Source organism: Clostridium sp. NSJ-145, assembly GCF_021044725.1.
GTDB lineage: Bacteria > Bacillota > Clostridia > Clostridiales > Clostridiaceae > Clostridium > Clostridium disporicum_B.
In genome coordinates this window covers 1-57,331 of sequence record NZ_JAJNOS010000018.1, presented here as the reverse complement: position 1 = coordinate 57,331, position 57,331 = coordinate 1, and the positions used below count along the sequence as shown (strand labels likewise).

Here is a 57,331-nt window from a genome sequence, read left to right as displayed (position 1 = left end):
AATGCAAATCCTATTTGTTGCATAGGAATCACATTTTTTGTGAAGTTTTTCATATTATTACTATGCGCAAAAAAGGAAGTTCAAATTCGAACTTCCTTTTCTTTATCGGCAAATATCAATTTTTTTTTGATACAGCCCCCTCTATTTCTTTACTAAATCATTTTCTTCTATTTCTTTTTCTTGTACTTTCATATTCTTATTTTTATTTTCTACATTTTCCTTCCATAGTGGTTCTGCTCTCTTAGCCCAAGTAATCCATAATTTATAGTTTTCTTACATAAATCATCCACATCTTCTGGGTCTATAAATTCTGTTGATTTAGCTCCTGAATTTTTAACCATCTCTGCAATTTTAGGTGCATTATCTAATATAGGACAAGGTCTAAACTGATTATTATTGAATGGTTGATTTTTTTGATATTCTCTAAACAAAGGTTGTCCTAGAGCTTCAAGTAAAGACACTTCTTTTATATTAGCATTTGAATAATGACAGAATACACAAGGTTCTACATCTCCATTAGCATTAATATGGCAGTATCTTCTTCCCCCTGCAACACATCCACCAACATATTCTGCATCATGCCAGAAATCCATATTAAATATAGGTTTTGTATTACGCCATGCTCTTATAGTTCTATACAGTTTTTCTCTTTGGTCTGGGGTTGCCATTAATGAAGTATCTGTCTTACATCCTATTGGCATAAATGTAAAATACCAAGAGAAATAAGCACCCTTATCTATCATTAAATCTATAAATTCTTCTGACAATACGCTATCACAGTTTGCAGTTGTAAAACATGTTGAAAAACCAAAAGGTATTCTATTAGATTTCATTAAATCCATAGCTCTCATAATGTCTTTCCATGAACCTTCACCCCTTCTACCATCTGTGGCATCATCAAAGCCCTCAACACTTATTGTTGGTACTAAATTTCCAACTTCTATTAAATCTTCACAGAATTTTTGATCTATTAATGTACCATTTGTAAACAACATAAATACACAATCATTATGTTTTTTTGCTAATTTTAATATATCGTTCTTTCTGACTAATGGTTCTCCACCAGTCATTATATAAAAATATATTCCTAACTCTTTACCGTCTGTAAATAGTTTATCTAATTCATCATAACTCAAATTTAATGATTTATTATAATCAGCGGCCCAACATCCTATACACTTCTTATTACAAGCTGTAGTAGGGTCTACTAATATTGTAAACGGAGTTTCATACCCATACTTTTCCTTACTTTGTGCAACTACTGACCATCCTTTAATTGATGCATTTAATAAAAAGTTTGTAAATACAGTTTCAACTATATGAGAGTCTACATTATTAACTAAATTACACATAAGTCTTGTCCAATTGTTATCTGGGTCTTTTAAGTATTCATCTACCATATCATATTGAGCTGTATATAAATTCTCAGTATCAAATTTCCTAAGCCATGATACAACCTTTGGTAAATTCTTTTCAGGGTCTTTTCTTAAATATCCTAGAACTTGCTTTATAGCTAATTGTTGAATTTTAAATTTTGGACTTATCATAAATACACCTCTCCTTTAAATGATTTGAAAATAATTTAAAATAACTTTTATACCAATACTTAATAAAATAATACCACCACAAATATCAATTTGTTTCTTATATTTATTACCGACGCAGTATCCTACCCACAATCCGTAAGCAACCAACAGCGTAGTTATTATAAATTGAATAATTATAGTCCTTATAAATCTAGTTTGCAATAATCCTAATCCAATTCCTAAAATAAGTGCATCTAAACTTGTTGCTAATGCTAAAGTTACACTACCTTTATACCCAAAAAACTCTTCCCTTCGTTCATCTATATTAGTATTTACGAATGCATTTTTAAAAGACTTAAAAGCTAAGAAAAATAAAATTATTGCTGAAAACCACTGATTCATCGATATTATTTTTTGATTTTCTATATTTAACATCGGGAATATAGCAATAAGCATTCCTATAATTAGCATTAAAGTTTGAATTCCTCCAAATATAATCCCCACTATAGCTGCATTTGATTTTTTCAAATTTCCTTGATTTGACCCCCTACATACAGCTACTGTGAATGAATCAAGTGCTAATCCAATAGCTACTATAATCACCTCAAATAAGCTCATTTTATCTAATTCCCTCCCTTCACTTTCATTATAGATATCAAATTTAGCTTTTTACACATATGATATTTTTTAAATGTATATTAAAACAAACGAAAAGACGACTTTGTAGCCGTACATATACAAATATATAAAATTGTAGTCATAGTCTATACTTTTGAAATCTTTGAATATATTAATTTTAATTACCCTTCTCCATTCATACAGTTAATCCTCTCATGTATAATGTCATCTAATGAATTAGTAACTAATATCTCATATTGCTTAGTTAAAGTCTTTGCTGATACCTTTAGTCCATCTTCTATCCATCTTTTTATAATAAACGTTAACCCTCTTGAGTAATATTCTGCTATATCATCTAGAGAAAACTGTTCTTCATAACCATTTTTGCTATTACCATATTGATTAAATAACTCTTTGAATATTTTATTTAAATTGCCGCTTATAATTTCCTCAAAAGAATTTTGTCCTGTTACTTTTATTGCTTTAAGATAAAATTCTTTGTTATTTTCAATTCTAGAAAACATATAGTGAATAGCTTCATAAGGCATCTTATTATTTATAAGCATTTCACTGCCTTTAAATATATCCTCATAGCATATTTGCTCCAAAACCTCATATTTGTCAGCAAAATGATTGTAGAATGTTGGCCTAATAAAACCAGCCTCATCAGTAATCATCTTAATAGTTATTTTATCAAAATCATAATTTAATATTAAGTTTTTAAAACTCTCTAATAATGCTTCATGAACATCTTCCTTTTTATTATTCATATGTCACCTTCACCTATATAAAATCTAATTTTATCTTTACTTGAAGTTAAATTATTAAATATTCTTTTCATAGATTTAATTATATTTTGTAATTAATAATTAAATCACCTCCATTTATAATGGAGGTGACTATTTCTTATTAATAAAATATTATTAAATTCAAGTGAATTTTATACTTAAAACACTGTAAATTAACTATTAACTTATATTAAATTTATTTTATAGCAAAAAATATAAATAGAGTGTTGAAATTACTTTCAACACTCTTAAATTAAAGTTTAAACTCTATTTATATAATTATTTTAAGATATATTTAGCAGCTTCTTCACCAGATATTCTTCCGAATACTACAGCAGCACAGTAAGCAGCACTTGAGTTAGCAACTTCACCAGCAGCATATAAACCTTCAATAACTTCATCATTGTTGTTTAATACTTCTGCCTTTTCGTTAGCAGCAACTCCACCTTTAGTCATGTGAACACCAGCTTCGAACTTAACACCATAGTATGGTCCTTTGTCTATCTTATCAGATAAAGCTTTTTCTCTGAATGGATCAGCTATTTCACCATCAACAGCTTTGTTAGCAGTTTCAACAGTCTTAACTAAGTTTTCAGCATTGATTCCTAATTTTTCAGCTAATTCTTCTAAAGTATCAGCTTGTACATGGTATCCTAAAGCATTGTGCTTTTGTAATCTGTATGAATTTTCATATAAATCTTGATCGTAGATGTAGAATGCTCCACCTTCTTGATCTAATACAGCGTTACCTAGAGTTAATCCACCCTTAGTTTCATCTATGAATCTTTCACCGTTCTTGTTAACATATATAGTAGATCCGCCACCAGTTAAGTCTCTTCTACCACTTATGATGTTAGGGAATATTCTTATGTTGTCCATTTTTTCTAACTTAATATCATTTTCTATGAATACTGGAATGAAATCACCAGTAGTACCCATTTGGTTAGAAGTTTCTAATCTTTCTGTTCCTGGAGCGTATTCAGCTAATAATTCTTTATTGTTAGAGAATCCACCTGTTGCCATTATTACAGCATCAGCTTTTATGTCATAGTATCCTTCTTTACATTCAACCTTAACACCAGTAGCTTTTCCGTCTTCTATTATTAAATCAAGACCCTTAGTACCTGTTCTAACATCTATTCCTAATTCATTAACCTTTTCTTCCATCTTAGCTTGGATGTGTTCCCCAGCATAAGCATCAGCTTCAGCCATGTGGCTTCTTCCTGAATAGTTGTAGTTTAAGTTAATTCCCATTTCTTTTAACCATGGTTCAAGTTCATAAGAACCTTGTGCTTGAGCCATTAATCTTTCATCTGTATCCCAAGCTCCACCATCTTTTAAATCAGCTACTAAAGCTTCTGGAGTATCTTCTATACCGTTAGCTTTTTGAGCTTCTGTGTTTATTAAGTCATAGAAGTTCATATCGAACTTACCGTTACCACTTAATATATCTAATTTTTCTATAACTATTACATCTTCAACACCATTTTGTTTAGCTTCTATAGCAGCAGATAAACCAGCAGGTCCTCCCCCTACAACAACTAATTGTGTCTTAACTTCTTCTAAATCTTTCTTTTCAACTTCTGGACCTTGAGTATCGAATGATATTTTATATTCTCCCATTCCAGCTTCTTTCATAGCTTCAGCTACTGCAGCTTTAACACCAAATGATGTGAATGTTGCACCTGATACGCTATCTACTACTGGGCTTTGAGCTTCGATTATTCTTTCTGTTAATATTGGTAAAGCTCTGTCGTATACAACTGAAGTCTCGTGGTTAGATACAACATTAATTCCTGTTATCTTTCCATCTTCAGTAGATAATTCAACTTTGATTTCTCCACCATATCCATGTCCAGCTCCTTGAGTTGTCTTAGCTCCTCCATTAGTTGTTGAGCAACCAGCTAATAATAAAGAAGCCATTGTTACTAAGCAAATAATTTTTTTCATAGTTCCCCCTAAAAAATCACTTTTTCTCTTGTTAAGTTATTATTTTATCAATATAACCTTGCATGAATTATTTTAACATAATTTATAATAAAGTCAATAAAATTTCATTTAGAGTTAAAAAATACTGTGTAAAACGTTATTATTTACATTTTATTACTTTATTGTATTTTTATTCAAATAATTTTTAGATATTTTACATTTCTATAAATTTAATCTGAATTCAGCATACTATTAAATTTTTTTAATTATATTACCCTTTTGTTAATTTATTAATAAATATAACAATTAATTTATATATAAAAAAGGAGCATCCTTTTTTAAGGGCAGCTCCTCGATAATTACTTATTTATTTAATATGTGCTTAGCAGCTTCTTCACCAGATATTCTTCCAAATACTACAGCTGCACTATAAGCTTGGCTTGAACTTGTTACTTCACCAGCAGCATATAAACCTTCAACAACCTCGTTGTCATTGTTTAAAACTTCTGCTTTTTCATTAGCAACAACCCCACCTCTTGTCATATGTATAGCTGATTCTACTTGAACACCATAGTATGGTCCATTTTCATTTATAGTATTAGTAAATGCTTTTTCACGGAATGGATCTTCTATTTTTCCTTCAACAGCTTCATTAAATGTTTTAACAGTTGCTTTTAAGTTTTCAGCATCTATACCTAATTTTTCAGCTAATTCATCTAATGTTTCTGCTTTTGTATGGTATCCTAATTTAGTATGCTTTTGTAGACGATATGTATTATCGTATAAATCTTGGTCATAAATATAGAATACTTTACCATCTGGTTGCTCTTGAATTGCCGTAGCCATTGTCATTTCTCTCTTAGTTTCATCTATGAAACGTTCACCATCTTTATTAACTAAAATAAATCCATCTGGTCCACCAGTTAAATCTCTTCTTGGTATATTAATGAATGGGAATACACGAGTAATATCCATATTATCTAATGCTATATCATTCTTTTCAAACACAGGAATAAAATCACCAGTAGTCCCCATTTGATTTGATGTTTGAAGTGTTTCTGTACCTGGAGCATATTTCGCTAGTAGTTCCTTATTACTAGAGAATCCACCTGTTGCTACTATTACAGCATCAGCTTTTATATCATAAGTTCCTTCTTTAGATTCAGCTTTAACACCAATAGCTTTTCCATCTTCCATTATTAAATCAAGACCTTTAGTTCCTGTTCTAACTTCTATTCCTAATCTATTAATTTCTTCTTCCATTTTTTCTTGAATATGCTCTCCAGCATACGCATCCCATTCTGTCATATGATTACGAGTATCAAAGTTGTAATTTAAATTTATCCCCATATCACGTAACCATGCATCTAATTCATAAGAACCTTCTGCTTGAGCAAGTATACGTTCATCAGTATCCCATGCCTTTTTAGTTTCTTTTAAATATTTAACAAAATCTTCGACTGTATCTTCTATTCCATTAGCTTTTTGAGCTTCTGAATTAATAAGGTCAACAAAGTCTAAGTCAAATTTACCATTACCACTTAATATATCAAGTTTTTCAATTACTATAATATCTTCAACACCATTTTGCTTAGCTTCTATAGCAGCAGATAAACCAGCAGGTCCTCCCCCTACAACAACTAATTGTGTCTTAACTTCTTCTAACTCTTTCTTTTCAACTTCTGGACCTTTAGTATCGAATGATATTTTATATTCTCCCATTCCAGCTTCCTTCATAGCTTCAGCTACTGCAGCTTTAACACCAAATGATGTAAATGTTGCACCTGATACGCTATCTACCTCTGGGCTTTGAGCTTCCACTATTCTTTCTACTAATATTGGCAATGCTCTGTTAAATACAACTGAAGTTTCTTCATTAGATAAAACTTTAATATCTTTTATTTCTTTTCCTTCAGTTACTAACTCTACTTTAATATCTCCTCCATAACCATGTCCAACTCCTTGCGTTGTCTTAGGTCCATTGTTCGTCGAACAACCAGCTAACATTAAAGAAGCCATTGTTACTAAGCAAATTATTTTTTTCATATTTCCCCCTAAAAAACCTTTTTCTTTTGTTAATGTTATTAAATAGTTAAATTATTAACTTTTTATAGAATAATATTAACACATTTTCACACAAAGTCAACAACTTATACACAAATAAAACAGATTTTATTCATTTCAAATTCACATTTTGCATAATTATTCTTATAAATATACTTTTTGGATAATTAATATTTTAACAATCTATTTCGTCATACCCCATTTTTTATCATAATAAAAAAGAGTATGAATTATATTCACACTCCTTCTAATTTAACTAAACTATTTCTTTAAAATTACTTCTCATTCTTTAATGAACACATTTCTCCGCTACTCTACGAAATGCGGACTTAAATTCTAAGTTCAATCTCCTATTTCACTAAGAATTTAATGTCTCCTTGACAAGTAAAGCTACGTTCTCAGCAGTAGGATTCAGCAAATCACTCACTTTGTTCGCTCTTTGGCATCCCTTGCATGGAACGTGCTAATTACTTTTCACCCTTTAATGAACACATTTCTCCGCTACTCTACGAAATGTGGACTTAAATTCTAAGTTCAATCTCCGATTTCACTAAGAATTTAATGTCTTCTTGACAAGTAAAGCTACGTTCTCAATATGAGCTGTATGTGGGAACATATCTACTGGTTGAACCTCTAATGTCTTATAGCCATTTTCATCTAGTATAGCTAAATCTCTAGCTAAAGTACTTGGGTCACAGCTTACATATACTATTCTCTTTGCATCTATATTGCTTATAGCATCTAATAATTTCTTGTCACAGCCTTTTCTTGGTGGATCTACAACTACTACATCAGCCTTTACACCTTTATTTATTAAGTCTGGTATAACTACCTCTGATTCACCAACAAAGAATTCAACATTCTCTACATTATTCTCCTTAGCATTTATCCATGCATTATCTATAGCTTGAGGGATTATTTCTACTCCATAAACCTTCTTAGCTTTCTTTGATAAAAATAAAGTTATAGTTCCTGTTCCACAATAAGCATCAAATACTGTCTCATTACCTGTTAACTTAGCATATTCTAATGCCTTTGAATATAATACTTCTGTTTGAGTAGGATTAACCTGGAAGAATGATAGTGGAGATATATTAAATCTAAATTCTCCTATATAGTCTGATATTGTATCTTCCCCCCAAAGAGTTTTTGATTCAAGACCCAAAATAACATTTGTAGGCTTTGAATTTATATTTTGGATTATGCTCTTTATTCCTGGAACATTATCTTTAATAATATTTACGAACTCATCTTTATAAGGTAATTTATCACCATTAGTGACTATTACAACCATTACTTCATTAGTTGTAAAACCACGTCTTATCATTATATGTCTTAATATTCCATTTTCATCATATTGTCCATCAACATTATATGGTTTTATATTATTTTTAATTATCCACTCTCTAGTTAACTCAACCACTTTATCTGCTAACTCATCTTGAATAAGACAATTTTTCATATCTATAATTTCATGGCTTCTCTCCGCAAAGAAACCTATCTTTAATTCTCCATTAACAAGTCCTATAGGTAATTGAACCTTATTTCTATATCTCCAAGGGTCATTCATCCCAAGTGGATACTTTACTAATTCAGGATTTAATTTTCCTATCTTTTCTATACAGTCTTTAACTCTATTATGCTTAAAGTCTAGTTGTGATTTATATGAACTATGTTGAAGCTTACACCCTCCACATCTCTTATATACATCACATTTCGGATTGCATCTATCATCAGAGGATTCAATTACCTCTATTAATTTTCCATATGCATAATTCTTTTTAGATTTAATTATCTTAACTCTAACTTTTTCACCAACTAAAGCACCTTGTATAAAAACAGGAAAAGTATCATTAATCTTAGCGACTCCTTCTCCTTCATACCCTTGAGATACTATATCTAAAATATATTCTTTATTCTTTTCTACCATCTATAATCTTCTCCTTTTAAATAAAGTGCAAAGCACTTTATTTATGGCAATTTATTTCTTTTAAGCTAACAAACATAACTATTCTATCATATACTAATATGGTTCTCTACTTAATTTGTACTATTCTAAATTTTGGATAAAAAAAATACACCTTACGGTGCATTTTTCGGAATCAGTTGCCACACTGTTACCATTATAATCTCTCCACGAAATTTCAATGATATTAACATTATAGCCTAAAATCGCAACATAAATTGTTAACATTCTGTTAACTTTTTATATTTTTCATATTTTTGATGTATTTTCTTGCATTTTTAATGGTATTCTATTTAAATTTTGAATTTTTTCCTTCATTTTTTTTATATTCCTTATTAATATCCCCATATACCTAACCATTTTGTTAATAAATTATAAAAGAAAATAATCAATAATTCTTTCCACATTTATCTTTCATATACTTAGACGTACCTTTTTTTAATTCTGACATAAAAATATAAAAAAAGAAGCACAGAAATTTCTGTACTTCTTCTTTTATATAAATTATTCTATTACACTTACTTTTAAAAGGTTAGTTGATCCAACTTGACCCATACCAGCAGCTATAACAATTGTATCACCTTTTTTAGCGAATCCATTTTCTACTGCTAATTCTGTAGCTCTTTCTATTCTTTCATCCATAACCTTTTTGTGCTCAGCAACTATTGGGTATACTCCAAAGTTGAACGCTAAACTCTTAGCAACTTTTTCTGTTTCAGTTACAGCAACTACAGCACAGTCTGGTCTGCATTGAGAAATTCTTCTTGCAGTAGCTCCACTCTTAGTTGAGCAAACTATTGAAGCAGCTTGTAATTCATTAGCAGCGTTGCAAGCAGCTCTTGATATAACTCCTGATATAGCAGGAATGTGCTTCTTAGCCTTTGAAACAGCTGTTTCATAGCTTAATTGTCTTTCAGTTTCAACAGCTATCTTAGCCATAGTTTGAACTGATTCTACTGGCCAATCTCCGTTAGCTGATTCTCCTGATAACATTATAGCATCTGTACCATCTAATATTGCGTTAGCAACGTCAGAAACTTCTGCTCTTGTTGGTCTTGGGTTTCTCATCATTGAGTCTAACATTTGAGTTGCAGTAACAACTATTTTTCCAGCATTGTTACATTTTTCGATCATCATCTTTTGAACTGCTGGTAATTTTTCGAATGGTATTTCAACTCCTAGGTCTCCTCTAGCAACCATTATACCGTCTGAAACTTCGATAATTGAATCTATGTTGTCAACACCTTCTTGGTTTTCTATCTTAGAGATTATTAGGATGTGTTCTCCACCATTTTCGTTTAATATCTTTCTAATAGTTTCAACGTCTGATGCTTTTCTTATGAATGATGCAGCAACAGCGTTAACTCCCATTTCACAACCGAATTTTAAGTCAGCTATATCTTTTTCAGTTAAAGCTGGTAACTTAATTGATACTCCTGGAACGTTAACTCCTTTGTGAGTAGCAACAAATCCTGTATTTTGAACAACACAGTGGATTTGATTTCCATCTATTGATTCAACTGTTAATCCAACTAAACCGTCATCTATTAATATAGTATCTCCTGGTTTAACATCATTAGCTAATCCAGCATAAGTTACTGAACATTCTTGAGTGTTACCTATAACATCTCCACCTGCGTGTACAGTGAATTTATCTCCTGCTTTTAATTCAACCTTCTTAGGCTCGAATTTACCAGTTCTGATTTCTGGTCCTTTAGTATCTAACATAACAGCAATTTGCTTATTGTGCTTCTTAGCTAATTCTTTAACTAAGTTAATTCTATCTGCATGCTCTGCGTGATCACCATGTGAAAAGTTGTGTCTTGAAACGTTCATTCCTGCTTCAATTATTTGTGATAATACTTCTGGTTTTTCACTAGTTGGACCTATAGTACATATTATTTTAGTTTTTCTCATGTAAATAACACTCCTTCTTGATTTAGTTTTATATCTATTAACAAAGCTTGTTACTTTGATATTTCCTCTGAAATAGAGAATAATTTATCATCAAATTTTCTACCTAAAGCTAAAGCTTCATCTATATCTTGGTCAAAAATTTGGTTTTCCTTAATTCCGATAACTCTTGAAGTTTTTCCTTCTAATAATACCTCAACAGCTTTTGATCCCATTCTTGAAGCTAACACTCTATCAAATGCAGATGGTGATCCACCTCTTTGAATGTGACCTAATATAGTTGCTCTTGTTTCAATTCCTGTTTGTGCTTCAACATATTTAGCTAAGTCATAAGCCCCGCCAATACCTTCTGCTAATAAAACTAGGTTATGAATTTTTCCAACTTCTTTACCTTGTTTTATTACGTTACATAATTCGTCTTTATCGAATCCTTTTTCTGGAGTTATTGTGTATTCAGCTCCACAAGCAACACCTGCATAAAGAGCTAAATCTCCGCAGTTTCTTCCCATAACTTCTACGATAGAAACTCTTTCGTGAGAACTTGAAGTATCTCTTATCTTATCTACACCTTCTATAACAGTATTTAAAGCTGTATCAAATCCTATTGTGTAATCTGTATAGCTTAAATCATTGTCAATAGTTCCTGGTAGCCCTATAGTCTTAACACCTAGTTTAGATAGTAATTTAGCTCCCATGAAAGAACCATCTCCACCTATAACAACTAAAGCGTCAACACCATTTTTTGCTAATAATTCAGCAGCTTCTTTTCTTACTTCTTCTTGTTTAAATTCTAAACATCTAGCAGTTCTTAATATTGTACCACCTCTATGGATTATGTCTGATACTGATGATCTATCCATTTCAAATAATTCACCATTAATTAATCCTGCATATCCTCTTTGAACTCCAACTACTTCTAGGCCATGATGTAGTGCAGTTCTAACAACAGCTCTTATTGCTGCGTTCATTCCAGGTGCATCTCCACCACTAGTTAAAACAGCTATCTTTTTGATACTCATAAAATATTCCTCCTCGTCACCATGGTGGTCTGTGCATGTCCCACCTAGTTTGAAATATTCCTCTATATTATTATTTTATTATTAACTTTTTATTACCTTTTTTATTTTACTTGCAAATATAAACTAATGCAACTAAAATAACCATCTTGTTTGTAGTTTTTTATCGATAAAATCTTGATTTCACTGTCTATTATACCCTAATGTTGACGAAAATATATACTTTTTTAATATGTATACTCTTATATATGCTCATTATTTAGCTATTTATTTCCATAAATGGAATTTTGTAAACTTTATCATTTTATATGTGTTACACTATTTATGTATTTTATTATTTTTTTGAGGATTTTTATAAAAAATAAAATAAGAGGTTATTATTAACCTCTTATTCTACTATTTTTATATTTTCTTCACCGTATAATTTATATAATTGGTCTAATAAATCATTATTTACTCTTACCCACATTTCTCTAGGCATCCTATAGTTTTTTCTATCATCTGCTGTAAAGATATATAAAGCAGAATCACCCTTATGTTCAGACGTTATTCCTATTAGACTTGGTTTCGTTTCTTTTGCCTTTTTAAGATTATCAACTCTTATAAATACTTTTGTTGAATTTACCTTTTCTAAAGGTTCTATAGTTTCACATATAAGTTTAACAGGTTCATCTTCCTTCATGCTTACTCTACCTTTAATTACAACCATACTATCTGGAGTAATTAAATTTCTTACCTTATCTAAAGTCTTAGGAAACACTATTACTTCTATGCTCCCGCTTAAATCTTCAAGCTTTAAAAACGCCATAATCGAATTACTTCTAGTTACTTTTTGATTCACTTCAGCGATAATCCCACCAAGTATTACCTTATCTTCATCATGAATAGAGTACTCCTCACCATCAACACCTTCTAAATGAGCTTGTTGACATTTATAAATATCATCTATACTTATTGAAGTGTACATTTTTAAGCTTTGAACATATTCATCTAATGGATGCCCTGTCAGATACATACCTGTCATTTCTTTTTCCATAGCTAATAAGTTATTTTTTGAGAATTCATTTATATTTGGGTATTTTACTTCTGGTTCATTTATATTTTCCTCAACTAATCCAAATAAGCTTATTTGTCCATCTATATTTCTCTTTTTCTCATTAGATACACTATCCATTACCTTTTCATATACAGCTAAAAGCTTTGATCTAAATATCTTAAACTCATCAAAGGCCCCAGCCTTTATTAAACTCTCAACAGCTCTCTTATTAATAGCTGATAAATCTATCTTATTTATAAAATCTACTAAAGATTCAAATCTACCTTTAGCACTTCTTGAAGCTACTATACTTTCAACTACATTAAATCCAACATTTTTTATTGCAGCTAATCCAAATCTTATAGTATCACCTTTAACAGTAAATTTTGAATAACTTTCGTTTATTGCAGGAGGAAGTACCTGTATCCCCTGACTTTCTGCAAAATTTATATAATGAGCTACTTTTTCAGCAGTTCCCATAACTGAATTTAACATTGCTGCTATCATTTCAACAGGATAATAATGCATTAGGTATGCAGTTTGATATCCAACAACTGCATATGCTGCTGCATGTGATTTGTTAAAAGCATATGAAGCAAAGTCCATCATTGAGTCAAATATTTTATTTGCAGCCTCTTCTGAGATTCCATTTCTTAAACATCCAGGAACTTCAACATTTCCATTGTCGTCAACTATACCATATATGAAGTTCTTTCTTTCTTGTTCCATAACACTATGCTTCTTCTTTGACATGGCTCTTCTAACCATGTCACTTCTACCAAGAGAGTAACCACCTAAATCTCTTACTATCTGCATTACTTGCTCTTGATACACCATTACTCCATACGTAACATCTAAAATACTTTCCAGCTCTGGTGTCTCATAGTGTACACTATCCTTGTTTCTCTTTCCTTCTATATATCTTGGTATTTCGGCCATTGGACCTGGTCTATATAGCGATATCCCCGCTATGATATCTTCTAAACAGTCTGGCTTCAATTCCTTCATGAAAGATGTCATTCCTGGTGACTCTAGCTGAAACACACCAGCGGTCTTACCTTCCCCAATCATTTTATAAACTTCTTTATCTTCAAAATCTATTTTATCTAAATCTATGTCTATACCTCTATTTTCCTTAATCATCTTAACTGCGTCATTCATAACAGTTAAAGTTCTAAGACCAAGGAAGTCCATCTTTAATAATCCAAGCTCCTCAAGAGTTGTCATATCAAATTGAGTTACTATAGACTCATCATTTTTTTGTAAAGGTACATATTCTACTAATGGTCTTGACGCTATAACAACACCAGCTGCATGAGTAGATGAGTGTCTTGGTAATCCTTCTAAAGTTTTACTAACATCTATTAGATTCCTTACTCTTTCTTCTGTATCATATATCTTCTTTAACTCTGGATTTAAATCAAGAGCCTTCTCAATTGTAATTCCAAGCATTGTAGGAATCATCTTAGCAACTCTATCAACTTCTGAATATGAGTAATTCATTGCTCTTCCTACGTCTCTAATACAAAGCCTTGCAGCCATTGTACCAAATGTAATTATTTGAGATACATTTTTCTCTCCATACTTTTCAACAGTATAATCAATTACTTCCTGTCTTCTTTCGTAACAAAAGTCTGAATCAATATCGGGCATACTAACTCTTTCTGGATTTAAAAATCTTTCAAAAAGTAAGCTATATTTTATCGGATTTATTTTTGTTATTCCTAAAGTATAAGCAACTATTGATCCTGCTGCTGATCCTCTTCCTGGACCTGTTGGAATTCCATTATCATTTGCATACTTTATAAAATCCCAAACTATCAAGAAGTAATCAACATATCCCATTTGATTTATTACTCCAAGCTCATAATTAAGTCTTTCAACATAACTTAAAGCCTCTTCATTAGAGTTACTAAACTCTCTTATCTCATCAAGATTTACTTCTTTCCCTCTAAACTCTTTAAATACATCATATCTATCTATAAGTCCGGCAAAACAAACCTCTTCTAAATAATCAAAATGTGTTTTATATTCTTCTGGTACAGGGAAATTTGGAAGCTTTGATACATGGAACTCATAATCAAAATTACATTGTTCTGCAATTTTAACAGTATTCTCTAATGCTTCTTTCGAATATGAAAATAAATCATACATTTCCTCTTGTGATTTTAAATAGAATTGGTCTGATGGATACCTTCTTCTATTAACATCATCAACGGTTTTTCCTGTTTGAATACACATCAATATGTCATGTGCTTTAGAATCGTCTTTATTTATATAGTGAACGTCATTTGTTGCTACTAAAGGTATTCCTGTCTCTTTAGATAACTTAATATTAATATCGATAACCTTCCTTTGTTCTTGCATTCCATGGTCTTGTATCTCTAAATAAAAATCACCATGGAATATATCTTTATAAAGTAAAGCTACCTCTTTTGCTTTTTCATAGTTATCTTTTAAAATCCAACTTTGTACTTCTCCTCCAAGACATGCACTTAATGCTATAAGCCCTTCACTATGCTGTCTTAAAAAGTCATGGTCAATTCTCGGTTTATAATAAAAACCATCTATTGAAGCTGTAGATACTATATTCATAAGATTTTGATACCCAACTTCATTCTTAACTAATAAAACTAAATGATGCGTACTATTATCTTTATCATTTATCTTTATGTCCTTAGACTTTGCAGCTACATAAACCTCACATCCTAATATAGGCTTTATGCCTTGTGCCTTTGCTTCTTTGTAAAAGGCAACACATCCATACATAACTCCATGGTCAGTAAGTGCTATACTTTCCATCCCAAGCTCTTTAGCTCTTGAGATAATCTTCTTTATCTTAGCAGAACTATCAAGCAAACTATACTCACTATGAAGATGTAAATGACAAAACTTCTTTTCACTCAAGGTATCACCTCACTTTTCCAATGCCATAAGGCGCTTTTCACTTTTAATTATGAAACTACTTCATAGTTTTACTAAATAAAAATAAATTGCTAAATTTAAATCAATTTGAATTCACTCATCAATTCTTAATTATTCATTCTTAACTATATTAGTAGTTTCCTGACCTTACTTCTTCTGCTATTTTTTCTATTTTTCGTAATCTATGGTTAATTCCTGATTTTCCTACTGGTGGATTTAGCATTTCACCTAACTCTTTTAAAGACTCATCAGGATAACTTAATCTTAATTCCGCTACTTCTCTTAAGTTTTTAGGTAATCTTTGAAGTCCTATTGTACTTTGAATTAATTTTATACTTTCTACCTGTCTTACTGCTGCATTAACAGTTTTACTTAAATTAGCAGTCTCACAGTTAACTAGTCTATTTACGTTATTTCTCATTTCCTTCATTATTCTTATATTTTCAAGTTCTAATAATGAAGTATGCGCTCCAACTATGTTTAGAAGGTCAACTATTTGTTCTCCTTCTTTTATATATATAATATGGCTGTTCTTTCTTTGAATAACTTTTGAACTTAAACCAAAAGAGTTTATTAGTTTACATAACTGAATAGCATATTCTTCACTATGAGTAACAAACTCTAAGTGATATGTTTTCTCTGGGTTACTAATACTCCCCCCTCCAATAAATGCTCCTCTTATATACGCTCTCTTAAGTTCTTCTGTTTTAACCATCTCTGGCTCGATAGTATAATCTATAGTCAACACATCATCAACTTCTTTAAATATTCCTGTTTCTTTCAGTAATTCTCTTACGCCCATATCTTCTTCTATAAGAACCATATAAATATTGTTCTTTTTTAAAGAATTACTTTTTTTAACTAGAAGTTTTGAGTGTATATCAAAATAATCTTTTAATATCGTAAATATATGTCTCGCTGATGCTGGATTTTCTGTAGTTATTTTAAAGCTAAGTCCTTTTCCACTAAAACCAATAGTTCCACTTACCTTCATTATTGCTGATATCTCAGCTAAAGCCTCTTCTTTAGATATCTCTATATACCTACATATTTCTCCTTTAACTTTTGATGAAAATGACATACTTCTATTTCTCCTAACTATGTTTAAATATATTTTTTATTATATCATAAACTGACCCAACTGTGTCATAGAAAAACAATAACTATTAAAGGATAAATATAACTTTATTAAGAAAATGTACTTTTACTTTTAAAATAACAGGACTTAAAATAAAAACATGTCATTCAAATAGCTATAACTACTATTTAAATGACATATTTATATATCTACTTCTAATTCTTCATTAAATATTTTTATCTAACAAATAACTATTATACTATATTACTCTCTAGTATTTCTTTTTTCTCTCATTTTTTGAAGCGAATAAACATATTCCAGTATTTTTTCTTTATCCCATTTTAATTCTTTTTCTATTACAGTTTTCATTATTATATCAGCTAAATATTCTGAATCATGTTTAACATATCCTTTAGTTATCTTAACTAAGTTTTCTTCAACTATTTCTACACCTAAGCCTTTAATATTATCTCTATCCAATTCAACTAACTTTGAACCTTCTTTCAAATATCTTTCTTTAATATCATCCGGAATAGTACCATTATTAGCAATTACATAATCAACACATTTCTTGCCACCATAATTTATTAATGTTTTTAAATGATCAGCTGCTGTGAAATCATCTGTTTCTCCTGGTTGAGTCATTATATTTGATATATATATTTTTATTGCATCACTTTCACATATTGTATCAGCTATATCAGTTACTAGCAGATTAGGAATTATACTTGTATAAAGACTTCCTGGGCCCATTATAATAGCGTCAGCTTCCTCTATTGCTTTAAGCGCGTCAACTAAAGGTTTAGCATTTTCAGGATTTATCATAAGCTTTTTTATTTTAGACTTTCTTGCTATAGCCTCATCTGGTATTCTTGACTCTCCATCAATTTCATCACCATTTTCTAATATAGCTACAAGTTTCATATCATCAAGAGTTACCGGTAATACTTTACCTGTAACAGCAAGTACTGAACTCATTCTTTGTACAGCCTCTTCGAAATTATCACTTATCCCAGCCATTGCAGCTAAAAATAAGTTACCAAAGCTTTGCCCTTCAAGACTACCTTCTTTAAATCTGTATTGTAATAATTTCTCCATAATTGGTTCAGTATCTGCTAATGCTAATATACAGTTACGAATATCTCCTGGAGGAAGCATCCCAAAATCTTCTCTTATCTTTCCAGAACCTCCACCATCATCTCCAACAGTTACTATAGCAGTTATATTATTAGTGTAGTTCTTAAGCCCTCTAAGCATAGTCGAAAGACCTGTTCCCCCTCCAACTACTACTATCTTAGGACCACTTACAGAAAGTCTTTCATCATCTATTAAGTCTTCTACATTTTTATCATTAATAGTTATATTTATCTTATCGCTATTGATTAATCTTAATATAGATTTTAATCCTTCAGATATAGATATAACTATAACCACTACTCCCAATAACCCCAAAAATATACATACCATTTTTCTAGTTAAATCATATTCTTTATGAATAAATACTTCTCCTACTCCTAATGCAAGTAGTATAGTTCCGACGAAACCAAGTAATACCCATCTTTTTATTCTAGCTCCTGGTTTCATCAAGTAATCAAGTATCATAATTTTTTATCTCCCTTATGAACATCCTCTTTAATATCTCTATGCTCAACATACACATTATAGTTACTAGCATGTAACTTTTCATATATAGCATTTGCTATAGCTACAGATCTATGTCTTCCCCCTGTACATCCTATCGATACTATAAGCTGACGTTTTCCCTCTTTATTATAATTTGGTATTAAGAACTGTAACATATCTACAGCTTTTTCTAAGAATACCTTAGTTTCTTCCTGTTGTAATACATAATCTTTAACTGGTTCATCATTACCTGAATGAGGTTTTAATTCTGGAATGTAGAATGGATTAGGTATAAATCTTACATCAAATACTAAATCTGAATCTACAGGAATTCCATACTTAAATCCAAAACTTAATACAGTTATTGATAATTGCTTTTGTGGTGCTTCCACATCACCAAAATTCTTAAGCATTTCCTCTCTCAAATCTTTTATTGCGTATTTTGATGTATCTATTATTATATCTGCTTTCTCTTTTACTTCTCTTAATTTTTCTCTTTCTAGCTCTATTCCAGTTATTACTCTTCCTCCTGGAGATAATGGATGACTTCTTCTTTTTTCTTTAAATCTCTTAACAAGAACTTCATCAGAAGTATCTAAAAATAATATTTCATATTTAAATTGTTCCTTAGATAACTCCTTTAAGCTATCAAATAAGTCATCAAAGAATATACCACCACGTATATCTATTACTAAAGCTACTTTGTCAATCTTTCCATCACTTTGCTTACATACTTCAGCAAACTTTGTTATTAACGTTGGCGGAAGATTATCCACACAAAAATATCCCATATCCTCTAAACTATTAGTTGCTTCTGATTTCCCTGCCCCTGATAATCCAGTTACTATAATAAATCTCATCTTTTACCTCCACTTTATATAATTAAAAGTTACTAGTTAAGAATATAAAATCACTTCTTATCTTAAAACTTATTTATTAAAATTTAACTCTCATTAATCCCATCTAAGCTTTTCTTAACTATAATTACCTTACCAATTAAATTATATCACAATATATCCTATAAACAATTTTATATATTAACATCAAAGGCTTTACACAAATACTTTAGTAATTATTTCTATATATCTGATACTAAATTATAAAATAAAAGGCTTATCTTATTAAACAATTATAAGACGAGCCTTTTCTTATATAAAAATTATAAATCTTCACCAATTATTCTTACTTCTGTATGAAGCTCTACTCCAAACTGTTTCTTAACTTCATCTTGTATATGATGTATTAAATCAAGTATATCTTTAGCAGTTGCTCCACCTTTATTTATAACAAATCCTGAATGTTTTTCTGATATAGCTGCTCCACCTATACTATACCCCTTTAATCCAGCATCCTGTATTAGCTTCCCTGCAAAATATCCTTCAGGACGCTTAAATGTACTTCCTGCTGATGGATACTCTAAAGGTTGCTTTGATTCTCTCTTATTAGTTAAATCTGCAACTAAATCCTTAATAGACTTTACTGTACCTTTTTCTAGTTTGAAGACTGCAGATAAAACTACATACCCTTTTTTCATAACTATCGATGATCTATAACCTAAATCTAATTCTTCATTATTTAAAGTAATTATCTCACCATTTTCATTTATAACATCTGCACTTTCTATTACTTGTGACATTTCTCCATTATAAGCACCTGCATTCATAAATACAGCTCCACCTACAGTTCCTGGGATACCACATGCAAATTCAAACCCTGTTAATGAATTTTCAACAGCCTTATCTGAAACCTGCTTTAGCATTGCTCCACACTCTGCTTCAATTCTTTCTCCATCTACAGTTATATTATTAACCTTAGTTAATGACATAACTACACCTCTAAATCCACCATCTTTAACTAATAAATTTGACCCATTTCCTATAACATAAAAAGGTATATTATTTTCCTTACAAATATTAACCGTTCTTATTATTTGCTCCTTATTTCTAGGAGTAACTAGTATATCTGCAGGACCTCCTACCTTAAAATTTACATATTGGCTTAATTTTTCATTTATCTTAACATCTTCATCACTATAAAAACTAGTAAATAAATCCACGTAATTATTATACTTATTCATTATTGGCTCCTTATTTTCGATATTCTCCATAGTTAAATAGTATAAATTAAATACTAATATTTAACAAGTGCTTTCACTTATATTCTATTTATTTCCATTAAAGTGATTATATATACTTTCTGCTGCTTTCTTATCTATTGATGGTGTTTCTAATATTTCCTCAAGTGTAGCTTCTCTTATCTTATCAACACTTCCAAATTTCATAAGTAATGCTCTTCTTCTTTTTTCTCCTACATATGGTATATCATCTAATATTGAATGTAACGTTCTTTTATCTCTTAAGCTTCTATGATAAGTAATTGCAAATCTATGAACTTCATCTTGTATTCTTCTTATCATCTGCATTAAATTTGATGACCTATTAATAATTAATTCTGTATTATTATATACAATTCCTCTAGTTTGGTGTTTATCATCCTTAACAAGTCCACAAACTGGTATATCTATATTAAGCTCCTTTAAAACCTCAAGAGCTACATTTATTTGACCTTTTCCACCATCCATCATTATTAAATCAGGAAATACTGAAAATTTTCCTGCTGAAAATTTTATTTTACTTTCTTGTATAGCTTTTATTTCTTCTAATCCGTGAGTAAATCTTCTTGTAAGTATTTCTCTCATGCTATCATAATCATTAGCACCTTTTACTGTCTTTATCTTAAATCTTCTATAATCACTATTTTTAGATCTACCCTCTTCAAAAACTATCATAGTTCCTACAGAATCAACACCTTGAATATTTGATATATCATATGCCTCAATCCTTGTTGGCCAATTTTCTAAATCTAATAGTTGTTGTAATTCCTCTAAAGAAATTCTATTTATTTCTTTTTCTCTAAAATATTTATCCTTAAACTTTTCTAATGTTATCTTAGCATTGTTTTTAACCATCTCTAGCATTTCCTTTTTCATACCCTTTTGCGGCACTTTAACAAATACTTTAGACCCTCTTTTTATAGATAAATATTCTTCTATTAACTCCTCATCTTGTATAGCTGGTACATATATCATCTTTGGAACTTTGGCTGTTCCTGAATAAAACGAAGTTATAAACTCTTGAAGCAATTCTTCAAGACTTTCATTTGCTGTATTTTCAAATATAAAATGTTCTCTTCCTAAAATCTTTCCATCACGTGAAAAAAATACTTGGATACAACTATCCTTCTCATCTTGATCTACATTAATAAAATCTTCATCGCCTTCCATAGTCTTAAAAATCTTTTGTTTTTCAACTATAGCTTCAATAGCTAAAATTTTATCTCTAAAAGATGCTGCTTTTTCAAATTCTAAATTCATAGATGCCTCTTCCATCTGTGATTTTAAATCTTTAACAACTACATTATCTTTCCCACTTAATATATCTATAATGTTATCTATCATCTTTCTATATTCATCTTTTGATATATGTCCTCCACAAGGACCTAAACATTTTTTTATATGATAATTTAAGCAAGGCCTGTACTTTTCACCATTCTCTTTTATTGATAACTTACAAGTTCTTATTGGAAATATCTTATTTATAAGATTTATTGTCTCATATACAGCACTTCCATTAGTATATGGCCCAAAGTACTTACTTCCATCTTTGGCATAATTTCTAGTTACAAAAACCTTAGGAAAATCATCTTGAAGTGTTACTTTAATAAATGGATAGAACTTATCATCTTTCAATAATATATTATATCTAGGACTATATTTCTTAATTAAGTTACATTCTAAAATTAAAGCTTCCATTTCAGAATCAGTTACTATGTACTCAAATTCAGCTATGTTTTTAACCATAACTCTAACCTTTTCAGAATGATTCTTAGAATTCTGAAAATAACTTTTAACTCTATTCTTTAAAACCTTAGCTTTTCCAACATATATAACTTCACCTAAAGAGTTCTTCATCATATAAACACCAGGCTTATCAGGAAGATTCTTTAAATGATACTCAAAATCAAACACTTAACCACCTCACTCCATAGTTAAAAGTTAAAATATAAGAGTTAAGAGTTTAGGATGAAACTGTATTCAGTTTCTAAAATTATGATATCCCCAAACCTTTAACTCTACAAAATTAATTACTAACTTATTAGTTTTTTCTATTACATCTATTAATTTATATCTACTATAACCTATCTTATTAAGAAATAACTCTAAGAGTGTCGAAAAGTTTCTACACCAACGTTTATAACTTTTCACTCTTAACTAGCTTAATATCCTAAAACTGCTTGTCGTACTACTTGGCTAGCTATTACTGCTGCTGATCCTGCACCACTTTCTCCATTTTCAACTATAACTGCTACTGCAATTTGTGGATCATCCATAGGTGCTGCCGCTATAAACCATCCATGTGGCACAGCTTCACTTCCATCTGGTAAATTATAATCTGCTGTACCAGTTTTTCCACCTGCATTTGTTCCTTCAAAAGCTGGCCATCTATATATATTATTATCTACAAGATATTTCATATAATCTTTTACTGTAGCTGCTACATCTGAAGGAATAGCTTGACGTATTTCTGTACTAGCTATATTTCTAACAATATTTCCATTCTTATCAACTATACTATTTACTAACTTTGGCTTCATTAGTACCCCATCATTAGCTACAGTAGCTGTAACTAGTGCCATTTGCATTGGAGTTGATAATACTGATCCTTGACCTATTCCGCTTTGAGCCATATTTCCTTTTTCGTAATCTTCTAATGTCGGAAATTGACTCGCTGTAGCTGTAAATCCTTCTCCTCTAATTACAGAGTTAAATCCAAAGCTCTCTGCTGTATCTTTTAACTTTTCATTTCCTAATTCCATAGCCAATGTACCAAATACAACATTACTTGAAACCCTATAAGCTCTTCTTAAATCTATAATTCCGTGAACTTCATAAGCAAAGTTATTAAGCTCTGTCCCATCGTCAAATGTTATTTTACCTTCATCATCAAATTGTCTTTCAGCAATTCCTGGAATATTCTCTAAAGCACTTGATAAAGTTACTGTTTTAAATACTGACCCTGGAGGATATATCCCATCTATAGCCCTATTTATAAGAGGAGTATCATCTGCACTTCCTGAATTTGCCTTATCTATCTCTGCATCTAAATCATTTGGATTAAATGTTGGTTTAGACACCATAGCTAAAATCTCTCCTGTTTTAGGATTTATAGCTACTACTGCCCCTTTATTATCTCCTAATGCATCATAAGCAACTTGTTGAAGTGTAGTATCTAAAGTTGTTATTATTCCATTTCCCTCTTTAGTATCTGATTTCCCAACTAGCATTCCAAAATTCATATCATCAATAAATGTCTTAAAGTTTTCTTTAAAATTAAAGCTACCTGTATTAGCCTTATCTTCTTTTAAGTTTCTTATAAAATCTCTTGGATGAACAGTATCTAAAAAATCATTTATTCCATTTCTAAATGTACTATAGTTACTTAGCTCACCATCATAAGTTTCCTCTAATCCACTTAAGCCATATGTTTGATCTATATATCCTAATGGATGAACAAATAAATTTCCATATAGATAATTTCTTTGTTGAGATGTTTCATCTATTCTTTCACTTGTAGCTAAAGCTGTTCCATTTCTATCGTAAATAGTCCCTCTTAATATTTCATTTCTTTTTGCCCATAATCTCACATTCCCAGAATCATTCGCTATATTAGGACCTTTAAACACCTGAAAATATGCTATATAAGATATTAGTGCAATAAAACAAAATAAAAAGATAGTCATAACATGTCTTACACTTTTCCCTAAATCATTCATCCTTTATGCCTCCTCAGAAATCTTTTGCAATATTCCTAATGCAAAGAATGTAGTTAAAATCGAAGAACCACCGTAACTTATAATTGGTAAAGTTATACCTGTAAGTGGTATTACAGTAAATATTCCACCTATAATTACTAGTGTCTGACATGCTATCATTGTACTAAACCCTACTGCTATTAATTGTGAAAATTTATCATTAGTGACGAAAGCAGCTCTTATTCCTCTATAGAATAATAAAAAATAAACTATCATAATTCCTATAGCGAATATAATTCCAAATTCCTCACATATAACTGCATAAATAAAATCTGAATCATTAACAGGTATATACTCTGGATATCCCTGCCCCAATCCTGATCCAAATAATCCGCCAGATGCAATTCCATACAATCCTTGAACTATCTGCATTCCCTCATCATATCTATAAGCCCACGGATCTAACCATACCTTAACTCTTCTTTTGACATGAGCAAATAAAAAGTATGCTGCAGTTGCTCCTACTGCTGATAATCCCAAGCAAGTAAAAACATATTTCTTTTTAGCTGTTGCAACATATAACATGGTTACAGAAATACCAAAGAAAATTAATGCCGAACCTAAATCTGCTTGTAAAACCATACATGCTAAAGAAAACATAGTTACTAAGGCAGGCTCTAATAAACTTTTAAAATCCTCTTTAAAAGTTTCTTTATTTTCATATGTTGCTAAAGAAGATGCTAAATATAATACTAATGCAATCTTACCAAACTCTGATGGTTGAAACATAAATGGCCCTATTTCTATCCAGTTTTTAGCTCCACCTACTGTTGTTCCAAATATCAATGCTAAAGGCATAAGTATTAAAGTAATAATCATATATATCTTTTTATATTTAGCAAAACTTCTTAAATCTGGTAATATAGCTACTATCAATATGTAACCAACCATTCCCAATGTAACCCACACTAACTGCTTTATTGCCAATATCTTATCTAATCTATACAAGGTAGCTATTCCTATTACAGCTAATATACTTGCAAAAATAAGGATGAATTTATCCCCATCGGGATAAAATCTCCTTATTACAAAATGAGAATATCCTATTAATACACATAAAATAACTCCCATAATTATTGCAAATTTATCATAAGGTTGTTCTAAAAAACCTAGATTGACAAAAAGCAGCAAGCATAATAAGTATATTAGTTTTAATAGTCTTTTTTCTTTTTTCAATACCTTCATCTACTTCACCTCTAAAGCTTATCTGCTCTTAGTACTGTAAAAATAGCACTTCCTATTTTTATTTCATCTCCAGTTGTAAGTTTTATTTTTCCTTCAACTTTTTCATCATTTACATATATACCGTTGGTACTATTTAAGTCTTCAATATATAATGTATTATTTTTTGCATATACTCTTGCATGATGTCCTGATACAAATGGTTCAGATAATATAATAGCATTATCATCCATTCTACCTATTGTAACATCACCTCTTATTAACATTACTGATTCCTCTTCAAGGTCCTCATTTCCACCAGCTTTTGTAATTTCAAGACCATATTTATTTAAATTAGGATTTGTATTCTTCTTTCCTCCTGTCTTAACATCCTTGTACATTATTTTTAATGCATAATATATTATTAAGTATAGGATTATGATAAATACTATTCCTGATGCAAATGTAATCAGCCTACTTATATTCATTACTCCACCTCATATTTTTCTTATATTTACCATTATATATTAAATCTTATCTATAAAAATAACAAGATATAGCACGCTATCTTAATATCTTTTTAAGATATTTTCCAGTATAAGACTTATCAACCTTCGCTACTTCCTCAGGGGTACCTGTGGCAATTATCGTTCCACCTTTATCTCCACCTTCTGGTCCAAGGTCTATTATATGATCTGCACATTTGATCATATCTAAGTTATGTTCAATAACAACTACAGTATTTCCTGCATCAACTAGTCTTTGTAATATCTCAACTAATCTATTTACGTCATCTACGTGAAGTCCTGTAGTAGGTTCATCTAATATATATAAAGTCTTTCCTGTACTTCTTTTAGACAGTTCAAATGCTAGCTTAATTCTTTGGGCTTCACCACCTGATAATTGTGTTGATGGTTGACCTAATCTTATATATCCTAAACCTACATCATATAAAGTTTGAATTCTATTTTTAATTCTAGGTATATTTTCAAAGAACTCTAAAGCCTCTTCAACTGTCATATTTAATATATCATCTATATTTTTACCTTTATATTTTACTTCTAAAGTCTCTCTATTGTATCTCTTTCCTTTACAAACCTCGCAAGGTACATATACATCAGAAAGGAATTGCATTTCAATTTTAATAATTCCGTCTCCTGTACAAGCTTCACATCTTCCACCTTTAACATTAAAGCTAAATCTTCCTGGTTTATATCCTCTCATCTTTGCTTCTGTTGTTTGTGAGAATAATTCTCTTATTATATCAAAGGTTCCTGTGTATGTTGCTGGGTTTGATCTAGGTGTTCTTCCTATAGGACTTTGGTCGATATCTATAATCTTATCTATATTTTCAAATCCTGTTATTTCTTTATATTGACCAACTGGATTTTTACTCTTATTTATTATTTTATTTAATCCCTTATATAATATCTCATTTACTAAAGTACTCTTTCCAGATCCTGATACCCCAGTAATCATAGTTAAAACTCCAAGAGGAATTTTAATAGATACATTTTTCAAGTTATTTTCCTTTGCTCCAGTTACAGTTATAAAGTTACCATTACCTTCTCTTCTTACTTCTGGAACCTTAACTTCCTTTACCCCAGTTAAATATTGACCAGTTATAGATTCTTTACAGTTTTTAATTACATCAACAGGTCCTGCTGCTATAATTTCTCCACCATGTTCTCCTGCTCTAGGTCCAATATCAACTATAAAATCTGCTTCTCTTATAGTATCTTCATCATGTTCAACTACTATAACAGTGTTACCTACATCTCTTAAATTTTTAAGAGTTTCAATAAGTCTATCATTATCCCTTTGATGAAGTCCTATACTTGGTTCATCTAAAATATATAAAACTCCCATAAGAGCTGACCCAATTTGAGTTGCTAGTCTTATTCTTTGAGACTCTCCTCCTGATAAAGTTCCAGAACTTCTAGCCAAACTTAAATAGTCTAATCCTACGTTTAATAAGAAATTCAGTCTACTTTTTATTTCTTTTAATACTTGTTCTGATATTATCTTTTCTTTATCTGATAATTGTACCTTATTTATAAATTCAAGTTCTTCTTTTATTGACATTGTTGTGAATTCATAAATATTCTTATCCCCAATAGTAACAGCTAATGCTTCATTATTTAATCTAGCTCCTTTACACTTTGGACACTTATTATTGCTCATATACTGCTCTATTTCGCCTTTAATAACATCTGAGTTAGTTTCTCTATATCTTCTTTCTAATGCATTTAATTCACCTTCATATGAATAAAGATACTTAGATTTCACTCCATCCTTAACATACTCTACTGTTAGCCTCTTCCCATTAGTTCCATAAAGAATTAAATCTAAATCCTTTTTGCTTAACTCCTTTACAGGCTTATTTAAATCTAAATCATATTCCTTAGCTAACGCCTTTAATATAGCAAATGTCCAAGAATCTTCCTTAAGTCTTCCTTCTCCCCAAGTTGCTATAGCCCCTTCCATAATACTTAATTCTTTATTAGGTATTACTAAATCTGGATTAAGCTCTATCAAAGTTCCTAATCCATCACATCTATCACACTTTCCAAATGGTGTATTAAAAGAAAATAATCTTGGTTCTAGTTCATTGATACTTATACCACAATCAGGACAAGCAAAGTTTTCACTAAATAAAATGTCTTTTCCACCAATAATATTTATAACAACTAACCCATCAGCTAATTTAAAAGCTGCTTCTATAGAATCTGTTAGCCTTCCTTCAATTCCTTCTTTAATAATAATTCTATCGACAACTGCATCAATATTATGTTTCTTATTCTTTTCTAGTTTTATTTCATCTTCTGCTAGCTCATATATTTCACCATCAACTCTAGCTCTAATATATCCATTCTTTTTAATATTCTCTAATAGTTTTTCATGAGCACCTTTTTTTCCCCTGATTATAGGAGCTAAAACTTGAATTTTAGTTTTATCCCCAAGCTCCATTACCTTATCAACAATTTGATCCACTGATTGTTGGGATATTTGCTTTCCGCACTTAGGACAGTGAGGAATTCCTACCCTTGCATATAATAACCTTAAATAATCATAAATTTCTGTTATAGTACCAACAGTAGATCTTGGATTTTTACTTGTTGTCTTTTGATCTATTGAAATTGCTGGAGATAATCCTTCTATATAATCAACATCTGGTTTATTCATTTGCCCTAAGAATTGTCTTGCATATGCAGATAGTGATTCTACGTATCTTCTTTGACCTTCTGCATATAAAGTATCAAATGCTAATGAAGATTTTCCTGAACCAGATAATCCAGTAAACACTATTAATTTATCTCTTGGTATCTCTAATGAAACATTTTTCAAATTATGTACTCTTGCACCCTTTACAATGATTTTATCTTTCATAAACTACTCCAATCTTTCAGTATTAACCTCGTATATTACTTATTTTTCACATAATTTCCGACCTTTAACCCCGAACTTGTGTTTGTATATTATTGTAGATATTTCCACGGAAATTGTCAATTGTTATTTCTTTAGTTTCTCTATCATATCTCTAAGCTCTGCGGCTCTTTCAAATTGAAGGTTTTTAGCTGCATCCATCATTTCATCTGTATATTGCTTAATTAACTTCTTCTTATCCTTAGCTGATAATTCAACCTTTTCATCAACATTATAATCTGAAGATTCCTCTGCTACCTTAGTTGCTTCTATTACATCTCTAACAGCCTTAATAATTGTCTTTGGAACAATTCCGTGCTCCTCATTATATTTATTTTGAATTTCTCTTCTTCTATTAGTTTCCTTTATAGCTCTATCCATAGAACCAGTGATTCTATCAGCATACATTATTACTTTACTTTCAGAATTTCTTGCAGCTCTACCTATAGTTTGTATCATTGATGTTTCCGAACGTAAAAATCCTTCCTTATCAGCATCTAATATTGCTACTAAAGCTACTTCTGGAATATCTAGACCTTCTCTTAAAAGGTTTATTCCTACCAGAACATCAAATTCTCCTAATCTTAAACTTCTAATTATCTTCATTCTTTCTATAGTCTCTATATCAGAATGCATATAAGTTGTTTTCACTCCTAGTTCAGTTAAATATTTAGTCAAATCTTCAGCCATTCTCTTCGTAAGTGTAGTTACAAGTGTTCTAAATCCTCTTTCAGAAGTTTTAATAATCTCTGCATAAAGGTCATCTATTTGTCCTGTAACAGGTCTTATTTCTACTACTGGGTCTAATAATCCTGTAGGCCTTATTATTTGCTCAGCAATATTAGTTGAATGATCTAACTCATATTGAGCTGGTGTTGCAGATACAAATACTACTTGATTTAGTTTCTTCTCAAACTCTTGGAATTTTAAAGGTCTATTATCATAAGCACATGGAAGTCTAAATCCATACTCTACTAATGAGTCCTTTCTTGATCTATCACCGGCATACATAGCTCTAACTTGTGGTAATGTAACATGGCTTTCATCTATAAACATTAAAAAATCGTCTGGGAAGAAGTCTAAAAGAGTCTTCGGTGCTGTTCCTGGGTCTCTTCCATCCAGTATTCTCGAATAATTTTCTATTCCACTACAATATCCCATCTCTTTAATCATTTCTAGGTCAAAGTTTGTTCTTTGTCTTAATCTTTGTGCTTCTAATAACTTATCTTGAGATGTAAGTTCCTTAAGCCTTACTTCTAATTCATCTTCAATTTTATGTATAGCTTTATCAATAGTTTCTTGTGAAGCAGCAAAGTGAGATGCAGGGAATATAGCTATATGATCTCTTTCACCTAATATCTTACCTGTTAAGATATCAAACTCTCTAATTCTTTCAATCTCATCTCCAAAAAACTCTACTCTAATTCCTTTTGTAGATGATGATGCCGGTACAATATCTAAAGAATCTCCTCTTACTCTAAAAGTACCTCTAGAGAAATCTATATCATTACGTTCATATTGTATTTCTATTAGCTTTCTAATAATTTCATCTCTTTCTTTTTCCATTCCAACTCTAAGTGATATTGTAAGCTTTTTATATTCATCAGGATTACCTAATCCATAAATACAAGATACTGAAGCTACTATTATTACATCTCTTCTTTCAAACAGTGCTGATGTAGCCGAGTGTCTAAGCTTATCTATTTCATCATTAATAGAAGCATCCTTTTCAATAAATGTATCTGTTTGAGGAACATATGCTTCTGGTTGATAATAATCATAATAAGAAACAAAGTACTCTACTATATTGTTTGGGAAAAACTCCTTAAATTCTGAACATAATTGAGCTGCTAAAGTTTTATTATGAGCTAAAACAATAGTAGGCTTTTGTACCTTTTCAATTATATTTGCCATAGTATAGGTTTTCCCTGATCCAGTAACTCCTAATAATGTCTGAAACTTTTCTCCACTCTCTATACCATTAGCTAGACTTTCAATAGCCTTAGGTTGATCCCCCATAGGCTTAAACTTAGAATGTATCTTAAATTCTCCCATTACTTCAACTCCAAACTTTTCATAATCTAATATACTAATTTTACTTTTAATTTTTACCATATTCAAATGTTTTATAAGTGAGCCCCCAAATTTCATATTTGGTTGGGCGAACTTACACATTCGAACGCATGTGAGAGGGTATTTCATTTAACCTTCAGAAATTTCATATTTGGTTGCTCGAACTTACTCATAGAAATTCATATGAGTAGTAATCTTACTTTTTTAAATTTAAATATTTAGTCTGATTCTTCGAATTTAACTGAAAGTCCAAATATCCGATTTATAAACTTCAAGTTACACTGTAAATGTATATCTACAACGCCTTCCATTAAAATTAAAATTAATATTAAAATAAAAGAAACTGCACAAAGCAGTTTCCACATTAATTCTTAACTTTTCATATTTAGTTTTTAACAAAATTTACTTCTTTTCTCTAAGTTCTTCTAATACTTTCTTTAAATCATCCGCTCCTACACCTAGTATATCCTCTTGTTTTACCATTTTAGGAACTAATAATATCCCTAACCTTTTGTTTCTAGGTTGTACCAAATATTCAACAACGTTACCTGCATCTTTTTTTATTCTTATCTTTAATTTAAAAATACTATCTTTTGCTAGTTTAAAAATATCTGTTTCTGACTTAACCACTTCATCATTAATAGCTAGAATCTTATCTCCTCTTCGTATGCCAGCTTCAAATGCTGGAGAACTTGGAGCTACTTCTAAAACAGAAATTCCTTCTTCATCACTAACATATATATATTCACCTTTTGCTTCAATTCTTCTTTGATATCTTAAGATACCTTCATAAGCAAGTGGTACATATATTATTGTTAATATTTGTCCTACTATTCCAAAACCACTTATCTGAGCTACACATATTACTGAAATGCCATAAAGTAAAGCTATTGCTCCAGAACTTAATGATTTTTCCTTCTTTTTCTTCGTAAATGTAACAGCATTGTATCCTATAACTCCATAGAAAGGTATTGTAGCTATCATCGCTGTTGTTAAAATACTTAATATATTTGTATGATTAATAATTGGCCACCAATTTGGTGCTGTCATTGTTGTTCCTGATGATATTTGATTATTAAAAATCATAAAAATAGCTATAGGCAATGCCCAATATCTATTTAATGAAAATCCACCTATTATCTTTCCTTCTTTACTTGTAAATACAGGAATTGCACCTCTACTTCCATCAATTATTATTAATATACCTTGAATAATATATATAACTCCTACAAAAGTCATAAGAGATAATATATCAACACTAATAAATGATTTCTGATTTATTAAGCTAGCTAAAATATTAAACACTAAACTTAATATAGCTAATATAGCACTAGAGTATGCAAACTCAACAAATTTAGGTTTGTAAAATAACATTAGTATAGAAATCATAAACACAAACTCTATACCTGAGTTTTCATAAAAAGTTACTCCTAATAAACTTAATATTAAACTACCTAGCGCACCTGCAATTATACCTAATACAATTTGAGATAATGTAAGTTCTAGGGGAGAGTCTAAGCTTTCCCCTAAAGTCATCTTTTGAACAATTGAGATACGTCTATTTTTAAGATAAAACATTATTCCCATAATTATAAGCATAAGCAAATGTAATGGCTCAACTATAGCTGTCGCTACGGATTTTAAAGTATATATTATTAAATCCATATTAGTCTCCTATTTACTTTTCTTTAATTACCTCTAAAGCTTTTTGAAATTGTGGGTCTATATTTCTACTATATTCTACTTCTAATACTTCTTGTGGAATTTCTACAGTTATATCTGGAGATATTCCAGTTCCATGTATATTTTCTCCATCTGGAGTATAATACTTAGAAGTTGTAACTTTTAATCCTCCTTCATTGTCTGGAAGACTTATAAGTTGTTGAACTATACCCTTACCAAAAGTAGTAGTTCCTATTATTGTAGCAGCATCATGATCTCTTAAAGCACCTGTAACTACTTCTGATGCAGAAGCACTTCCTCCATCTACAAGTACTACTAATGGCATTCCTAGTAAATCTCCACCTTTTGATTTTGAAACTACTTTCTGATCATACTTATCAATTGTATAAGTAACGATTTCACCTTCTTTAATAAAATGAGATGCTATTTCAACACATTGATCTAAGTATCCACCTGGGTTTCCTCTTAAATCTAATATTAGTTTTTTCATTCCTTGCGCTTTTAATTCATTTATTTCATCTGTGAATTTTTGGCTTACTTCTTCATCACTAAATGTAGTTATCTGAACATATGCCGTTGAATCATCCAGCATTTCACCTTTTACTGATTCATTTTTAATTTCTGCTCTAACTATCTCAACTTCAAATGGCTCACCATCACCTCTTTGGATAGTTAACGTTACCGGCTGACCTTCTTCTCCCCTTACTCTAGCTACTACTGCTTCAGTATTAAGATCAACTACTTCATAATCATCTACCTTTAATATTACATCTCCAGCTTTTAATCCTGCTTCTTCTGCAGGTGAACCTTCAATTGGTGCAATTATCGTAACTTTATTATCTCTAACACCTAATTGAGCTCCTATTCCATAAAAACTTCCTTGACTTGATTCCATAAAAGTATCAAATTCTTCTTGAGTCATATAAACAGTATATGGATCTTTAACAGCTGATGCCATACCTTTCATGGCTCCTTCTAATAATTTTTGATCATCTATATCGCCATCATATTTTGAATAGATAAGATCTCTTAATGTAAATAAGTACTTATATTTCGAAGTATCTCCTACACTTGATAAGTCCGCGATAGCTTTCTGAGGTGCACCCTTAAAAATAACTCCATTAATGGCTAATACATTTCCTAAATATAATAGTAGTCCATGTGAGGCTAATAATACTACAACTATCAACCCTATCCTTAAAGCCTTTTTTCCTCCCTTTTTAGAATTATTTTCACCTCTGTTCAAATCCTCCATACCTTATACTTCCTTTCGAAATAAATTTTGAAAAATTATCAATTTTTTTATATTAAAATATTGATATGATGTATCTACTAATGCAGATACATCATATCAATAAAAAATCCCTAGAAAACTAGATTATATTAAACTATTAAGAATTTTCTTAAAGCTGCAATACTTCCTATTGCACCTACAATTACACCACCAAGTATAAATCCACCTAACATAGTAGTTAATACAAATGCTGGAGTAACTAAATTAATTAAGAACATTGATGATAGTATCCAATTAAATACCCCATTATATGCGAAGTATAAAAGAACACTTGATAAACCTGCTCCTATAGAACCAATTATAATACCTTCAATAACAAATGGCCATCTAATAAACCAATCTGTAGCTCCAACGAACTTCATTATTCCTACTTCTCTTCTTCTAGAGTAAACAGTTAATTTAATAGTATTCATTATTAAGAAAACAGATACTCCTATGAATATTACAAATAATCCTATACCTACTACTTGAACAACCTTAACGAATGAGCTTATCTTTTCAATTTGTTCTTTTTGATTTCTTATACTTTCAACTCCGCTCATTTTTTCAACTGCATTGCTTACTGCATCAGCATAACTTGGATCTTCTAAAGTTACTATAAATGAACTTGGTAATGGGTTATTTGTTAAGTCATACCCTTCTAGTATACCCTTATTTTCAGCTAAACTTTCTTGTAAGTTTAAAAAAGCTTCATCTTTTGATTCATATGTAACATTTTTTACACCTGTTTGCTCATTAAGTTTTACTTCTATTTCTCTTTGATCTACCATTTTTATATCATCATTTAAGTATACTCTTATTTCTACTTGAGATGCTATATCTTCAATACTTTTATTAAAATTTAATGCTAATAAAGTAAATGTTCCAAATATAAAGAATGTTATTAAAACAGTTAGCATTGCAGCAAAACTAATAGTTCTATTTCTTTTTATACTTTTTAGGGCATCTACTATAAAATAGTTAATAGTATTAATCTTCATTTTCGTACATCCCCCTCGAATCATCTCTTACAATATTTCCACTCTCTATAGCTATAACTCTCTTTTTCATAGTATCTACTATGTCTTTTGCGTGAGTAGCCATTACTATAGTTGTCCCTGCTGTATTTATATCCTTAAGAAGATCCATTATTTCTTTAGCTGTTTCTGGATCTAAATTTCCTGTAGGCTCATCGGCAATTAATACTGATGGATTATTAACAATAGCTCTTGCTAATGAAACTCTTTGTTGTTCTCCCCCTGATAATTCATTAGGGAACATTTTATATTTATGAGATAATCCAACTAGAGATAATACTGTTGGTACTCTTTTTCTTATTTCTCTTGGTGATGCTTCTACTACTCTCATAGCAAAGGCTACATTTTCATAAACATTTAAGTTAGGAATTAATCTAAAGTCTTGGAATACCATCCCTATCTTTCTTCTGTAATATGGAACCTGCTTTCTTGTAATATCAGCTAGTTTTTTATCTGCTACTATTACATCTCCTGTTGTAGGTTCAACTTCCTTAAGTAACATTTTTATAAAAGTTGATTTACCTGATCCTGAAGGTCCAACTAAAAATACAAATTCACCTGTATCTATTTTAACATTTACATCTGATAGTGCTTTTACATTATTATTGTATATTTTAGATACGCCTTTAAACTCTATCATATCTACACCTCTCCTCCACATGTTCATCCTTATACTATAGGCTTATTATATCATAATAGCATTATTACACCAAGTTTTAAAGTTTTTCCAGTTATTTTCTCTTAATTATATGATTTAAATCCTTCACCTAATACTTCTGCAGATTCGTTTACTGTTATAAATGCTTCAGGATTTTTTTCTTTTATAAATTTCTTTAAAGTTATAAATTGTTTAGTATCTAAAACTGTATATATAATCTTAACATCACTTCCTGTAAATCCACCTTGTGCATTTAACACTGTACAACCTCTATTTATATCCTTAGTTATGTATTCTAAAACTAATTTTTCCTTATTAGTTATGATAAATACTTGTTTACAAGTATTAAATCCATCAATAAATTTATCTATTAATATTCCAATCATAACTACACTAAAGAATCCAAATAATCCTTTATCAACACCAAAAGCTCCGATAGCCATTAAACAAACTAATGAATCTGTAATAAGAACTGCACTTCCAACACCTATTGCTGTATATTTGCTTATTATAGCTGCTATTATACTAGTTCCTCCTGTTGATGCTCCTTCATTAAATACAATAGCTGCTCCCATGGCTAAAATTCCTGACCCAAAAAAGCTAGCTAAAAATAAGTTTTCTGTTAAAATTCCTGGAGTAAAAAATGTTTCAATAATATACATAAATACTGAAAGCATTATAGTTGCATAAATACTTTTAGCTCCAAATGATTTTCCTAAAACAAAAAAGGCTACCACAAATAATAGTATATTAAGTACAAATACAACTATACTTGTGCTTATTCCTGTAAGGCTATTAACTACTAACCCTATACCAGATACCCCTCCTGAGGCAATATCATTTGGAAAGAAGAAATATTCTAATGCTATAGCTGTTAACGCTATTCCAATCGTTATAAGTAAATACTCCTTAATTTTTTTCATCTTTAACCACCCATCCCATCATTAATTATTCATCTCTTACTCTTCATCAATACCTTTAAAACCTTCTCCCATAACCTCATGAACTTCCCCAACTGTTATGAAAGCATTTTTATCAACATCAGCTATAAATCTTTTCAATTTTATAAATTCATTTCTACCTAATATCGTATATAAAAGTGTTGTTTCTTTTCCAGTAAACCCACCTACTCCATTTATAAAGGTACATCCTCTTTCAAGGTCTTCTAATATAAACTTACTAATCTCTTCATTTTTAGGACTTATTATCGTAACTTCCTTACACACATTAAAACCAGCTATAACATTATCAATTGCAAATCCATTTGCTATTACAGATAGTAACGAATATAAACCTGCATTTATCCCAAAAGTAATTGCTCCTAATAGTGTTACAAAAAAATCTACCATTAATAACCCTTTTCCTATATCAATGTGCATAAACTTATTTAATATCTTTGCAATAATATCAGTGCCTCCAGTTGATGCATTAGCATTAAATACTATAGCCATACCCAAAGCTGAAATAATTGTCCCAAAAACTGTAGCTAGCATTAAATCATTTGTTATATTAAAAGGTACAAACTTTTCCAATATATATATAAATGTTGATAATACTATACTTGCATATATACTCTTCCCGCCAAATTTACTCCCTATAATTAAAAATGCAACTACATATAGTATAGCATCCATTATAAGCATAAGAACACCTATTGGTATAGATGGCAAATAATTATTTATAACTATTGCTAACCCTGTTATTCCACCAGCTGTAATGTTATTAGGTTCAAAAAAATAAACAACTGATATCGCTACTAATAATACACCAATAGTTAATAATACAAAATCTTTTATTTTATCCGTTCTCATATTCTCTCTCCTTATTAACCAAATTCACTTCTATTAGTTTTACTCATTTATACCTCATTTATCCAAAATATTCTAAAACTTGATAAGAGTCAAGTTTTTCTAATTAATATTTTATTAAAAAAGACCTAAATGTGTTGTAATTAATGGAAATTTTCAAATTATATTTTAACTCTTCTTTCTTTATTATTATCTTATATTAAAAAATTTCTAACTATAAAAGACTGCGATTCTTAACCGCAGTCTTTAGTCATAATTTATCTATTTCTTTAAATTAATTGCTTTTTTTACTTTAGCTACTATATCTTCTGAAGTTAAGTTATACGCTTTTAATAATTCATCTGGCTTACCACTTTCACCAAAAGTATCATTTATTCCAACTCTTAAAACTGGAACTGGATAATTTTCAGCTAAAACTTCAGCTACAGCTGATCCTAATCCACCAATTATGCTATGCTCTTCAGCAGTAACTATAGCACCAGTTTCTTTTGCTGATTTTATTATTAATTCTTGATCTATTGGTTTTAAAGTATGTATATTAACAACCTTAACGTTGATTCCTTCTTTACTTAATATATCTTTTGCTTCTATAGCTGAATCAACCATTATACCTGTAGCAAATATAGTTGTATCAGTACCTTCAGAAACTACAACACCTTTACCTAATTCGAACTTATAAGTAGCTTCATCATTAATAACATTAACTGCAGCTCTACCTAATCTTACATAGCAAGGTCCATTATATTCTGCTATAGCCTTTATAGCCGCTCTAGTTTCCACATCATCACTTGGAGATATAACTACCATATTTGGTATACTTCTCATTAATGATAAATCTTCGACTGATTGGTGAGACGCACCATCTTCTCCAACTGTTAAACCAGCATGTGTAGCACATACTTTAACATTTAATTTTGGATAACATATTGAATTTCTGATTTGCTCAAAAGCTCTTCCTGCTGCAAACATGGCAAAAGTACTTACAAATGGTATCTTACCACAAGTTGATAAACCAGCAGCTACCCCCATCATATTTCCTTCAGCTATTCCCATATTTAAAAATCTTTCTGGGCAAACAGCTTTAAAATCAGCAGTTTTAGTTGATTTTGAAAGGTCTGCATCTAAAACTACTATATTAGTATTTGTATTTGCTAATTCAGCTAACGCTTTACCATAAGATTCTCTTGTTGCTATCTTCTTGCTCATTTTATCTGTCCCCTCCAATTTCAGCTAAAGCTTTTTCACATTGTTCTTTGCTTGGTGCAGTTCCATGCCATCCAGCTTCATTTTCCATAAATGATACACCTTTACCTTTAACAGTCTTACAAACTATTGCAGTAGGTTGACCTTTGTGATTCTTAGCCTTTTCTATAGCATCTATTATTTCATCAATATTATGACCATCAATAATCATAACATTCCACCCAAAAGCTTCAAATTTTTTATCTATTGGAGTTGGATTCATTACTTTTGTAATATCTCCATCTATTTGTAATCCATTAAAATCTATGAATGCAGTTAAGTTGTCTAATTTGTAATGAGCTCCACACATAGCAGCTTCCCAAACTTGACCTTCTTCTAACTCTCCATCACCTAGAAGTGTATATACTCTATAATCTTTATTATCTAATTTCCCTGCTAAAGCCATTCCAACAGCTGTAGATATACCTTGACCTAATGATCCAGTTGACATATCTATTCCAGGTAAACACTTCATACTTGGATGTCCTTGTAATCTTGAACCAAATTTTCTTAATGTCTTTAATTCTTCTACATCAAAAAATCCTTTTCTCGCTAAAGCACTATATAAAACTGGTGCAGCATGACCTTTAGATAACACAAATCTATCTCTATTAGGGTTTTTGTCATCTGATGGATCTATATTCATTTCTTTAAAGTAAAGAGTTGTTACTATATCAGCTGCTGATAATGATCCTCCTGGGTGCCCTGATGCAGATTCAGTCAGCATTGTTACTATGTCTGCTCTTATATTTTTAGCCATTAACTTTAATTCTTCGGTATTCATAATTTTGAACATCCTCCTTTAATTTATATATATGAAACACTTTCTCCTATTGTCGAATGTGTAAGTTCAGCTAGCCAAATTATATGTACCCTTCGAGTAAAATTTGGAGCTTCACTTATATGAAACACTTTCTCCTATTGTCGAATGTGTAAGTTCAGCTAGCCAAATTATATGTATCCTTCGAATAAAATTTGGAGCTTCACTTAAAAGTATAAATATATTGTATGTAAAATCTTTAAAAATATTTTACCATAAATACTAATCACTGTATACTACATATTTTTAAAAAGTATATCATATTTTCTTTTATTCGTTATATTGTATATCACTTATTGTTAATTAATTATTTTTTTATCTAATTAACAATATATTTAATATGTAATTATTATATAAAATTATCATTTTACAAAATAAAAGCAGAGCAATTACGCTCCGCTTTAAATTTAATAGATAGTAAAATATTAAATCAATCCTATGCTAATAAGTAATGCTCTATCTACTTTTTTCATATCAGCATCTGTCATATGCCCTATTTTCTCTTTTAATCTTCTCTTATCTAATGTTCTCACTTGCTCTAGCAATACAACTGAATCTCTATTTAATCCGTATTCTTCAGACGAAATTTCAACATGAGTTGGAAGTTTAGCCTTATTAATTTGAGATGTAATAGCAGCTACAATAACTGTTGGGCTATATTTATTCCCAATATCATTTTGTATTATTATCACTGGTCTAATTCCACCTTGCTCAGAGCCAATAACAGGGCTTAAATCTGCATAAAAAATATCCCCTCTTTTTACAACCATAGTCGTCATTAAATTCACACTCCGCAAAGCCATTTCTCATATTCATTAATACTGTCAAATTCATACTGTAAGGTTTCAGGTGACGACTCAAATAACTGAGAAATTTCTAAATTAATATTAGCCATCTCAATATATCCACTTTTCATTAATTCATAAAATTCCATATTATTTTTGTCTTCATTATATCTTATTAAATCTTCGCCGATAAATTTCCTATTTTTTTTAAATTCTAATTTATTTTTATTATTGAACAATTTTGACATATTTCGCCTCCAAAGAGTGCATATTTTCTACCATAAGAAAATTATATTGCAAAATATGTCAATTTGTAAATAGAAATGTCTTTATTTTTATAAATAATTTCTTACATTTACCATTTTCCCATCTTTAATATAAATTCTAGGAACTCTTCTACCTATCATACACAATATTTCATAATTTATAGTATCTAACATTTTGGCCATATCATCAGCATTATTCTTCACTCCATTATCTTCTCCTAATAATACGACCTCATCTCCAACCTTAACTGGACCTATATCTGTAACATCTACCATACATTGATCCATACATATCTTTCCTACTACTGGAGCTAGCTTACCATTTATTATTACATGAGCTTTCTCATAAAGCCCTCTAACATATCCATCTGCATATCCTATAGGTAAAGTAGCTATTACGCTATCTCTTTCAGTCCTAAACTTTCTTCCATACCCTATGTACTCACCTTTTGGAAGTTCCTTCACATGAATAACCTGACATTTTAATGATAATGCTGGCATTAATTTTAACTTATCTTTATTTATATAATCTGATGGATAATAACCATAAAGTATTATCCCTGGTCTTATTGCATTATAATGTGCATCTTCTATATCAATAATAGATGCACTGTTTGAAATATGTTTTAGTCCTAAGTTTACTTCTCTTTTCTCTATTTCATTTATAAAGGAATTAAATTTTTCTATTTGATTATGTGCATAGCTTTTATCTTGTTCATCTGCATTCGAAAAATGTGTAAATATCCCTGTGATTCTTAAATTGCTTAATTTACTAATTTCCACAACCTCTTCAACACTTTTCTCATTAGGTAAAAATCCTATTCTACCCATACCAGTATCAACAGCTATATGAATTTTTGCTACCTTTCCTAAAGCCTCTGCCTTTTTAGATAATTCTTTAGCATAGTCTAAAGAGTAAACAGTTTGTTCTATATCATTATTTATTAGCATTTCTGAAAATGCTACATCAGTATATCCTAAAATTAAAATAGGTACTTTTATCCCTGCTTCTCTTAGCTCTAAAGCTTCACTTAACATAGCTACTGCTAGCCTATCAGCTCCATTTTCTATAAGAACAGGAGCTACATCTACAGCCCCATGTCCATAAGCATTAGCTTTAACAACTGCTATAATTTCTTCACCATTAATATTTTTCTTAATTTCTTTTATATTATTTATAATATTATCTAAATTTACTTCTGCCCATACTGGTCTAATATTTACATCCATTTTACTAACACCTCATATTTATTATATCAAACTACAATAAACTATCATCTATTTGTTTTACTTTTTTAAAATCCTTAAATATTATTCTTAGTGTATCTTCACCATCTTTGTTATACACAATTATTCCTATAGGCGTTTTATTCTTTTTATCTACAAATAATCTAGCTACATTTAAATGTTCATTATCTAAAAACAACTCTAAATCCACTTGTATATAAACTGTATCTCCCCACTCTTCTTGATCTTGTTTTAATGAATCACTTTTAATTGGGAATGATAATATTCTATTCATAAACGCTAAAGGATGTAATACATCTAAACTTTTATCTATTACATAATCTGAGTTAGATATATTATCTATAACTTGGATACCATCGTTTTTGTATACTTTAACTATATCTTCTCCAAACTCTACTCTTACGCCTTTATCCCTCGAATAATACTGTACCGTATCTTCTCTTTCTTCGCCTCTGCTATTTTTAATTATATATTCTACGTTGGCTTCATAGCACTTTATATCTTTTAAAGATTTTATAATTTCCTCATTTGTTGGAAGCATAACTCCTCTAAAGACAATAACTAATAATATTGAAATAAAAGGAATACATAATAATACTGCTATAATAATTTTCTTCTTCATAAATCCTCCACTTACTAATATTTCATTATTACTAATATTAAGTAATCCTCAGATTTATTCATATTTTACATTATTATATTATGAATAATAGTTGAAATGTTATCTATTATATCACTTGCAGTCACTGAGTATTTGTATTTACCTGCTATTTCTCCAGCTTTCCCATGAACATATGCACCGATTAATGCACTTTCAAGAGGACTGTGTTTCTGTGCTAATAATGATACTATCATTCCAGTCAAACAATCACCAGAGCCACCAGCGGCCATTTTACTATTACCAGTGGTATTTATATATGTTTTTTCCCCATCTGTAATAACTGTATTATAACCTTTCAATAAAACTATACTCTTATATTTTTTAGCATATTCTTTGGCAATATTTATTCTATCACTTTCTACTTCTGAGATACTTTTACCAACAAGCCTAGACATTTCTCCAGGATGAGGTGTTAAAATCATTCTTCCTTTTAATCTATCTAATATTTCAGGCCTTCTTGATAATATATTTATCCCTTCAGCATCTATAACTAAGTGACAACTACTATTTTTAGAAATATATAATAGAAAATCTTCATATTCCTTACTACTTGGTAATCCAGGCCCATATGCTATAGCATTTGCTGTTGATATTAACTTGTCCACCTTTTCTTCTTCATTAAAATTAGAAGTCATGGATTCTATTAACATTCCACTTAATATATCTTGTATATCTTTAGGAGTAATTAATGTAGTCAATCCTGCTCCAGTCTTTAAACAAGCTTTTGTAGCCAAGTACGCTGCCCCTGTAAATCCTTTGCTACCAGCAAAAATTATTGCTCTACCATAATCACCTTTATGCCCATATATTTCTCTTTTTCTTATAATGTCTCTATAATAATAATCTTCTAAAATAGTTACACCTTCATTTATAATATCTTTTATTTCATTAGGAATACCAATTGGAATTACTTCAAGGTTCCCTAGATATTTAAATGAATTGTAATTTATAAACCCTAATTTTACCACTTCAAAAGTATATGTAGTTGATGCCTTAACAGCTCCTCCCATCGGATTCCCAGTATTACAATCTAGTCCCGAAGGAACATCTACAGCTATTATATATTTTTTGCTATCATTTATTACCTTTATTACTTCTTTATAAAATTCATTTAATTCTTTATTTATGCCTATCCCAAATATGCTATCTATAATTATTTCATTAAAATTTATTATTTCTTTTAAGTTATGTATATCGCTTATGTCTTTTATAAAAGATATTTTACAGTTCATATTGTCAATTATGTTATAATTAACATTAAAATCATTACTATAATTTTCTCTTGGGCTTATAATAACAAAATGAACTTCTCTTTTAGCTAATACAAGTTTTCTGCCAATAGCAAGTCCATCTCCACCATTATTCCCAGTTCCACAAATAACTGTAAAACTTTGACCTAAATCTTTAATTTTTGAAAACACTTCATTAGCTGCATTTTCCATTAGAACAATACTTGGAATACCTACTATTTCTATTGCCTTTTTATCTATCATTTTACAGCCATCTCTACTCATAACATACATTTATCTAACCTCCATAGTAACAAATGCAATTGCACAACTTTTATTATGTGATATAGATATATGAAATATAACTTCTTCGTATTCTAAAAATTCCTTCACCTTATTAGATATATTAACTATAGGTTTTCCAAGTTCATCTCTAAGAACTTCTAAGTCATTAAAAGAAAATCCCCTAAATCCTCTTCCTATAGCTTTGCTTATAGCTTCCTTAGCAGCAAAATTTCCTGCTATACTTTCAACCTTCATAGATTTGCTCTTAAATAATTCTATTTCTTTTTCAGTAAATGTCTTTTCTAAAAACTTAGGTGTTCTTTCTATGGCCTTTTTTATTCTTTCAATTTCTATGATATCTGTTCCAACTCCAAGTATCATGCTATCACCTCTTATGTATCTATCATACTATACATAATAATTATACACTAGCAACTAAAACTTCCTCGTTATTAAAATCTTCTATACACTCATCAACATATGCACCTATAATATCTATTAAATGGATAGGTGATACATTATTTTTATACAATAATTCTAATATAGGTCTAACCTTTTCTTTTTTTGTAGAAATTATATCTACAGAATCTCTTTCAATATTTATTAAAGATTCATCTTTAAAGTCTTGTCTTTCGACCTCAATTCCAAAAGCTTGTCCGCTTTTTGTTTGACATTGAGTTAATCTGTAGAAGTACATAATCTTTTTTCCTTTATTTTCAATAGCTAAACTTAATGATTCTACTATCTTCATAGTAATACCTCCTTCACATATTTCATATTATTAAAGATATCACATTATTTTTTCAAATTATGTCAAAAATTGTTCCATATTTATCTAAAAATTCCTTACTAATTCTACATAAAATGTTATTTTAAATTATTTACCATTACGTTTTACCCTTCTATTTGTAAATATAAAGCAATTTTTATTTGCTTATTGTCGAATAATATAATACATAAATTAAAAGGCTGATAAAAAAGATTTATAAACTACTTTTTTAGTAATTTATTCATTCTTTTTTACAGCCACTTTTAACAAATTTATTGAGTTTCTATATTCATATCTTCATCATTTTTATCAATTCTTCTATTACCGACAAATTTGAAGTCCTCTGCTACTACTTCAGCTATATATTTCTTATTACCAAGCTTATCTTCATAGCTTCCAGTCCTTAATCTACCACTTAAACTAATATAGCTTCCTTTTCTCATATACTTACATATTACTTCCGCTTTTCTACCCCATATAGTAACTGGTATTAAATCAGCTTTTCTTGTTCCATCAGCTGCTTTAAAATTTCTTTCAACTGCAACTATAAATCTAGTAAATACCTTCTCACCATCTTCTATAGTTTTTAGTTCAGGGTCTTTAATTAATTTTCCTACTAAAACTATTTTATTCATTAAATTCCACCTCCTGAATATTACTTCTTTGATTATGCCCAACTAGATGCATTCTATACATTTTATATCTATTTTTTCTTTAACAAATTAAAAATTGTGTATTTAATTAAAATAATGAGTAAGAATACTTTTAAATAAATCTCTAAAATCCAATCTTAACTAAAAAAAGACTATGCTATGCATAATCTTTTTTACTTTATTCTTAAATTATTTTTTCGAATTACAAGGACAGAATTTATTTCTCCACCTAAGATTAAAATTATCGATGATATATAAAGCCAAGTCATTAATACAAAAACAGCTCCAAGACTACCATATAGTCTTGAGTAATTACTAAAATTATTTATATAAAATGAAAAGCATAATGAAACTATAAGCCATCCAATTGTACTAACTATGGCTCCTGGAAATGCTTCCCTCCAGCTTATTCTTTTAGCTGGTGTATATCTATATATTCCTGCAAATATACAAATCATTATAGTTAAAACCATTATATATCTCAGCAAATTCCATAGCTTTCCTATGAGTGCATTATACGGTATATATGAAATCAATAAATTGCCTATCAGATTTCCAAATACTAATAATACCAATGCTACAACTATAGTAAATGCTAAAGCAAATGTACATATTAAAGCTATTATTGCTCTCTTTATAAATGACCTATTTTCTTTTAAATTATACGCCTTATTAATACCTTTAGTAACAGCTCTAAATGCAGAAGATGCTGCCCACATAGATAATACTATAGATACTCCTAATAATCCTGTATATTGATTTTCTACAACCTCCACTACAATGCTAGATGTTAATTCAAAAACACTACTAGGAAGTATAGCACTTAGCCCTTCAATTATTTGCATAGAATCCAACTTACTAAAACCTATTATTGTCATCAAGAATATTAGAAAAGGGAAAAATGATAATATTAAATAATACGCTAACTGTGCTCCTAGTGCGAAGATATCATCATTCTTAATCTTAATAATAAAATATATCATAAAATCAAAGAAAGACCTCTTATTAATCCTGTTCTCTTTCGACATAAATCTCACCACATCTTTATAAATAATTTGTTATTATATTATATAATAGTTTTTACCAAATTTTATTATACTTATAATATTTTTATTTTTCTATCTTAATTATTTAATAACTATGTTGTATAATTCAATTAAATAACAATTTTCGGGGGTGTACTAATGCTACAAGTAATAGAAAACGATTTTTTAAAAATCTCTTCATCAATACACGGTGGAGAACTTCACAGTATACAAAGTAAAAAAACTAATACTGAATATCTATGGAACGGAAATCCTGACTTTTGGAAATATCATGCTCCAATTCTTTTTCCTATAGTAGGTAAAGTTAAAGATGGTAAATATAAAGTTGATGGAAAAACATACGAACTTCCTCAACATGGTCTTGCTAGAGTTAAAGATTTTTCTATTAAAAACTCTGAAGGCAACAAAATTACTTATGAATTAATTTATTCAGAAGATACTATTAAAGTTTATCCTTATAAATTTTCTTTATGTATTTCATATGAATTAATAGATAACAATCTTAAAGTTTCTTACAAAGTAACTAATTTAGATAATAAGACTATTTATTTTTCAATAGGTGCTCATCCTGGTTTTATGTGTCCTTTAAAAGATAATGAAACTCTTAACGATTACTACTTTGAATTTAATAAAAAAGAAACTGCTGAGCTAATGACTTTAGATATGAATGTTGGATTAATATCTCATAATACTATTCCATATTTAAACGATGAAAATATTATTCCTCTTCATAAAGAATTATTTAAAAACGATGCTTTAATATTCAAAAATTTAGACTCTAACTTAATTAGTATTAAATCTAAAAATCATAATCAAGTGTTATCAATGGATTTCACAGGATTCCCTTATATGGGCTTATGGGCTATGCCAACAGGATGTCCTTTTGTTTGTATAGAACCTTGGTTCGGTCATGCTGATTTTGTAGACTTCGATGGAGAGCTAAAAGATAAAGCAGGAATTCAATCACTAGAAATCGGTAAAGAGTTTAACTGCTCATACAGCATAATAGTAACAGAATAATATTAAGAGCGAATCTCGTAGGTTAAAAGTCGACTTCGTCTAACTGAAAATGCTACTCACGTAGCAGGGAAAAGTTAATTTAAAGTGAAAGTGCTACTATCGTAGCAATGAAAGTAGTAACACCGATATACTTTCTCTAATTGCTATAGGCAATCCTTTCACCGTCACGTCAGTGACATTTTCCCTTCAGCTGACTTTTCCCATTTGGCAAAGTCAAACTTTTCACCAAAGTGATTCGCTCTTTATTTATATAGTTCTAATTCCCATTCTTGTGGTAACATACTTCTATATTTCGAACTATTATACCTGTTATCTACTAATAAAACCCTTCCTTTATCAGTTTCAGTTCTTATAACTCTTCCTGCTGACTGTAAAACTTTATTTATTCCTGGATAGGCATATGCATAATCAAACCCATTTACCCCAAAATATTCTCTAATTATGTCATTTTCAATAGATACCATAGGAAATCCTACTCCTACTACAACAGCACCTATTAATTTATCGCCTGGTAGATCTACTCCTTCCGAAAACATTCCACCTACTACTGAAAAAGCAGCCAAATTTGCCCCTTCCTCAAATTTATTTAAAAATTCCTCTTTATCACTCTCAGAAAGTCCTTCTCCTTGAACTATAGTATTTTCTTCACTATAAATTTCAACATATCTTGAATAGACTTTTTTCAAATATTCGAATGAAGGTAAAAAGACCATATAATTTCCTTTTATCTCATTAATAAATTTATTAATAACTGTGCATAACTTATCTATATTATTATATCTATTCACATATCTCATATCTAACGGATATAAATATGTTGATAAATTTTCTTTTTTGAATGGTGAGCTAAATTTAACTCTAAAACTACTTTCACTTCCCCCTAATAAGTCTATATAATACTTAATAGGTGATAGCGTTGCTGAAAAAATTACAGTTGAATATGAACCATTTATAACTTCACCTATATTTTTAGATGGATCTATACAAAATATTTTTATGGAAAACTCATTTTTTTCTTTTTTTAGTATTGTTGTATATTGTTTAGAATATAGTTCACTTAAAGAAACAAAGCTTCTTACCTCATAATAAAAATCTAATATTTCTTCATATCCATTAGTATTTTTGCTTTTTACTAGATACTCATCTGCTTCAGCTATAAATACCTTAAGTAATTTAATTAATTCTTTATATTGAACATTGTGATATAGCGTATTAACATTTCTTTCCTCTAATTCTCTTCTTATTTCAATTAATTCTTTATTTATATTATTAGCCACTTTATATAATTTAGGAACTTTCCCTTTTAATAACCTAGTAATTGATAGAACTTTACTTTTAAATATTTCTCCACTATACATATCTCTTGCTCTGTTTACTAAATTATGAGCCTCATCTATTAAGATTATATTTTTTTCATTGTCATCTTCAAAAATCCGTTTTAATTTTGCTCTAGGATCAAATGCATAATTATAATCACAAATAACTCCATCACACCATAATGATAGATCTAAAGCTAATTCAAAAGGACATACTTTAAATTTTCTTGCATACTTCTCTAATGTTGTCCTAGAAAATATACTTTCCTCTCTTAATATTTCACTTATTACTGAATTAATCTTTGTAAAATAATCTACTGCATATGGGCAATCATCTGGATTACATTTAACTTCGCTATTTATACAAGCTTTTTCTTTAGCAGTTAAGGTTATAAATCTAAACTTTAATCCATTATTAATAAGTCTCATATAAGCTTCTTCTGCAACAACTCTAGTTATAGTTTTAGATGTTAGATATACTATTCTTTCCCCTCTTCCTTCAGCTAAGCTTTTTATAGAAGGAAATATAGTAGATATAGTCTTTCCTATGCCAGTTGGCGCTTGAGCAAATAATATACATCTCTGCTTTATAGAGCTATAACAGTTCATTGCTAACTCTCGTTGCCCTTTTCTATATGTGTCGAAAGGAAATTTAATCTCTTTTATACTTTTGTTTCTTTCAACTTTGAAATTTTCTCTTAATCTAACAGTATCTATATATTTATCTACTATATTAAATACAAACTCTTTTAATAAATTAAATGAAAATACCTTTTGAAAACTTTTTACTTCACTAGTATTCAAATTATAATAACTTAATCTTATAGAAATACTATCTAATTCATTATCCTTACAATAAAAATATCCATAAAACTTACTTTGAGCCCAATGTAATGGATTATAATCTTCATCTATATATAATAAATCTCTATAAGTAGATTTAATTTCCTCAATTATAACTTCACTATTTTCTTTTATTATTCCATCTGCTCTACCTTCTACTAATAATAAAATATCTCCATAGTCAAATTTCCCTTCCATCTTAACTTCTTTTTCATATTCGACATATATCTTTGCATTATCACTTTGAAGTTTTCCATGAGCTATAGTTCCTTCTATAGCTCTCGTTCTTGATACATGCCTATCGTCAAGACTTCCTTGTTGTAATATATATTCAACTATTCCTCTTACAGATTCTTTAACTACTAAATTCATGTCTTATCCCTACCTAAATCTAATATACTTATTATATCAAATTTTAATAGTAATCATAATAAAAGAACTGCCCACTTAAGACAGTTCTTATTCTGAATGATATTCGTTTACTATTTTTTGAACTAATTTCTTAATTGCACTTGCTTGAGCAATTAATGTCATAACTACAACAAAAGTTCTTATACTATTTTCATCTTTTTCATCTAATTTAAGTTCTTTTATTACTTCATTTAATTTATCTTCATTTAATGCTGGAGTATTTAAATACTCTGTAAAGCTATTGCTCTGAGTTTCGACAAAAATTTTATACGCTGTTTCCCATGCAATAATATCATCCGATCTATCGTTTATATCATTAAATGCTAACCTAAATACTTTTTTAATCTCTTCAGTAGTAAGTACAGGTCTCATAAAACTTAATAATACAAGTTGAACTAAATGAATTTTAGTATATCCTCTTTTCTTACCATCTTCTGGCTTACTAATTACTTCACTTTTAATATAATTTTGTACTATATTATTAGTATATTTATCATCTACAAATTTATCATTTAAAAAATCTATAACTTGTGATAAGAAAAGGTCATATTTAGGTAAATCATCATATGATACTATAGAATCTTTAGAAATTTCTTCTGCCAATTCTCTTATATAGTTTTCGTCCATTTTATCAGCCATTCCTATTCACCTCATATTTTATTTATTTATTATATTATATAGTAAAGAAAAACTTATTACAAGTTACTTTTCCCTTTTTTTGTAATTATTTTTAGTCATTTTAATATTTCCTCACTTCCCATCTCATTTTTTACCAATTTTTTTATTTTTTTTTTTAATTTGCTTCAATTTGCGAATATTTTTACCGAAAGCTTAGTAAGCAAGCCATTTTTCATCATTCATTTTATTACATATTTTTTTAAAACGCCCTTGACTTTTCAAAAATATGGTAGTATAGTTTATTTATAAATTTATTTAGAATTAATATTCTATATAAATATTTTTTTTTACGTTTTTGTATTGACTTTAAATTACAAATTTGTTAATATTGAACTGCAAAATGTCGAAACTTGTTAAGGAGGAATTTAAAATGAAATCAACTGGTGTTGTTAGAAGAGTAGATGAACTAGGGAGAATAGTTATTCCTATAGAGTTAAGAAGAACTTTAGATATAGCTGAAAAAGATGCTTTAGAAATTTATGTAGATGGTGAGCAAATAATCTTAAAGAAATACGAGCCTGCTTGTATATTCTGTGGAGATGCTAGAGATGTTGCTAACTACAAAGGTAAAAACATCTGTAAAAACTGCTTAAACGAATTAAAGTCAGATAGATAGTTTATATACATATTTTTTAAAAGGAGCTTTGCTTAAATGCAATGCTCCTTTTTTAACAAAGTGCAAATCACTTTGTTGTAGCTGCCTTTTCACTTATGCACTTAGTGCACACTTTTATTCAATTTCTATTGCTATCTTATAAACATCCTTCTTAGGTAAATCTCTTTCCTTAGATACGACTTTTATAGCCTCTTTTTTACTTATTCCAGTATCTATAAGTTTTTTTAAATGATCTTCTATAGAAATGTTAGCAAATGCTTCTTCTTTTTCAGCTCTAATCTCACTATCTGTTTTACCTTCAATAACTAAAACAAACTCACCTCTTGGTCTATTAGCTACAAACCAATTATACGCTTCCTCTATTGTTCCCCTAAATATATCTTCATGTAATTTAGTTAATTCTCTACATACAGCTATTCTTCTATTTCCTAATGATTTATTTAAGAAATCTAAAGTTTCTATAAGCCTATGTGGTGATTCATAGAAAATAACTGTTTCTCTTTTATCTTTTACTTCTTCCATAAGAGATTTTCTATCTTTGTTTTCCCTTGGTATAAACCCTCTGAAAACAAATTTAGTAGTATCTAGTCCTGAATAAACTAAAGCTGTTGTAAAAGCTGTTGCCCCTGGTAATACTTCAAAAGGTATATCTTGTTCAATACATTTTTGAACCACTACACTTCCTGGATCTGATATTCCTGGTGTACCAGCATCAGTAACCAAAGCAATATTTTTGCCATCCTTTAGTTTTTCTATTATATCATCACTCTTTCCTTGCTCATTATGTTGATGATAACTAAATAAAGGTTTCTTTATATTAAAATGATTAAGCAATTTTAAAGTTTGTCTTGTATCTTCAGCTGCTATTTCATCAGCATTTTCTAAGGCCTCTAACGCTCTTAATGTTATATCTTTTAAATTTCCTATTGGAGTTGGTACTAAAAATATTTTTCCTAAACTCATTTTAAAGTCTCCCGTAAATCTTATCTATTTCTTTGCTATAATTTCCGTTTTCATCATATACATACAACGGTTCATCCCATTTTAAGAATGCTCCACCATCTCTTTGTCCTTCAACTAAAACTATATTAGGTGCCTTCTTAGCACTTGGATGAATCATCTTAACCCTTTTAGGCTCTATATTATACTTTCTCATTAACCCAAATATATCAGCTAATCTCTCTGGTCTATGTACTATAAACATTCTTCCGTTATCAGCTAATAATCTTCTAGCTGACACTATAACATCTTCTAAATTACAAAGTATTTCATGTCTAGCTATAGCAAGTTTATCATTAGGATTTAAAATTCCAGCATTATTAAGCTTATATGGTGGATTAACAGTAACAACATCAAATCTACCTAATTCATTAACAAGCTTTTTATCTTTTAAATCAGCACACTTAAACTTTACTATATCATCAGTTTTATTTAATTGTGAACTTCTATTGGCCATCTCAACCATATCTTCTTGGATTTCTACCCCCCATACTTCTTTAGGACTATACTTTCCATAAACTAAAAATGGAACTATTCCTGTTCCTGTACATAAATCTAAGACTCTATGCTTCTTTTTCACATTAGCAAAATCTGATAAAAGCACAGCATCTACACCAAATCTAAATCCTGATTGCTTTTGAATTAACATTAATCCATTTAACTGTAAATCATCAATACTCTCATCTATATTTATATTAACGTCCATATTAATCCTCCAAATATCTTTACTACTATTATGCACAAAAAAGACTAGGAATTAAACCCTAGTCTTAAAATACATATTAAAGTACTCTTCTAGCTGTGTAGAATGATGTTACAGGTGATACCTTAACAACATCTCCTTCAGTTGGAGCGTGTATGTAACTTCCTCCTCCAACATATATACCAACATGATCTCCACCATAAGTAAATACTAAATCTCCTGGTTGAAGTTGATCGTAAGAAATAGCAGTTCCTACTCCCATTTGGCTATAAGTTGTTCTTGTAATTTCAACACCTGCAGCGTTTCTATATACGAAACTTGTAAATCCTGAGCAGTCAAAGCTTGTTGGACCTGTAGCTCCCCAAACGTATGGAGACCCAAGATATCCATAAGCAAAATCAACTATAGCATTTCCTGTTGCAGAAACTTCACCTCTGTTAGGTTTATTAGCAGCAGCTTGTTCAGCTTCAATCTCAGCAACTCTAACCTTAGCAGTTTCTATATATTCATTTATTTCTTCTTCAACTATACTACTCTTAATTTGATTGTCTCTGATGTTTCTTAATTGGCTAATTGCACTTTGTAGTTCATCAAGCGAACTTGATGAATCTTGAATTACACCAATTTGATATTGAATTAATTTTCTTTCAGATACAGCTAAATAATCTCTTTCAAATATAGCTTGTTCTGCTTTTGCTTCTTCAACTAATTTTTCTTGTTCTGCTTTCTTTTCTTCAAATTCACTTAAAGTTTTTGAAGTTTCTTCATTAATCTTAGCTAATTCAGCATTTTTCTCATCAAGTGACTTAATCTTATTATCTAGTTTTTCTTGCTTGTCATTAAGTTCTTTAACCATCTTTTTATCGATGTTAATTAATCTTGATGTAGCTTCTACCTTAGTTAATAAATCATTAAAACTATCTGCACTAAATATAAGTGTTAAATAACTTGCTTGTCCACCTGACTTGTATAGTTCTCTAACTCTTTTACCTAGTACTTCTTCTGTTTTCTGTATTTCTTCTTTGGCAGCTTCAATTTCTTTTTCAGTATTTGTAACCTCAACTTTAATGTCATCCATTTGTTTTTGGTTATTTTCTATCGTTTCCAGTAATGGCTCGATTTGTCCATTTAACGCATATATCTCACCATTTATTTCATCTATTTTTTGAGTTAATCTGTCATATTCCTGTTGATTTTCTATTACATCTTGTTCTGGTGTTGCGAAAGCCGGCATACTAAAACTTGCTATAATTGTCGTGGCCAAAATCGCAGATAAAATTTTCTTTCTCATCTTTGCTTGGTCTTCAGACCTTCCCCCTTTCCTTTTGTAACACATTACCATTATAACACTTATGGAAAGTTAGGACAATGGTAATTTTTCTTATTTAGCCATAATACGCTATTATAATGTATACAATACATACAAATTACCATACTTATACTTGTATGAAAATGATTTATCATTTTATTTATATTACTAAATTTCTTAATTTATTATACTTTTAAAAAAATTTATATATTTTTTAAAAAACTTGTTGACATATATCTATATAAGTTTTATAATAATCATGTGCTACGGGGTGTAGCGCAGATGGGAGCGCGCGTGGTTTGGGACCATGAGGTCGCAGGTTCGATCCCTGTCACCCCGACCAAGGTAGGTAATAAAACCTACCTTTTTTTATTGTTAAAATTACTAACTTACTATACATAACTTTAAATATATTTATCATGAGGTGATATTTTGAACACAATTAAAGCAGCAATCTTTGATCTTGATGGAACACTAGTTGATTCTATGTGGGTATGGGAACAAATCGATATTGATTTTTTAAAAAGTAAAGGATATACACCACCTAAAGATTTAAAGGATGATATAACACATTTAACATTTAGACAAACTGCAGAATATTTTAAGGATAGATTCAATTTATCTGACTCTATTGATGAAATTACTGATACTTGGAATAATATGGCCTATGACTTCTATTCATCTAAAGTAAAACTTAAAGAAGGTGTAATTCCATTCTTTAATAAGTTGAAATCATTAAATATAAAAATAGGACTAGCTACTAGTAATTCACTTCCTTTGTTAGAAGCTACACTAAAAAATAATGGTATTTATCATTTATTTGATGCTATAACAGTTACTGATGAAGTTAAAAAGAGTAAAGAAAATCCTGATGTATATCTTCTATGTGCTAATAAACTTAATGTATCTCCTAAGAATTGTGTAGTTTTTGAGGATATAATAGCTGCTGTAAATGGAGCTAAGCTAGCTGGAATGAAGGTTATAGGGATTTATGATAAAGCATCTGAAGATCAGAAAGAAATTTTAACTCAAACCTGTGATAGATATATTCTTAATTACAATGAATTAATTTAAATAAAAATAAGTTTTATTATATACAATACAAAATTAATAACATAATAAAAGAACTGTCAATTAGTACAGTTCTTTTATTATGTCTTATATTATTAGAATCTTTTTACTTCGTATTTATCTTCTAATTCCTTTATTACAGTCATAAACTTCTTTTCTTGAGCTTGTTGAGTAAGTCTTCCTAAAACTTCTTGTTTAACAGCTTCAAATGGCATAACATCTGCACCATTCTTAGATTCTACCTTTATTAAGTGATATCCAAATTGAGTTTTAACTGGTTCACTTACTACTCCTGTTTCTAACTCAAATGCAGCATTTTCAAATTCTGGAACCATCATTCCTCTACCAAATTCACCTAAGTTCCCACCTTGCTCTTTTGATGGACATGAAGAATATTCATTTGCAGCTTCTTCAAATGTTAATTCATTATTATCAATTTTAGCCTTTATTTCTGAACATAAATCTTCATTATCAACTAATATATGTTTCGCAGATACTGATTCTTTTCCTTTAAACATTTCTTTATTGTCTTCATAATACTTCTTAGCATCTTCTTCTGTTACAGTAACTTCTGATAATACTTTATTAACTGCAGCTTGAGTTAATAAATCTTTCTCAACTTGCTTTACTTGAGCTTTAAATTCTTCAGTTTTATCTAATTCCATTTCTAAGCCTAATTTGTTCATTAATTCAAATTGAACCATTTGCTCTAATAATTGCTTTTTACCCATATCTGAAGAAAAATAACCTCTTTTATCTTCAGGGTATCTCATTATTATATTATTTAAATCATTTTCTGTTATTTCATTTCCTGAAATTATTGCTAATACTTTATTTTCCATTACATTAACTCCTTTTTATCTTTATATTTAAAATTATAACAGATTTTCCAATGTTGTATACATAAATAAATTTATTATTGTAAATCTAAAAATTAAACTATATAATAATAATTATTATTATTTAATATTTTATACTTAGGAGGTTTATATGATTGAAATCAATTCTATAGTTCCAAATTTTTCACTTATTGGTTCTGACAAAAAAGAACACTCTTTAAGTGATTATAAGGGAAAGAAAATAATACTATATTTTTATCCTAGAGATAATACTCCTGGATGCTCTACTGAAGCTTGTGATTTTAGAGATAATAATTCTATTATTGAAGATATGAATGCAATAGTTATTGGTGTAAGTAGAGATTCTTTAAAAAGTCATGATAAATTTATTGAAAAATTTAACTTACCATTCTTACTTTTAAGTGATGAAGATGAAACTCTTTGTAATTTATTTGGAGTTATTAAAGAAAAAAATATGTATGGTAAAAAAGTAATGGGAATAGAAAGAAGTACTTTTATTATCAATGAAGATGGTGTTCTAGTAAAAGAATACAGAAAAGTTAAAGTAAAAGGACATATAGATACTATTTTAGAAGATTTAAAAAATATGTAACAAAAAAGCACTAACATAAGTTAGTGCTTTTTTCCTGGTGGCTCGACCAGGAATCGAACCAGGGACACGAGGATTTTCAGTCCTCTGCTCTACCGACTGAGCTATCGAGCCACATTACCAGGCAACGTCCTACTCTCCCACACAGTCTCCCGTGCAGTACCATTGGCGCTGTAGAGCTTAACTTTCCTGTTCGGAATGGGAAGGAGTGTTTCCTCTACGCCATCATCACCTGATACTATGATTCTCTAAATCTTCGATTTAGTTAGAATCTTATTTCAAAGAATTTTGTTCTCTGAAAATTGCACATGAATTTTATATTTTTATTGGTCAAGCCCTCGACCTATTAGTATCAGTCAGCTAAATACGTTACCGCACTTACACCTCTGACCTATCAACCTTGTGTTCTTCAAGGGGTCTTACTAGCTTATGCTATGGG

The 57,331-nt window shown here is 29.8% G+C and carries 46 protein-coding genes, 2 tRNA genes and 2 rRNA genes; 5 read left to right on the top strand and 45 right to left on the bottom strand.

Going from position 1 to position 57,331, the window contains the following annotated elements; all coding sequences use genetic code 11:
- Positions 1 to 209: 209 nt before the first annotated feature.
- The 36 genes from LQE93_RS14635 to LQE93_RS14460 all read right to left on the bottom strand — a co-directional run bounded on the left by LQE93_RS14635 (position 210) and on the right by LQE93_RS14460 (position 46,459).
- Entirely contained in the window at positions 210 to 1,547 is a 1,338-nt protein-coding gene (locus LQE93_RS14635; RefSeq protein WP_231074197.1) for a radical SAM protein, read from the bottom strand.
- A gap of 15 nt (positions 1,548 to 1,562) precedes the next feature.
- Entirely contained in the window at positions 1,563 to 2,144 is a 582-nt protein-coding gene (locus tag LQE93_RS14630; protein WP_055267593.1) for a manganese efflux pump MntP, read from the bottom strand.
- Between the two features lie 182 nt (positions 2,145 to 2,326).
- Complete coding sequence (locus LQE93_RS14625) at positions 2,327 to 2,914, bottom strand: TetR/AcrR family transcriptional regulator C-terminal domain-containing protein (RefSeq protein ID WP_055267596.1); 588 nt, start codon at positions 2,912 to 2,914, stop codon at positions 2,327 to 2,329.
- A gap of 297 nt (positions 2,915 to 3,211) precedes the next feature.
- Complete coding sequence (locus tag LQE93_RS14620) at positions 3,212 to 4,882, bottom strand: FAD-binding protein (RefSeq protein WP_055267598.1); 1,671 nt, start codon at positions 4,880 to 4,882, stop codon at positions 3,212 to 3,214.
- 342 nt (positions 4,883 to 5,224) lie between these two features.
- Positions 5,225 to 6,907, bottom strand: coding sequence for an FAD-binding protein (locus LQE93_RS14615; RefSeq protein WP_055267600.1), 1,683 nt, complete (start codon positions 6,905 to 6,907; stop codon positions 5,225 to 5,227).
- A gap of 568 nt (positions 6,908 to 7,475) precedes the next feature.
- Positions 7,476 to 8,855 (bottom strand): 23S rRNA (uracil(1939)-C(5))-methyltransferase RlmD, encoded by a 1,380-nt coding sequence (rlmD, locus tag LQE93_RS14610; protein ID WP_231074196.1) that lies wholly within the window; start codon positions 8,853 to 8,855, stop codon positions 7,476 to 7,478.
- A 540-nt stretch (positions 8,856 to 9,395) separates the two neighbouring features.
- Entirely contained in the window at positions 9,396 to 10,808 is a 1,413-nt protein-coding gene (gene pyk, locus LQE93_RS14605; RefSeq protein WP_055267605.1) for a pyruvate kinase, read from the bottom strand.
- Between the two features lie 50 nt (positions 10,809 to 10,858).
- A complete protein-coding gene (gene pfkA / locus LQE93_RS14600) occupies positions 10,859 to 11,818 on the bottom strand; it encodes a 6-phosphofructokinase (RefSeq protein WP_055267675.1) in 960 nt (319 codons plus the stop codon).
- 391 nt (positions 11,819 to 12,209) lie between these two features.
- Positions 12,210 to 15,764: a DNA polymerase III subunit alpha gene (locus tag LQE93_RS14595; protein ID WP_231074195.1), complete on the bottom strand. Its 3,555-nt coding sequence runs from the start codon at positions 15,762 to 15,764 to the stop codon at positions 12,210 to 12,212.
- Positions 15,765 to 15,912: 148 nt separating this feature from the next.
- On the bottom strand, positions 15,913 to 16,863 hold the full coding sequence (whiA, locus tag LQE93_RS14590; RefSeq protein WP_055267609.1) for a DNA-binding protein WhiA: 951 nt from the start codon (positions 16,861 to 16,863) through the stop codon (positions 15,913 to 15,915).
- Between the two features lie 261 nt (positions 16,864 to 17,124).
- On the bottom strand, positions 17,125 to 18,462 hold the full coding sequence (locus LQE93_RS14585) for a gluconeogenesis factor YvcK family protein (RefSeq protein WP_172675774.1): 1,338 nt from the start codon (positions 18,460 to 18,462) through the stop codon (positions 17,125 to 17,127).
- Entirely contained in the window at positions 18,459 to 19,343 is an 885-nt protein-coding gene (gene rapZ, locus LQE93_RS14580) for an RNase adapter RapZ (RefSeq protein WP_055267612.1), read from the bottom strand. The genes LQE93_RS14585 and rapZ overlap by 4 nt, the downstream gene beginning before the upstream one ends.
- 299 nt (positions 19,344 to 19,642) lie before the next feature.
- Positions 19,643 to 20,560 (bottom strand): UDP-N-acetylmuramate dehydrogenase, encoded by a 918-nt coding sequence (gene murB, locus LQE93_RS14575; protein ID WP_231074194.1) that lies wholly within the window; start codon positions 20,558 to 20,560, stop codon positions 19,643 to 19,645.
- An 84-nt stretch (positions 20,561 to 20,644) separates the two neighbouring features.
- The gene (gene uvrC, locus LQE93_RS14570; RefSeq protein ID WP_231074193.1) at positions 20,645 to 22,510 is read right to left on the bottom strand and encodes an excinuclease ABC subunit UvrC; all 1,866 of its coding nucleotides are present in this window, start codon (positions 22,508 to 22,510) and stop codon (positions 20,645 to 20,647) included.
- 248 nt (positions 22,511 to 22,758) lie between these two features.
- Positions 22,759 to 24,315 carry a peptidoglycan D,D-transpeptidase FtsI family protein gene (locus tag LQE93_RS14565; protein ID WP_055267617.1) on the bottom strand — a complete coding sequence of 519 codons (1,557 nt, stop codon included), beginning with the start codon at positions 24,313 to 24,315 and terminating at the stop codon, positions 22,759 to 22,761.
- Positions 24,316 to 24,318: 3 nt separating this feature from the next.
- Positions 24,319 to 25,539 carry an FtsW/RodA/SpoVE family cell cycle protein gene (locus LQE93_RS14560; protein ID WP_055267619.1) on the bottom strand — a complete coding sequence of 407 codons (1,221 nt, stop codon included), beginning with the start codon at positions 25,537 to 25,539 and terminating at the stop codon, positions 24,319 to 24,321.
- Between the two features lie 11 nt (positions 25,540 to 25,550).
- Positions 25,551 to 26,003, bottom strand: a complete 453-nt coding sequence (locus tag LQE93_RS14555; RefSeq protein ID WP_055267621.1) for an FHA domain-containing protein — start codon at positions 26,001 to 26,003, stop codon at positions 25,551 to 25,553.
- 76 nt (positions 26,004 to 26,079) lie between these two features.
- On the bottom strand, positions 26,080 to 28,905 hold the full coding sequence (gene uvrA / locus LQE93_RS14550; RefSeq protein WP_055267623.1) for an excinuclease ABC subunit UvrA: 2,826 nt from the start codon (positions 28,903 to 28,905) through the stop codon (positions 26,080 to 26,082).
- A 123-nt stretch (positions 28,906 to 29,028) separates the two neighbouring features.
- The gene (gene uvrB, locus LQE93_RS14545) at positions 29,029 to 30,996 is read right to left on the bottom strand and encodes an excinuclease ABC subunit UvrB (RefSeq protein WP_055267677.1); all 1,968 of its coding nucleotides are present in this window, start codon (positions 30,994 to 30,996) and stop codon (positions 29,029 to 29,031) included.
- Positions 30,997 to 31,416: 420 nt separating this feature from the next.
- Positions 31,417 to 32,679 carry a PDZ domain-containing protein gene (locus tag LQE93_RS14540; protein ID WP_186838977.1) on the bottom strand — a complete coding sequence of 421 codons (1,263 nt, stop codon included), beginning with the start codon at positions 32,677 to 32,679 and terminating at the stop codon, positions 31,417 to 31,419.
- Positions 32,680 to 32,692: 13 nt separating this feature from the next.
- The gene (locus LQE93_RS14535; protein ID WP_055267627.1) at positions 32,693 to 33,952 is read right to left on the bottom strand and encodes a S41 family peptidase; all 1,260 of its coding nucleotides are present in this window, start codon (positions 33,950 to 33,952) and stop codon (positions 32,693 to 32,695) included.
- Positions 33,953 to 34,080: 128 nt separating this feature from the next.
- Entirely contained in the window at positions 34,081 to 34,971 is an 891-nt protein-coding gene (ftsX, locus tag LQE93_RS14530; RefSeq protein ID WP_055267629.1) for a permease-like cell division protein FtsX, read from the bottom strand.
- Positions 34,961 to 35,647: a cell division ATP-binding protein FtsE gene (ftsE, locus tag LQE93_RS14525; RefSeq protein WP_055267631.1), complete on the bottom strand. Its 687-nt coding sequence runs from the start codon at positions 35,645 to 35,647 to the stop codon at positions 34,961 to 34,963. Before ftsE ends, ftsX begins: the two co-directional genes overlap by 11 nt.
- A 101-nt stretch (positions 35,648 to 35,748) precedes the next feature.
- Positions 35,749 to 36,588, bottom strand: a complete 840-nt coding sequence (locus tag LQE93_RS14520) for a YitT family protein (RefSeq protein ID WP_186838979.1) — start codon at positions 36,586 to 36,588, stop codon at positions 35,749 to 35,751.
- A gap of 36 nt (positions 36,589 to 36,624) precedes the next feature.
- Positions 36,625 to 37,476: a YitT family protein gene (locus tag LQE93_RS14515; RefSeq protein ID WP_231074192.1), complete on the bottom strand. Its 852-nt coding sequence runs from the start codon at positions 37,474 to 37,476 to the stop codon at positions 36,625 to 36,627.
- A 258-nt stretch (positions 37,477 to 37,734) separates the two neighbouring features.
- Complete coding sequence (locus tag LQE93_RS14510; protein ID WP_231074191.1) at positions 37,735 to 38,679, bottom strand: transketolase family protein; 945 nt, start codon at positions 38,677 to 38,679, stop codon at positions 37,735 to 37,737.
- A gap of 1 nt (position 38,680) precedes the next feature.
- Positions 38,681 to 39,499, bottom strand: coding sequence for a transketolase (locus tag LQE93_RS14505; protein ID WP_055267639.1), 819 nt, complete (start codon positions 39,497 to 39,499; stop codon positions 38,681 to 38,683).
- A 461-nt stretch (positions 39,500 to 39,960) separates the two neighbouring features.
- The gene (locus tag LQE93_RS14500) at positions 39,961 to 40,314 is read right to left on the bottom strand and encodes a type II toxin-antitoxin system PemK/MazF family toxin (RefSeq protein ID WP_032120348.1); all 354 of its coding nucleotides are present in this window, start codon (positions 40,312 to 40,314) and stop codon (positions 39,961 to 39,963) included.
- A gap of 5 nt (positions 40,315 to 40,319) precedes the next feature.
- A complete protein-coding gene (locus tag LQE93_RS14495; RefSeq protein WP_055267641.1) occupies positions 40,320 to 40,568 on the bottom strand; it encodes a hypothetical protein in 249 nt (82 codons plus the stop codon).
- Positions 40,569 to 40,655: 87 nt separating this feature from the next.
- Positions 40,656 to 41,816: an alanine racemase gene (gene alr / locus LQE93_RS14490; RefSeq protein WP_055267643.1), complete on the bottom strand. Its 1,161-nt coding sequence runs from the start codon at positions 41,814 to 41,816 to the stop codon at positions 40,656 to 40,658.
- Between the two features lie 31 nt (positions 41,817 to 41,847).
- Positions 41,848 to 42,456, bottom strand: coding sequence for a germination lipoprotein GerS-related protein (locus LQE93_RS14485; protein ID WP_055267645.1), 609 nt, complete (start codon positions 42,454 to 42,456; stop codon positions 41,848 to 41,850).
- A 65-nt stretch (positions 42,457 to 42,521) separates the two neighbouring features.
- Positions 42,522 to 44,018: a bifunctional ADP-dependent NAD(P)H-hydrate dehydratase/NAD(P)H-hydrate epimerase gene (locus tag LQE93_RS14480; RefSeq protein ID WP_055267647.1), complete on the bottom strand. Its 1,497-nt coding sequence runs from the start codon at positions 44,016 to 44,018 to the stop codon at positions 42,522 to 42,524.
- Entirely contained in the window at positions 44,019 to 44,390 is a 372-nt protein-coding gene (acpS, locus tag LQE93_RS14475; RefSeq protein WP_231074190.1) for a holo-ACP synthase, read from the bottom strand. It lies immediately after the preceding gene.
- A gap of 40 nt (positions 44,391 to 44,430) precedes the next feature.
- Positions 44,431 to 44,760, bottom strand: a complete 330-nt coding sequence (locus LQE93_RS14470) for a DUF6514 family protein (RefSeq protein ID WP_055267651.1) — start codon at positions 44,758 to 44,760, stop codon at positions 44,431 to 44,433.
- A 290-nt stretch (positions 44,761 to 45,050) separates the two neighbouring features.
- Entirely contained in the window at positions 45,051 to 45,413 is a 363-nt protein-coding gene (locus tag LQE93_RS14465) for a single-stranded DNA-binding protein (protein WP_055267653.1), read from the bottom strand.
- A 191-nt stretch (positions 45,414 to 45,604) separates the two neighbouring features.
- A complete protein-coding gene (locus LQE93_RS14460) occupies positions 45,605 to 46,459 on the bottom strand; it encodes a YihY/virulence factor BrkB family protein (RefSeq protein ID WP_231074189.1) in 855 nt (284 codons plus the stop codon).
- Between the two features lie 156 nt (positions 46,460 to 46,615).
- Between LQE93_RS14460 and LQE93_RS14455 the strand changes: the two genes are divergently transcribed.
- The gene (locus LQE93_RS14455) at positions 46,616 to 47,497 is read left to right on the top strand and encodes an aldose 1-epimerase family protein (protein ID WP_231074188.1); all 882 of its coding nucleotides are present in this window, start codon (positions 46,616 to 46,618) and stop codon (positions 47,495 to 47,497) included.
- Positions 47,498 to 47,739: 242 nt separating this feature from the next.
- Here LQE93_RS14455 and LQE93_RS14450 read toward each other — a convergent pair whose 3' ends face one another.
- Positions 47,740 to 50,028: an ATP-dependent DNA helicase gene (locus tag LQE93_RS14450; protein ID WP_231074186.1), complete on the bottom strand. Its 2,289-nt coding sequence runs from the start codon at positions 50,026 to 50,028 to the stop codon at positions 47,740 to 47,742.
- 87 nt (positions 50,029 to 50,115) lie between these two features.
- Entirely contained in the window at positions 50,116 to 50,706 is a 591-nt protein-coding gene (locus LQE93_RS14445; protein WP_055267661.1) for a DUF1836 domain-containing protein, read from the bottom strand.
- Positions 50,707 to 51,115: 409 nt separating this feature from the next.
- Here LQE93_RS14445 and LQE93_RS14440 point away from each other — a divergent pair, with 409 nt between their 5' ends.
- Positions 51,116 to 51,361 (top strand): AbrB/MazE/SpoVT family DNA-binding domain-containing protein, encoded by a 246-nt coding sequence (locus tag LQE93_RS14440; protein ID WP_032120359.1) that lies wholly within the window; start codon positions 51,116 to 51,118, stop codon positions 51,359 to 51,361.
- A 114-nt stretch (positions 51,362 to 51,475) separates the two neighbouring features.
- Here LQE93_RS14440 and rsmI read toward each other — a convergent pair whose 3' ends face one another.
- From rsmI to LQE93_RS14425, 3 genes are all read right to left on the bottom strand, one after another.
- A complete protein-coding gene (gene rsmI, locus LQE93_RS14435) occupies positions 51,476 to 52,324 on the bottom strand; it encodes a 16S rRNA (cytidine(1402)-2'-O)-methyltransferase (protein WP_055267663.1) in 849 nt (282 codons plus the stop codon).
- Position 52,325: 1 nt separating this feature from the next.
- Positions 52,326 to 53,066: a tRNA1(Val) (adenine(37)-N6)-methyltransferase gene (locus tag LQE93_RS14430; RefSeq protein ID WP_231074185.1), complete on the bottom strand. Its 741-nt coding sequence runs from the start codon at positions 53,064 to 53,066 to the stop codon at positions 52,326 to 52,328.
- A 76-nt stretch (positions 53,067 to 53,142) separates the two neighbouring features.
- A complete protein-coding gene (locus tag LQE93_RS14425) occupies positions 53,143 to 54,354 on the bottom strand; it encodes a C40 family peptidase (RefSeq protein ID WP_186839575.1) in 1,212 nt (403 codons plus the stop codon).
- A gap of 285 nt (positions 54,355 to 54,639) precedes the next feature.
- Between LQE93_RS14425 and LQE93_RS14420 the strand changes: the two genes are divergently transcribed.
- A tRNA-Pro gene (locus LQE93_RS14420) sits at positions 54,640 to 54,715 on the top strand.
- 86 nt (positions 54,716 to 54,801) lie between these two features.
- On the top strand, positions 54,802 to 55,446 hold the full coding sequence (locus LQE93_RS14415; RefSeq protein WP_055267669.1) for an HAD family hydrolase: 645 nt from the start codon (positions 54,802 to 54,804) through the stop codon (positions 55,444 to 55,446).
- A 92-nt stretch (positions 55,447 to 55,538) separates the two neighbouring features.
- Here the strand turns inward: LQE93_RS14415 and LQE93_RS14410 are convergent, their stop codons facing one another.
- The gene (locus tag LQE93_RS14410; protein WP_186839574.1) at positions 55,539 to 56,285 is read right to left on the bottom strand and encodes a peptidylprolyl isomerase; all 747 of its coding nucleotides are present in this window, start codon (positions 56,283 to 56,285) and stop codon (positions 55,539 to 55,541) included.
- A gap of 148 nt (positions 56,286 to 56,433) precedes the next feature.
- Here LQE93_RS14410 and bcp point away from each other — a divergent pair, with 148 nt between their 5' ends.
- Complete coding sequence (bcp, locus tag LQE93_RS14405) at positions 56,434 to 56,895, top strand: thioredoxin-dependent thiol peroxidase (protein ID WP_186839749.1); 462 nt, start codon at positions 56,434 to 56,436, stop codon at positions 56,893 to 56,895.
- A 35-nt stretch (positions 56,896 to 56,930) separates the two neighbouring features.
- Here the strand turns inward: bcp and LQE93_RS14400 are convergent.
- The 3 genes from LQE93_RS14400 to LQE93_RS14390 form a co-directional block, all read right to left on the bottom strand.
- A tRNA-Phe gene (locus LQE93_RS14400) sits at positions 56,931 to 57,006 on the bottom strand.
- Positions 57,007 to 57,011: 5 nt separating this feature from the next.
- Positions 57,012 to 57,128, bottom strand: a 5S ribosomal RNA gene (gene rrf, locus LQE93_RS14395).
- A gap of 90 nt (positions 57,129 to 57,218) precedes the next feature.
- Positions 57,219 to 57,331 (bottom strand): 23S ribosomal RNA (locus LQE93_RS14390); the annotation flags it as partial.

Bases quoted from the DNA above. Each gene is read 5' to 3' on its own strand.
- LQE93_RS14635 (WP_231074197.1), bottom strand. From the start codon at position 1,547: ATGATAAGTCCAAAATTTAAAATTCAACAATTAGCTATAAAGCAAGTT.
- LQE93_RS14630 (WP_055267593.1), bottom strand. From the start codon at position 2,144: ATGAGCTTATTTGAGGTGATTATAGTAGCTATTGGATTAGCACTTGAT.
- LQE93_RS14625 (WP_055267596.1), bottom strand. From the start codon at position 2,914: ATGAATAATAAAAAGGAAGATGTTCATGAAGCATTATTAGAGAGTTTT.
- LQE93_RS14620 (WP_055267598.1), bottom strand. From the start codon at position 4,882: ATGAAAAAAATTATTTGCTTAGTAACAATGGCTTCTTTATTATTAGCT.
- LQE93_RS14615 (WP_055267600.1), bottom strand. From the start codon at position 6,907: ATGAAAAAAATAATTTGCTTAGTAACAATGGCTTCTTTAATGTTAGCT.
- rlmD (WP_231074196.1), bottom strand. From the start codon at position 8,855: ATGGTAGAAAAGAATAAAGAATATATTTTAGATATAGTATCTCAAGGG.
- pyk (WP_055267605.1), bottom strand. From the start codon at position 10,808: ATGAGAAAAACTAAAATAATATGTACTATAGGTCCAACTAGTGAAAAA.
- whiA (WP_055267609.1), bottom strand. From the start codon at position 16,863: ATGTCATTTTCATCAAAAGTTAAAGGAGAAATATGTAGGTATATAGAG.
- LQE93_RS14585 (WP_172675774.1), bottom strand. From the start codon at position 18,462: ATGATACTTGATTACTTGATGAAACCAGGAGCTAGAATAAAAAGATGG.
- rapZ (WP_055267612.1), bottom strand. From the start codon at position 19,343: ATGAGATTTATTATAGTAACTGGATTATCAGGGGCAGGGAAATCAGAA.
- murB (WP_231074194.1), bottom strand. From the start codon at position 20,560: ATGAATAAGTATAATAATTACGTGGATTTATTTACTAGTTTTTATAGT.
- LQE93_RS14565 (WP_055267617.1), bottom strand. From the start codon at position 24,315: ATGAATGATTTAGGGAAAAGTGTAAGACATGTTATGACTATCTTTTTA.
- LQE93_RS14560 (WP_055267619.1), bottom strand. From the start codon at position 25,539: ATGAAGGTATTGAAAAAAGAAAAAAGACTATTAAAACTAATATACTTA.
- LQE93_RS14555 (WP_055267621.1), bottom strand. From the start codon at position 26,003: ATGAATATAAGTAGGCTGATTACATTTGCATCAGGAATAGTATTTATC.
- uvrA (WP_055267623.1), bottom strand. From the start codon at position 28,905: ATGAAAGATAAAATCATTGTAAAGGGTGCAAGAGTACATAATTTGAAA.
- uvrB (WP_055267677.1), bottom strand. From the start codon at position 30,996: ATGGGAGAATTTAAGATACATTCTAAGTTTAAGCCTATGGGGGATCAA.
- LQE93_RS14540 (WP_186838977.1), bottom strand. From the start codon at position 32,679: ATGGATTTAATAATATATACTTTAAAATCCGTAGCGACAGCTATAGTT.
- LQE93_RS14535 (WP_055267627.1), bottom strand. From the start codon at position 33,952: ATGGAGGATTTGAACAGAGGTGAAAATAATTCTAAAAAGGGAGGAAAA.
- ftsX (WP_055267629.1), bottom strand. From the start codon at position 34,971: ATGAAGATTAATACTATTAACTATTTTATAGTAGATGCCCTAAAAAGT.
- ftsE (WP_055267631.1), bottom strand. From the start codon at position 35,647: ATGATAGAGTTTAAAGGCGTATCTAAAATATACAATAATAATGTAAAA.
- LQE93_RS14520 (WP_186838979.1), bottom strand. From the start codon at position 36,588: ATGAAAAAAATTAAGGAGTATTTACTTATAACGATTGGAATAGCGTTA.
- LQE93_RS14515 (WP_231074192.1), bottom strand. From the start codon at position 37,476: ATGAGAACGGATAAAATAAAAGATTTTGTATTATTAACTATTGGTGTA.
- LQE93_RS14510 (WP_231074191.1), bottom strand. From the start codon at position 38,679: ATGAGCAAGAAGATAGCAACAAGAGAATCTTATGGTAAAGCGTTAGCT.
- LQE93_RS14505 (WP_055267639.1), bottom strand. From the start codon at position 39,499: ATGAATACCGAAGAATTAAAGTTAATGGCTAAAAATATAAGAGCAGAC.
- LQE93_RS14500 (WP_032120348.1), bottom strand. From the start codon at position 40,314: ATGACGACTATGGTTGTAAAAAGAGGGGATATTTTTTATGCAGATTTA.
- LQE93_RS14495 (WP_055267641.1), bottom strand. From the start codon at position 40,568: ATGTCAAAATTGTTCAATAATAAAAATAAATTAGAATTTAAAAAAAAT.
- alr (WP_055267643.1), bottom strand. From the start codon at position 41,816: ATGGATGTAAATATTAGACCAGTATGGGCAGAAGTAAATTTAGATAAT.
- LQE93_RS14485 (WP_055267645.1), bottom strand. From the start codon at position 42,456: ATGAAGAAGAAAATTATTATAGCAGTATTATTATGTATTCCTTTTATT.
- LQE93_RS14480 (WP_055267647.1), bottom strand. From the start codon at position 44,018: ATGTATGTTATGAGTAGAGATGGCTGTAAAATGATAGATAAAAAGGCA.
- acpS (WP_231074190.1), bottom strand. From the start codon at position 44,390: ATGATACTTGGAGTTGGAACAGATATCATAGAAATTGAAAGAATAAAA.
- LQE93_RS14470 (WP_055267651.1), bottom strand. From the start codon at position 44,760: ATGAAGATAGTAGAATCATTAAGTTTAGCTATTGAAAATAAAGGAAAA.
- LQE93_RS14465 (WP_055267653.1), bottom strand. From the start codon at position 45,413: ATGAATAAAATAGTTTTAGTAGGAAAATTAATTAAAGACCCTGAACTA.
- LQE93_RS14460 (WP_231074189.1), bottom strand. From the start codon at position 46,459: ATGTCGAAAGAGAACAGGATTAATAAGAGGTCTTTCTTTGATTTTATG.
- LQE93_RS14455 (WP_231074188.1), top strand. From the start codon at position 46,616: ATGCTACAAGTAATAGAAAACGATTTTTTAAAAATCTCTTCATCAATA.
- LQE93_RS14450 (WP_231074186.1), bottom strand. From the start codon at position 50,028: ATGAATTTAGTAGTTAAAGAATCTGTAAGAGGAATAGTTGAATATATA.
- LQE93_RS14445 (WP_055267661.1), bottom strand. From the start codon at position 50,706: ATGGCTGATAAAATGGACGAAAACTATATAAGAGAATTGGCAGAAGAA.
- LQE93_RS14440 (WP_032120359.1), top strand. From the start codon at position 51,116: ATGAAATCAACTGGTGTTGTTAGAAGAGTAGATGAACTAGGGAGAATA.
- rsmI (WP_055267663.1), bottom strand. From the start codon at position 52,324: ATGAGTTTAGGAAAAATATTTTTAGTACCAACTCCAATAGGAAATTTA.
- LQE93_RS14430 (WP_231074185.1), bottom strand. From the start codon at position 53,066: ATGGACGTTAATATAAATATAGATGAGAGTATTGATGATTTACAGTTA.
- LQE93_RS14425 (WP_186839575.1), bottom strand. From the start codon at position 54,354: ATGAGAAAGAAAATTTTATCTGCGATTTTGGCCACGACAATTATAGCA.
- LQE93_RS14410 (WP_186839574.1), bottom strand. From the start codon at position 56,285: ATGGAAAATAAAGTATTAGCAATAATTTCAGGAAATGAAATAACAGAA.
- bcp (WP_186839749.1), top strand. From the start codon at position 56,434: ATGATTGAAATCAATTCTATAGTTCCAAATTTTTCACTTATTGGTTCT.